Annotated in this window: 38 protein-coding genes and 1 riboswitch; of the genes, 17 read left to right on the top strand and 21 right to left on the bottom strand. The window is 63.4% G+C overall.

What is annotated here, in order from left to right; all coding sequences use genetic code 11:
• Both ACOZKU_RS16015 and ACOZKU_RS16010 read right to left on the bottom strand, forming a co-directional pair.
• The coding region (locus tag ACOZKU_RS16015) for an ATP-binding cassette domain-containing protein (protein WP_421579687.1) at window positions 1-1303 on the bottom strand (1303 nt) is incomplete at its 3' end.
• 153 nt (window positions 1304-1456) lie between these two features.
• Window positions 1457-2521 (bottom strand): phytanoyl-CoA dioxygenase family protein, encoded by a 1065-nt coding sequence (locus tag ACOZKU_RS16010; protein ID WP_421579686.1) that lies wholly within the window; start codon window positions 2519-2521, stop codon window positions 1457-1459.
• 267 nt (window positions 2522-2788) lie between these two features.
• Here ACOZKU_RS16010 and ACOZKU_RS16005 point away from each other — a divergent pair, with 267 nt between their 5' ends.
• Window positions 2789-3889: a DUF2865 domain-containing protein gene (locus tag ACOZKU_RS16005; protein WP_421579685.1), complete on the top strand. Its 1101-nt coding sequence runs from the start codon at window positions 2789-2791 to the stop codon at window positions 3887-3889.
• Window positions 3890-3895: 6 nt separating this feature from the next.
• Here ACOZKU_RS16005 and bluB read toward each other — a convergent pair whose 3' ends face one another.
• The 4 genes from bluB to ACOZKU_RS15985 form a co-directional block, all read right to left on the bottom strand.
• Window positions 3896-4582, bottom strand: a complete 687-nt coding sequence (gene bluB, locus ACOZKU_RS16000) for a 5,6-dimethylbenzimidazole synthase (RefSeq protein ID WP_314094467.1) — start codon at window positions 4580-4582, stop codon at window positions 3896-3898.
• A gap of 45 nt (window positions 4583-4627) precedes the next feature.
• Window positions 4628-4850, bottom strand: a riboswitch (cobalamin riboswitch).
• Between the two features lie 77 nt (window positions 4851-4927).
• Entirely contained in the window at window positions 4928-6439 is a 1512-nt protein-coding gene (locus ACOZKU_RS15995) for a diguanylate cyclase domain-containing protein (RefSeq protein WP_421579684.1), read from the bottom strand.
• A 125-nt stretch (window positions 6440-6564) separates the two neighbouring features.
• The gene (locus tag ACOZKU_RS15990) at window positions 6565-7389 is read right to left on the bottom strand and encodes a TolB family protein (protein ID WP_421579683.1); all 825 of its coding nucleotides are present in this window, start codon (window positions 7387-7389) and stop codon (window positions 6565-6567) included.
• Window positions 7390-7392: 3 nt separating this feature from the next.
• Window positions 7393-9072: an NAD+ synthase gene (locus tag ACOZKU_RS15985; RefSeq protein WP_421579682.1), complete on the bottom strand. Its 1680-nt coding sequence runs from the start codon at window positions 9070-9072 to the stop codon at window positions 7393-7395.
• Window positions 9073-9388: 316 nt separating this feature from the next.
• Between ACOZKU_RS15985 and ACOZKU_RS15980 the strand changes: the two genes are divergently transcribed.
• The 4 genes from ACOZKU_RS15980 to ACOZKU_RS15965 all read left to right on the top strand — a co-directional run bounded on the left by ACOZKU_RS15980 (window position 9389) and on the right by ACOZKU_RS15965 (window position 14164).
• A complete protein-coding gene (locus ACOZKU_RS15980) occupies window positions 9389-11287 on the top strand; it encodes an LTA synthase family protein (RefSeq protein ID WP_421579689.1) in 1899 nt (632 codons plus the stop codon).
• 56 nt (window positions 11288-11343) lie between these two features.
• Window positions 11344-11874, top strand: a complete 531-nt coding sequence (locus tag ACOZKU_RS15975; protein WP_314094461.1) for a DUF1003 domain-containing protein — start codon at window positions 11344-11346, stop codon at window positions 11872-11874.
• A gap of 143 nt (window positions 11875-12017) precedes the next feature.
• Window positions 12018-12440 (top strand): TadE/TadG family type IV pilus assembly protein, encoded by a 423-nt coding sequence (locus ACOZKU_RS15970; protein ID WP_421579681.1) that lies wholly within the window; start codon window positions 12018-12020, stop codon window positions 12438-12440.
• Window positions 12440-14164, top strand: a complete 1725-nt coding sequence (locus tag ACOZKU_RS15965; RefSeq protein WP_421579680.1) for a pilus assembly protein TadG-related protein — start codon at window positions 12440-12442, stop codon at window positions 14162-14164. The genes ACOZKU_RS15970 and ACOZKU_RS15965 overlap by 1 nt, the downstream gene beginning before the upstream one ends.
• A gap of 15 nt (window positions 14165-14179) precedes the next feature.
• On the opposite strand, the gene ACOZKU_RS15960 is transcribed toward ACOZKU_RS15965, so the two are convergent.
• Window positions 14180-14575 carry a GFA family protein gene (locus tag ACOZKU_RS15960; protein WP_314094457.1) on the bottom strand — a complete coding sequence of 132 codons (396 nt, stop codon included), beginning with the start codon at window positions 14573-14575 and terminating at the stop codon, window positions 14180-14182.
• A gap of 208 nt (window positions 14576-14783) precedes the next feature.
• Complete coding sequence (locus ACOZKU_RS15955; protein ID WP_314094456.1) at window positions 14784-16157, bottom strand: class II 3-deoxy-7-phosphoheptulonate synthase; 1374 nt, start codon at window positions 16155-16157, stop codon at window positions 14784-14786.
• A 551-nt stretch (window positions 16158-16708) separates the two neighbouring features.
• Between ACOZKU_RS15955 and ACOZKU_RS15950 the strand changes: the two genes are divergently transcribed.
• The gene (locus ACOZKU_RS15950; protein WP_421579679.1) at window positions 16709-17614 is read left to right on the top strand and encodes a LysR family transcriptional regulator; all 906 of its coding nucleotides are present in this window, start codon (window positions 16709-16711) and stop codon (window positions 17612-17614) included.
• Here the strand turns inward: ACOZKU_RS15950 and gor are convergent.
• Window positions 17592-18980, bottom strand: coding sequence for a glutathione-disulfide reductase (gor, locus tag ACOZKU_RS15945; RefSeq protein ID WP_421579678.1), 1389 nt, complete (start codon window positions 18978-18980; stop codon window positions 17592-17594). The two genes, ACOZKU_RS15950 and gor, sit on opposite strands and share 23 nt — an antisense overlap.
• A 255-nt stretch (window positions 18981-19235) precedes the next feature.
• On the opposite strand from gor, the gene ACOZKU_RS15940 reads away from it, so the two are divergent.
• A complete protein-coding gene (locus ACOZKU_RS15940; RefSeq protein ID WP_314094450.1) occupies window positions 19236-19571 on the top strand; it encodes a hypothetical protein in 336 nt (111 codons plus the stop codon).
• A gap of 99 nt (window positions 19572-19670) precedes the next feature.
• Here ACOZKU_RS15940 and ACOZKU_RS15935 read toward each other — a convergent pair whose 3' ends face one another.
• Together ACOZKU_RS15935 and rpiA are read right to left on the bottom strand one after the other, a co-directional pair.
• Window positions 19671-20216: a DUF2059 domain-containing protein gene (locus ACOZKU_RS15935; protein WP_314094449.1), complete on the bottom strand. Its 546-nt coding sequence runs from the start codon at window positions 20214-20216 to the stop codon at window positions 19671-19673.
• A gap of 18 nt (window positions 20217-20234) precedes the next feature.
• Window positions 20235-20933, bottom strand: a complete 699-nt coding sequence (rpiA, locus tag ACOZKU_RS15930; protein ID WP_314094448.1) for a ribose-5-phosphate isomerase RpiA — start codon at window positions 20931-20933, stop codon at window positions 20235-20237.
• A gap of 221 nt (window positions 20934-21154) precedes the next feature.
• Here rpiA and ACOZKU_RS15925 point away from each other — a divergent pair, with 221 nt between their 5' ends.
• The gene (locus tag ACOZKU_RS15925) at window positions 21155-21829 is read left to right on the top strand and encodes an HAD family hydrolase (RefSeq protein ID WP_421579677.1); all 675 of its coding nucleotides are present in this window, start codon (window positions 21155-21157) and stop codon (window positions 21827-21829) included.
• A 63-nt stretch (window positions 21830-21892) separates the two neighbouring features.
• Here the strand turns inward: ACOZKU_RS15925 and ACOZKU_RS15920 are convergent, their stop codons facing one another.
• Window positions 21893-23770: a L,D-transpeptidase family protein gene (locus ACOZKU_RS15920; protein ID WP_421579676.1), complete on the bottom strand. Its 1878-nt coding sequence runs from the start codon at window positions 23768-23770 to the stop codon at window positions 21893-21895.
• 474 nt (window positions 23771-24244) lie between these two features.
• On the opposite strand from ACOZKU_RS15920, the gene fumC reads away from it, so the two are divergent.
• The 3 genes from fumC (at window position 24245) to ACOZKU_RS15905 (ending at window position 27903) form a co-directional block, all read left to right on the top strand.
• Window positions 24245-25696, top strand: a complete 1452-nt coding sequence (gene fumC / locus ACOZKU_RS15915) for a class II fumarate hydratase (RefSeq protein WP_314094442.1) — start codon at window positions 24245-24247, stop codon at window positions 25694-25696.
• A gap of 160 nt (window positions 25697-25856) precedes the next feature.
• Window positions 25857-26927, top strand: coding sequence for a GGDEF domain-containing protein (locus ACOZKU_RS15910; RefSeq protein ID WP_421579675.1), 1071 nt, complete (start codon window positions 25857-25859; stop codon window positions 26925-26927).
• Window positions 26928-27240: 313 nt separating this feature from the next.
• Window positions 27241-27903, top strand: a complete 663-nt coding sequence (locus ACOZKU_RS15905; RefSeq protein ID WP_421579674.1) for a L,D-transpeptidase — start codon at window positions 27241-27243, stop codon at window positions 27901-27903.
• A gap of 17 nt (window positions 27904-27920) precedes the next feature.
• Here the strand turns inward: ACOZKU_RS15905 and ACOZKU_RS15900 are convergent, their stop codons facing one another.
• The 4 genes from ACOZKU_RS15900 to ACOZKU_RS15885 all read right to left on the bottom strand — a co-directional run bounded on the left by ACOZKU_RS15900 (window position 27921) and on the right by ACOZKU_RS15885 (window position 30759).
• Window positions 27921-28715: a M15 family metallopeptidase gene (locus ACOZKU_RS15900; protein ID WP_421579673.1), complete on the bottom strand. Its 795-nt coding sequence runs from the start codon at window positions 28713-28715 to the stop codon at window positions 27921-27923.
• Window positions 28705-29091 carry a hypothetical protein gene (locus tag ACOZKU_RS15895; protein WP_314094435.1) on the bottom strand — a complete coding sequence of 129 codons (387 nt, stop codon included), beginning with the start codon at window positions 29089-29091 and terminating at the stop codon, window positions 28705-28707. The genes ACOZKU_RS15900 and ACOZKU_RS15895 overlap by 11 nt, the downstream gene beginning before the upstream one ends.
• Window positions 29092-29171: 80 nt before the next feature.
• Complete coding sequence (locus tag ACOZKU_RS15890; RefSeq protein WP_421579672.1) at window positions 29172-29780, bottom strand: pyridoxamine 5'-phosphate oxidase family protein; 609 nt, start codon at window positions 29778-29780, stop codon at window positions 29172-29174.
• Between the two features lie 70 nt (window positions 29781-29850).
• Window positions 29851-30759: an alpha/beta hydrolase gene (locus tag ACOZKU_RS15885; RefSeq protein ID WP_421579671.1), complete on the bottom strand. Its 909-nt coding sequence runs from the start codon at window positions 30757-30759 to the stop codon at window positions 29851-29853.
• A 48-nt stretch (window positions 30760-30807) separates the two neighbouring features.
• Here ACOZKU_RS15885 and ACOZKU_RS15880 point away from each other — a divergent pair, with 48 nt between their 5' ends.
• Window positions 30808-31287, top strand: a complete 480-nt coding sequence (locus ACOZKU_RS15880) for a MarR family transcriptional regulator (RefSeq protein ID WP_314094429.1) — start codon at window positions 30808-30810, stop codon at window positions 31285-31287.
• Here ACOZKU_RS15880 and ACOZKU_RS15875 read toward each other — a convergent pair.
• The 4 genes from ACOZKU_RS15875 to ACOZKU_RS15860 all read right to left on the bottom strand — a co-directional run bounded on the left by ACOZKU_RS15875 (window position 31284) and on the right by ACOZKU_RS15860 (window position 35398).
• On the bottom strand, window positions 31284-32495 hold the full coding sequence (locus ACOZKU_RS15875) for a low temperature requirement protein A (RefSeq protein ID WP_421579670.1): 1212 nt from the start codon (window positions 32493-32495) through the stop codon (window positions 31284-31286). The two genes, ACOZKU_RS15880 and ACOZKU_RS15875, sit on opposite strands and share 4 nt — an antisense overlap.
• Complete coding sequence (locus ACOZKU_RS15870; RefSeq protein WP_421579669.1) at window positions 32492-33076, bottom strand: TMEM175 family protein; 585 nt, start codon at window positions 33074-33076, stop codon at window positions 32492-32494. The genes ACOZKU_RS15875 and ACOZKU_RS15870 overlap by 4 nt, the downstream gene beginning before the upstream one ends.
• A gap of 71 nt (window positions 33077-33147) precedes the next feature.
• Complete coding sequence (locus ACOZKU_RS15865) at window positions 33148-34974, bottom strand: monovalent cation:proton antiporter-2 (CPA2) family protein (RefSeq protein WP_421579668.1); 1827 nt, start codon at window positions 34972-34974, stop codon at window positions 33148-33150.
• A gap of 49 nt (window positions 34975-35023) precedes the next feature.
• Window positions 35024-35398 carry a DUF971 domain-containing protein gene (locus ACOZKU_RS15860; RefSeq protein WP_314094528.1) on the bottom strand — a complete coding sequence of 125 codons (375 nt, stop codon included), beginning with the start codon at window positions 35396-35398 and terminating at the stop codon, window positions 35024-35026.
• A 202-nt stretch (window positions 35399-35600) separates the two neighbouring features.
• Between ACOZKU_RS15860 and moaA the strand changes: the two genes are divergently transcribed.
• Entirely contained in the window at window positions 35601-36587 is a 987-nt protein-coding gene (gene moaA, locus ACOZKU_RS15855) for a GTP 3',8-cyclase MoaA (protein WP_421579688.1), read from the top strand.
• A gap of 63 nt (window positions 36588-36650) precedes the next feature.
• Here the strand turns inward: moaA and ACOZKU_RS15850 are convergent, their stop codons facing one another.
• Entirely contained in the window at window positions 36651-39194 is a 2544-nt protein-coding gene (locus ACOZKU_RS15850; protein ID WP_421579667.1) for a methyl-accepting chemotaxis protein, read from the bottom strand.
• Between the two features lie 384 nt (window positions 39195-39578).
• Between ACOZKU_RS15850 and ACOZKU_RS15845 the strand changes: the two genes are divergently transcribed.
• The 4 genes from ACOZKU_RS15845 to ACOZKU_RS15830 all read left to right on the top strand — a co-directional run.
• Window positions 39579-40484 (top strand): DMT family transporter, encoded by a 906-nt coding sequence (locus ACOZKU_RS15845; protein ID WP_421579666.1) that lies wholly within the window; start codon window positions 39579-39581, stop codon window positions 40482-40484.
• A 70-nt stretch (window positions 40485-40554) separates the two neighbouring features.
• On the top strand, window positions 40555-41190 hold the full coding sequence (gene mobA / locus ACOZKU_RS15840) for a molybdenum cofactor guanylyltransferase MobA (RefSeq protein WP_421579665.1): 636 nt from the start codon (window positions 40555-40557) through the stop codon (window positions 41188-41190).
• The gene (mobB, locus tag ACOZKU_RS15835) at window positions 41187-41717 is read left to right on the top strand and encodes a molybdopterin-guanine dinucleotide biosynthesis protein B (RefSeq protein WP_421579664.1); all 531 of its coding nucleotides are present in this window, start codon (window positions 41187-41189) and stop codon (window positions 41715-41717) included. The genes mobA and mobB overlap by 4 nt, the downstream gene beginning before the upstream one ends.
• Window positions 41718-41967: 250 nt before the next feature.
• The coding region (locus tag ACOZKU_RS15830; RefSeq protein ID WP_421579663.1) for a sulfatase-like hydrolase/transferase at window positions 41968-43152 on the top strand (1185 nt) is incomplete at its 3' end.

The raw sequence follows: 43152 nt of genomic DNA, 5'->3' as shown, positions 1-43152 counted from the left end.
GCGCCGCCCGGCAGGCATTCTCGCTGGCTTCGGGATTGAGCCTGCGGAAATTGTCGCGGATGGTGAGGCTGGCATCGAGCAGGCTGACGCGCTGGTCGAGCATGGCGAAATCGGTGAAGACCTGTGCCCGCCCCTCGAAGGGTTGCAATTGTCCTGCCACGAGGTTGAGCAGCGTCGTCTTGCCGGAGCCGTTCGGCCCGGTCACCGCGATGCGTTCCGGTCCGGTGACCGTGAGAGAAAATCCCCGAAGGACCGGGCATTCCGCGCGGTACCCGGCCGTCACGCCGTCGAGCTTCAGCACCGTCTTGCCGGCGGCGAGATGGGTCGGCGGCACGGAAACGGTGAGCGGTTGCAGAACCTCGATGCGTCCCCGCGCCGTCGCGATGGCTTCAGCCGCCTGTGCCTGCCGGCTTTCGGCAAGGCGCGCCTGCACGCCGCCGGTCACCTCGCTGCGCTCCTTCATGGCACCGAGCACGATGCGCGGAATGTCGCCCTTCGCCTTCTTGCGCTTGCCGGTGCCATCCTTGCGCGCTTTGCGCTCGGCTACGGCCTGCGCCGAGCGTGCGAGGTCGGCCGCATGCCGCTCCGCATCGGACAGTTCCCGCTGCGCCGCGGCCAGTTCCATCGCCTTGCGCTCGCGATAGGCACTCCAGTTGCCGCCATAACGCGTGGCACCGAGCGAGGTGAGCTCGACGATGGCATCCATCGTTTCCAGCAGCTCGCGGTCATGGCTGACGACCACGGCACCGGCCCGCCACCCGGCAAGCATATCGATCACGGCCTGCCGGCCGTCCCGGTCGAGATTGTTGGTCGGCTCGTCCAGCAGCAGGAAATCCGGCGCGTGGAAGAGAAGAGCCGCAAGCGCCGCACGTGTGCGCTGGCCGCCAGAGAGCGCCGCAAGGCGGGTCTCTGCCACGGCATCCAGCCCGACGCCGGCAAGGGCGGCGGCAAGTCGCGTTTCCAGTGTCCAGTCCGCGTCCGCCAAGGCATCGGCTTCCGCTTGGCCGCATTCGGCCCGGCGAAGAAGGCCGAGCGCGCCTTCGATGCCGAACAGGCTGGCGATCGTCTCCTCCGCCCCGACCTGCACGCTCTGGCGCAGCATGCCGATCGAGCCATCGACGGACAGGATGCCGGAAAGCGGTTGCAGATCGCCGGTGATCAGCTTGAGCAGCGTCGTCTTGCCGACGCCGTTGCGCCCGACAAGGCCGGCGCGTTCGCGGCCGAAGCTCAGATCGAGATTGGAGAGAAGCGCGTGGCCGTCAGGCGTGGACCACGAAATTTTTGAGAGGGTAATGGAAGGCATGGATACGAATTTCCCCGAGGACAAAACGAAGTCGATTTGTGGTCGGGTTGAAATCCATGCTGCACCATCCGGTCGGTGTTGACGACGGGACCTATGTAGAGCCCGATCGGCGGCCTTGCAAGAGCAAGCCGCCGATCGGAATATTCGAAGACCTCAGGCCGCGGGCGGCTTGTCGAGACGCTTGGACCATTCATCGGCCCTGCCGAGGCCGGCATCGCGCCAGGGCGAGCCCTTGATGCCGAGCCTGCTGCGCAGGCGCATGCCCGAGATGATCCAGCGGTTCATGCCCGAGGCGATGAACGGCAGCGAGGCGATGTGCAGGCCGGTGAACGGCAGGAACGGATTGCGGCGCAGCGAGCCGTAGATTTCGATGCGCGTCGTCGTCTTGTAGCTCGGGCTGCGGGCATGGAAGCCGTGCGTATCGGCGACAATGAGCGTGTTCGCCTTCACGGTCATTTTTACCGGCTGGCCGTAACCGAGCGCACCAAGCGCGTCCGGCATGATGCGCAGCGAGCCGCGAGCGGAATAGACGTTCTCGATCGCATCGGCGTTTTCGCTGATGCCGCGCTCCCAGGCAAGGCGCTGCGGCGTCATTTCATGCGAACCCGGCACATAGGCGAACGGGCCATCCTCTTCGCCGACATCGCGCAGGAACAGCCATGCCTTCGCCGTCGGCTGGAACGTATCGCTGTGCAGCGCCGTCTGCGGGTCTGTCGAGCCGGCGGTGACGACAGACGGCAGGGCCATGACGATCTGCACCACCAGCAGCGGCTGGCCGTCATGGGACGAAACGTAGCGCAGCAGGTTGGTCAGGCGCGGATCGTTGCGCGCAGCCTTGAAGCCCGGCAGGGTTTCGAGATCGCTGTCGTCGATGATCGCGCGGCGCGTGACGGTGTCGCCCTGCTTCATGTCGTAACGCTCGAAATCCCGCTCGGCCAGTTCGCGCGTGACGGCGGCGAAAACCTCCGGCGACAAGAAATTCTCGATCTTCACGAAGCCGGTCTCGGCATATTGCCGGCGGTGATCCGGCGCGACGAGGTTTTCCAGCTTTCTGCGGCGCCAGGCGGCCATGCGCATGGCCAGCGAAACGCGCTTTTCATGCAGACCCTTCTTGTTGAGCCACTTGCTGCCGATGATGGGGTTATCGGCAAAGGATTTCGCGCCCGATGCGAGCGCGAGCGCGTAGATCGGGCTCAACAAGACTGACGATATCTTCATAGTCACCTGCCTGCGGGATGAATGTGCCGCCGGTCGAGCGGCCGTGCCGTAACCGGCTGTTGTATGTGCCGAGAGTGCTACACCAAGCCCCCCGCGAGATCAATTGCGCCGTTCGCGCAAAGATGACTGTGTTCTTCATATTATCACTCCGGCCGTTAATCACAAATCCGGGAGCGCGTTGCACGGCGCGCGCAGAGGCTTATGATAGGAGCACGATCAAGGCGGGCTCCAGGCCGCCTTCCAGTCTCTCTTGCAGGATATCAGGACGTGAAAGGACGCCTCCGCCTTTTGTTTGCGATCGCAACCGGCCTGCCGCTGCTCGTCTCGGGCGTCGCGTCGGCGTCCGACGTATGCGAACGCATCCAGGCGGAACTGGCAAACCTCCCTCAGGTCGTGGTCGACAACACAAGCGCACGCAAATATGCCGGCGCCATTGCCCGCCAGAACATCCAGCTGCGCAAGGCCAGGAGCGACCAGCGTCGTCTCGGATGCTCGTCCGGCAGCATCACCGTCTTCGGCGGCGAGAACGAAGCGGCCTGCGATACGCTGGAAACGGTGATCGGCAAGATGGAGCGCAATCTCTATATCCTCGACCGCAAGCGCCGCGAATTTGCCGGCGGCACATCCTCGCAAGGGGCGCGCAATCGCCTGCTCGCCGCGCTGGAAACGAACGGCTGCAATGACGACGCCAAGGTGATGCCGATCGCCGCGACCGAGACCCTGCGCACCCTGCAGGACGACACACGCACCCTGCCGCTCGGCACGATGCCCGAAGACAGCGGACGGCTGCAGCTGCGCTCGCTGGGCGGCAGCGCCGGCCACGGCAATCTGCGCACCGTCTGCGTGCGCACCTGCGACGGCGGTTTCTTCCCGATCTCGTCGGGCGCCACGCCGCTCGATTTCCGCCGCGACCAGAAGGTCTGCGCGATGATGTGCCCGGAGACGGAGACGCAGCTTTTCTATCAATCGATGACGCCAGGGCAGGAAACCGAGCAGATGACGTCGACCGTCACCGGCCGACCCTATCGCGATCTCGAACACGCCTTCAGCTACCGCACGCGCGATCTCTCGAAGGCCGGCACCTGCGGCTGCAATCTCTCCGCCTATTATCAGGAAATGATCAAGCGCCAGAAGGCGATGAAGGGTGAGACTGCAGCCACGACGGAGGAAACCCTGCCGGAAACCGGCTCCATCACGACGATCACCACCCGGCAGATCAAGCAGGAGACCGCAAAGACCCCTTCCAAGATCGAGGATCGCGTCTACGATCCCGCGCGCCACAAGGTGCGCACGGTCGGCCCCGCCTTCCTGCCGGAAAACGAGTCCGCCATCGATCTCGGCCGCCCGGCCGATGCCGGCGTCAACTAAACGGCTTTATCCGGCCGCCGGCCAGCGCTCCTTGAAGACCAGCTCTTCCAGCGGTAGGCGCTGCCGCCATCCCTTCACCGCCAGTTCCGGTTCGGCATAGAGCTGATCGACGAAGCCGACGCAGAGCCAGGCAACGATTTCGACATGCGCGGGAATGCCGAGGATTTCGCGAATATCGCTGTCGTGGAAGATGCTGACCCAGCCGACTCCCACCCCTTCCGCCCGCGCCGCGAGCCACAGGTTCTGTACGGCGCAGACCGTGGAATAGACATCCATGCGCGGATTGTGCGTGCGGCCGAGCACCACCGTGCCGCCGCGCGTCGGGTCGCATGTCACGCAGATCGACAGCGGCGCCTTCAGGATGCCCTCGAGCTTCAGGGCGCGGTACTGCGCCTGCCGCTCGCCGGAAAACATGTCGGCCGCCTCGGCATTGGCCTTGAGGAAGGCGCCATGCACCGCGCGGCGCGTTTCCTCGCTGCGCACCAGCAGGAAATTCCATGGCTGCATGAAGCCGACCGACGGCGCGCTGTGTGCGGCATGCAGCAGGCGGCCGACGAGATCGTCGGGCAAGGCATCGGGCAAAAACTGGTCGCGCACGTCGCGGCGGGTTTCGATGGCGCGGTAGACGGCCTGCCTCTCCTCAAAGGGAAAAGCGCCCGCCCGGACGAGCGCGTCCGAGAGTTCTGTTCGCATCGTTTTCTCCCCAACAATGCGTCCAACCTGCCGCCGTCCGCGCGGTTCGGTCTATCTCGCCAGGCCGGTCTTCTGACTTCGGTTCCCGCGGCCCGCACCTGCCTTCCCGGTTCAAGAACCAGTGGCAAAAGCCTGAATCGATTCAAGCTTTTACGGCGAAAGCCATCCCCGTCACAGCGTTGGGCACGTTCCGGACCTGAGCATTCGCGCCCGCACCGGATTCCCGATTCTCCCGCATGACGCGGGCACCTGACGAGGATGATATGCGCATGGCTTTGCGGTGCGATCAAGCCTGCCGGCGCCGCATGCCTGTCTCAAAACGCCTTGAAGGCATAGAGATTGGCGCTAAGCAGCGCGTGCCGCACCGGCTTCGGCCACCGTGTTGGCGTCGATATCGCCGGCATGAACGGCGCGGTTGCGGCCGGCATGTTTGGCCGCATAAAGCGCGGCGTCGGCCATAACCATGACGTCGTGCAGGCTGCCGCCATGATCGGGGAACTGCGCGATGCCCGCGCTGCCGCCGATCAGCAGAAGCTGGCCGTCGTAGGCGATCGGCAACTGCGCATCGAGCACCAGGGCTTCGGCGAGTTGCACGAGGGCTTCCCGGGAAAAATCGCCGTTCAGAAGAATGGAGAATTCGTCGCCGCCGAGGCGCGCCACCGAGCCCTGCGTGCCGACGCGCTCGGAAAAACGCCGGGCGACCGCCTGCAACACGACATCGCCGGCCGCATGGCCATGACGGTCGTTGACCGCCTTGAACTTGTCGAGGTCGAGCGCAAGGATCGCAAAGGGCTTGCCGTTGCCTTTGGCGATGGTGCGGCGGACCTCCTCGTCGAAGCCGCTGCGGTTCTTCAGCCCCGTGAGCGGATCGTGCCGGGCAAGGAAAGCATTTTTCTCCTCGCTGCGCTGGAGCGCCTTGACCAGGGCGGAAAAGCGCAGGGTCACGAACAGCATGACGGAGGCGAAGACCAGCACGAAAATGGCGATCTGCGGCAGCGCCGAGCGCCAGACAAAGGAGCCCGGCATATTGGGGCGCCAGGAGGCGACCATCGGATTGTAGGCGTCGCCACCGACGGGCGTCATCACGAGGCCCGGTTCTTCGGTGACGATCGGCGTGAAACCGAGATCGTGCACGCCAAGCCGCCGCTCGGCATTGGACAGCATCTTTTGCGACACCGGCTTGACGGTGATGAGCAGCGTCGGCTCCAGCCGGCTTGCGGGTATATAGAGCGATTTCGGAACGACCGCCTGCACGACGACGATGCTCATGACACGGTCGATGAGGCGCATGCCCGAAACGTGAATTTGCGGCAAGGCCGGGGTCAGGAGATCCCGATCCTCCTGGGCGCGCGCCACCTGCCAGCCGCCCCGGTCGGGCGATAGCGCCTCGCGATAGGCGCGCTCGGCGCGGCGGGTAAGATCGCTCACCCATTGCAGCTTTTCGCGCGCCTTGCGGTCTGAAACCTTGTCGCCGCGATGCACGCCGAGGATTTTTTCGCCGTCAGGCGAGGTCAGGATCATCCAGGAGAAACCGAAATCGGACCACATCCAGTCGCGCATCTGGTCGCGCACGAAATCGTCGTCCGGCATGCCGTGGGCAAGCGCGTTGAAACTCTTGTCCCAGAAGGACAGCTGGCTCTGGTATTGCACCACCTGGTCGATCTGGTGGCTGAATTCATTGCGCACCAGCGTGCGTTCGGTCTCGGCGACAAAACTGTCGGCGCGTTCGATGGCATAGTCGAGGACGAAGAAGTTTGCCGCGCCAAAAAGCCCGACGATCATCAGAGCCGCGGCACGGATCGCAAAACCCACCTCGCGCCGCTTTCCCTGCCGCCGCTCTTCCGTCCTGCCCGTCATCGTCACCCCTGCCTGCCCCACCCGGTTGCGGGCATTGTTGAGCAGAGGCTAACTGGCAGACCGCAAAATTCGCTTAAACAGGCTGGTGAGCGAAAGCTTAACTTACGCGCACTGGAAGTTGTCAATCAGGTCGGAGCGTAGCGCACGAAGGCGAATTCACTGCCGTCGGGCGACCAGTTCGGCACGTTCATCGTGCCCTGTCCGCCGAAAAGATCGAACAGAATCCGCGCGTTGCCGCCGTCCATGTCCATGAGGCGAAGCCGCACGCCGAGATCGCGCGGATGATCGAAGACATCGCCGTCATAGGAGAGCACGAGCAGGTGTTTCCCATCGGGCGACGGATGCGGGAACCAGTCGCCATAGGGACTGTCGGTGATGCGCGTCGGCTGCGAACCATCCGGGCGGACCCGCCAGATCTGCATACGGCCGGTACGGCTGGAGTTGAAATAGATCCACTCCCCGTCGGCCGAATAATCCGGCCCATCGTTGCGCCCTTCGCCAAAGGTCAGACGCTTCTCCTCACCGCCGGAGACAGAAATGGTGTAGATATCGAAGACATCGTCGCGGATGCCGCAATAGGCCAATGTCTCTCCGTCCGGTGACCAGCCATGCCAATAGGACGGCAGGTTCGGCGTCACCAGCGTGGGAACGCCCCCCTCGACCGGCAGCACATAGATCGCCGATTTGCCGAACTCCACCTTGTCGCTGATCACAAGCAGACGCCCGTCCGGCGAAAGCCCGTGGTCGTTGTTGCAGCTGGTGGCAAAGCCGGTGTCGATCGTTTCCGGCGCGGTACCATCGAGCGCCAGCCGGTAGAGCAGCCCATCGCCATTGATGACGAGAAACCGCCCGTCCCGCGAAAAATTCGGCGCCTCGACCAGCTGTTCGCTCTGCCAGATGACGCGTGTTTCGCCGGTGACGATGTTGTGGATTTCGACCGAGCTGCGCATGGCCTACCCCCGGTCGCGATACCGGTTCGTGATCGGGTAGCGGCGGTCGCGGCCGAAATTCTTCTTGGTGATCTTCACGCCCGGCGCCGACTGGCGGCGCTTGTATTCGGCGATGTAGAGCAGGTGTTCGATGCGGTGCACGGTCTTGGCGTCATGGCCGCGGGCGACGATGTCCTCGGTGCTCATCTCCATCTCGACGAGGCATTCGAGGATGTCGTCGAGCACCGGATAGGGCGGCAGCGAATCCTGGTCGGTCTGGTTCGGGCGCAGCTCGGCAGACGGCGCCTTATCGATGATGTTCTTCGGAATGACTTCACCCGTTGGACCGAGCGCGCCGGGCGGCAGATGGGCGTTGCGCCAGCTGGAGATCGCATAGACCTGCATCTTGTAAAGGTCCTTGATCGGGTTGAAGCCGCCGTTCATGTCGCCGTAGAGCGTGGCGTAGCCCACCGACATCTCGGACTTGTTGCCGGTCGTCACGACCATCGAGCCGAACTTGTTGGAGATCGCCATCAGGATCGTGCCGCGTGTGCGGCTCTGCAGGTTTTCCTCGGTGATGCCTTCTTCGGTGCCCTCGAAGGTCTCCGACAGGGCCGAGAGGAAGCCGGTCACCGGCGCCTCGATCGGCACGATATCGTAGCGGCAGCCCAGCATCTTGGCGCAATCGGCGGCGTCCTTCAGCGAATCCTGCGAAGTATAGCGATAGGGCAGCATGATGCAGCGCACCCGCTCCTCGCCGAGCGCATCGACGGCGATCGCGGCGCAGATCGCCGAGTCGATGCCGCCGGAGAGGCCGAGAACGACATTCTTGAAGCCGTTCTTGTTGACGTAGTCGCGGAAGCCGAGCAGGCAGGCGCGGTAATCGGCCTCCTCTTTTTCAGGAATGCGCGACATCGGCCCGCCGTCACAGACCCAGCTGTCACCTTCCTTCTTGAAGGTGACGAGCGCGACGGTCTCCTCGAACTGGCTCATCTGGAAGGCGAGCGTCTTGTCCGCGTTGAAGGCGAAGCTCGCGCCGTCGAAGACCAGTTCGTCCTGGCCGCCGAGCTGGTTGGCATAGAGCAGCGGCAGGCCCGTCTCGATGACCTGCTTCAGCACGACCTGATGGCGGATATCGACCTTGCCGCGATAATAGGGCGAGCCGTTCGGCGAGAGCAGGATTTCCGCACCGCTTTCGGCCAAGGTCTCGCAGACGCCGAGATCGCCCCAGATATCCTCGCAGATCGGAATGCCGAGCCTGACACCGCGGAAATTCACCGGGCCGGGCATGGCGCCCTGGTCGAAGACGCGCTTCTCGTCGAATTCGCCGTAGTTGGGCAGGTCCACCTTGTCCCTGACGGCGATGACCTTGCCGGCATCGATGACGGCGACGGCGTTGAAGCGGCCGGTTTCGTCCTGCCGGGGAAAGCCGATGATGACGCCAGGGCCGCCATTTGCGGTGTCGGCGGCGAGTTCGTCGACGGCGCGGCGGCAGGCCTTCAGGAAGGCGGGCTTCAGCACGAGATCCTCAGGCGGATAGCCGGAGATGAAGAGTTCCGTGAGCAGCAGCAGATCGGCGCCCTGCCGTGCCGCATCCTCGCGAGCCGCGCGCGCCTTGGCGAGGTTGCCGGTGACGTCGCCGACAACGGGGTTCAATTGCGCAACCGCGATACGGAGCGTCGCCTTTTCAGTCTCGGAAGTCATATCTGCAGACCCGTCCTTGCATGGTGTCCGATCCTGCGCAGCCGCACTCTCGAACGGTCGAGAAGCTGTTTAGAGCATGATGCGCGCTTTGGGAATGAAAGGCCGGACGATTTTGCGCTCGCTTAGGCGCCAAGCCCCTGTTTTCAGCGGGTTCCCGCCGCCATTGCGGCGATGCAACAGGCGGAACCAAAGCATGCGGAGAACGTTGCAGAAACCGTTCATGTCCTGTTCAAGATGACATCCGTATGACAGATACACGAAAGTTTAATGAAGTTTGGAGACGGCGTTGGCCCTGTTCACTCCCGCAACCGTGGCAATGGATGCCACCGAAGGACTTGCCGTCGAGGCAGGCTTCCTCGCGCGCCATGCAAAGGCGCTTGCCGTTCTCCGTTCGCTTGCCGTTTCCGGTCTGCTGGCACTGCTGACCGTCGTCACCGTCGAGCTCATCACGCGCGGCTCGCTCGAGCAGACCTGGATCTATTTCACCAATATCGAACAGCCCGCCTGGACCACGACGGGCGTCTTCTTCCTGACCTATCTCGCGCTTGATGCGATCATCGGCCGCCAGCACAAGGGCGTATTGTTCATCGCCCCGATCGTCGTGCTGATGGGTGTCATCTCGCAGCAGAAGCAGGTGTTCCTGACTGACCCGCTCTACCCGACGGACCTGCTGTTCGGCCGCCAGATCATGGAACTCATGCCGGTTCTCGTGCAGGACCGTCCCTGGACGGCTGCCGGCCTTGCCGTGGCCATCGTCGTGGCCATCGTCGGCCTCGTCAGCCTCTGGGTCTTCGCCTGGCGCCGGTTCCGGCCGCTGACGCGCAAGGAGCGTCTTGCGCGCCTTGCAATCGCGCTGCCGCTGCTCGCCGGTTTCGCCTCCATCATGGACTACAACGAATTCTCCTGGGTGCGCGACCGCCTCAAGGTGTTCCCGATCATGTGGGACCAGGCGGAGAACTATCGCCATAATGGCTTCGTCATGGCCTTCGCCATCAACCTGCCGATGGCCAATGTTCAGGCGCCCTCGGGCTATATGGTCGATGCCATCGACAAGATCCCCTCCAAGCCGCTGCCCTTCGGCACGACGCACCGCTCCAAGCCCGACGTCATCGTCGTGATGAGTGAATCGCTGTGGGATCCAACGCGCATCGACAGCGTCAAGCTCTCGCAGGATCCGATGCCGGTCATCCGCGAAAACGAGGGCGGCAACGTCTTCTCGCCGGAGTTCGGAGGCCTGACTGCCAATATCGAATTCGAGGCGCTGACGGGCTTCTCCAATGCCTTCCTGCCCACCGGCAGCATTCCGTACCAGCAGTATATCCGCAAACCGATCCCGTCGCTTGCCACGTTCTTCCGGGCGGAAGGCTATACGGCGCGCGCCATCCATCCCTTCTCCGGCTGGTTCTGGAACCGTTCGAGCGTCTACAAGGCCTTCGGCTTCGAGACCTTCAAGGATGTCGACAAGATGCCGCCACTCGCCAAGCGTGGCAACTTCACCTCCGACGAGGCGCTGACCAAGGAAATCATCCGCCAGGCCGATCTGCAGGAGGATCCGTTCTTCTTCTTCACCGTAACGCTGCAGGGCCATGGTCCCTATGACGACGGCCGCTACACGAAGACGGACATCACACCCGAGGGTAAGCTCGACGCCCGCGACAACCGCATGCTGGCAAGCTATGCGCAGGGCGTGAAGGAAGCCGACCAGAGCCTGAAGATGCTGATGGATTGGGCCAAGGAGCGCGACCGCGAGACGATCATCGTCATCTTCGGCGATCACCTGCCGCCGCTCAACACGGTCTACCAGAATTCCGGCTACATGAAGGGCATCACCGCCTCGCGCAAGGGCTCGACCGAGCAGATGAAGAAGGAGCACGAGACCCCCCTCGTTATCTGGTCGAACAAGACGGGTGCGGAAAAGGATGTCGGCACCATCAGCCCGGCGTTCCTCTCCTACTATATCCTCAAGGAAGCCGGCTTCGAGCACCCTTACTACACTGGCTTCCTGGGTGCGGTGCATGACAAACTGCGTGTCATCGACCGCTACATGCTGATCGACGCCAAGGGACAGGGTACGCCGGACTGGGCCCGCAAGAAGACCGTCGACCCGCTGGTGCGCGACTTCCGTTTCCTGCAGCACGACATCATGTTCGGCAAGCAGTACGGTCTGGAGCGCTTCTTCAACTCCCATGCGGAACTGATGAGCGCAGGCTACTGATTTTGCCCATGAAACGCGGCTAGACTGGGGCTCCGATTCGCTTGCGGAGCCCCGCCATGAAACCCTTCGACGACGCCGCCCAGATCCTCTTCGGCAAGCCCGCCGACCAACTCGACGAGACAGAACGCGAGGTGCTGCTCCATTCCCGTGAGGGCCGCATCCTGTCGGAAGACAGGAATGTCGCCTATCAGTCGAAGCAGGCAACCGGCGAGCGCGTCGCAGATGGCATCGCCCGCATCGGCGGCTCCTGGGCCTTCATCATCGGCTTCCTCGTCTTCCTCCTCGTTTGGACGATCGTCAACACGATCCTCTTGAGCAAGGATGCCTTCGACCCCTACCCGTTCATCTTCCTCAATCTCGTGCTTTCCATGCTCGCCGCCTTGCAAGCGCCGATCATTATGATGTCGCAGAACCGCCAGGCCGCCCGCGACCGCTTCGAGGCTTCGAAGGACTACGAGGTGAACCTGAAGGCCGAGATCGAGCTGATGGCGCTGCACCACAAGATCGACACACATTTCCTCGGCGAGATCGCCGCGCTGAAGATGGAAGTGCTTCGGCTGCACGAGGTTCTGCGCGAAAAACCGTGACGCGCCGCCACAACTTTAAGGTTGCATAAAATACATTTCACCAATCTATAGGAGAAATTAAGATTCCGGTTGCACCATGGGCGTGCATCCACTTCCGGATGCGGGAATGCCAAGTCGTCAGACAGTCTCAAGGAGGAGATGTCATGCACGTTCTGTCCCGCCTGTCGAAGGATCGCGCCGGCACCTCAGCCCTGGAATTCGCGATCATCGCACCGCTGTTCTTCCTCATCCTCTTCACGCTGATTGCCTACGGCATCTACCTTTCCGTCACCCACTCGGTGCAGCAGATCGCGGCGGATGCCGCCCGCACGGCAGTCGCTGGCCTCAACCCGGCCGAGCGGGTCACGCTGGTCAATCACTACCTTGATGCCTCGCGCTTCAACTACGCCTTCCTCAACCGGCAGAAGATGAATGTGCTGGTGGCCGACGATCCCGGCAATCCGGATCAATTCACGGTGACCATTTCCTACGATTCCGGCGACCTGCCGATCTGGAAACTGCTCACCTTCGCCCTGCCGCAGGAAAAGATCGAGCGCTACGCCACCGTGCGCGTGGGGGGCATGTGATGATCAAGCACCCCTCCGCCCTGCTAGCCGATCGCTACGGCAATATCGGCACGCTCGCCGCCCTCAGCCTGCCGCTGCTGGTCTTCTCCATCGCGCTCGGTGTCGACTACGGCTATCTCACCGTGCAGCAGCGCCAGTTGCAGGCCTCCGCGGACCTCGCCGCCATCGCCGCCGCCGCCAATGTCGGAGAGGCGGAGAAATCGGCGGCCAGCTATTTCGCTCTAAACGGCATGCCCGTCACCGTCACCGACAAGGACGGCGGCAGCGTCATTCAGCCGATCGCCCTGCCGGCCGGCACCAAGAGGACGCTCGCCACGGCGAAGATCGAGCGCGGCCGCTATAACGCCGATCCCGATATCACCCCGGAAGCGCGTTTCAGGCCGGCCGGCACCGATGCCGACGCCGCACGCGTGACGCTCACACGACCCGCCGATCTTTTCATCGCGTCGATCTTCACGCCCGAGCCGCCGGTTCTCTCGGCCGTCGGTTCGGCCGCCCGCAACAAGATCGCCGCCTTTTCGGTGGGCACGCGGCTTGCCAGCCTCAATGACGGCGTACTCAACGCGCTGCTCGGCCAGCTTCTGGGCACCAAGCTTTCGCTGAAGGTGATGGACTACCGTGCACTCGTCGATACCGACATTGCCGTCAACCCATTCCTCAAGGCCGTCGCGACGCAGCTCAACCTCACGGCGGCGACCTATGAGGAGGTGCTGAATGCCGGCATCACCATGCCGCAGCTTCTCGCCTCCATGCGCGCCGTCGAAGGCCTTTCCGCGACGACCAAATCAGCGCTCAGAACAATCGAGCAGGCAACGGCCAGTAGCAAGGTCAAGCTGCCGCTGTCGCGCATCCTCAACATCGATCCGAAGAAGGGCCTCGCCGTCGCCACCGGCGGCGATTGGCAGATGGCGGTCAACGCGCTGCAGATGGTCTCGGCCGCGGCCGCCCTCGCCAACGGCAAGAACCAGGTGGCGCTGGATCTCGGCACCTCGCTGCCCGGCCTTGCCGCCGTCACCGTCCGCCTCGCCATCGGCGAGCCGCCGGTCGAAACGCCCGCCCATCGTCTGGGAGAACCCGGCAGCGCCGTGCGCAGCGCGCAGACGCGGCTTGCGGTAGACGTCAGCTTCGACGGCCTTGCGGCACTCGCCGGCCTGCGCATCAAGCTGCCGCTCTATGTCGAGGTCGCGGCATCGGAAGCCAGGCTCGCCGATATCCGCTGCCTCGGCGGCAAGGTGGAGAATGCCAATGTCTCGGTCGATGCCGTGCCGGGTGTCGCTGAGATCGCGCTCGGCAAGGTCGATCCCTCGGTCCTCTCGGATTTCTCCGACGAGGCGCGTGTGCAGAAGGCACGCATCCTTGATTCCGGTCTGGTGCGCATCGATGCCATCGCCCATGTCGAGGCCAAGAATCTCGGCCGCACCCGCCTCGCCTTCTCGCCGACGGAAATCGCCGCGCGCACGGTCAAGACCGTCTCGACGCGCGATACGCTGACCTCGACAGTCACGACGCTGCTTCAGAACCTCGATCTCGACATCCAGATCCTGTTCCTTACGCTTGGCACGCCGAAAGCGGTGACATCGGCGCTTGCCTCCACGCTGGCGACGGTGACGGCGCCGATCGACGAGCTGCTCTACAACCTGCTGCTGGTCGTCGGCGTCCGGGTCGGGGAAGCGGATATCCGTGTCACCGGCGTGCGCTGCCAGCGCCCGGCTCTGGTGCAATGAAGACGGCGGCGCGCCTTATCGGCCCTGAGCGTATTGGGGCGCGTCGTCGGCAATCTCGTAGTAGTCGCCCTTGTCGGCGCAGAAGATGTGCACGCCGATCTTGAGCCCCGTCGGCTGGTCGAACGCACCAGCCATGATCGACGTATAATCCGAACCGTCGCCCTTCCAGAACAGCGCCGAGCCGCAGGTGCGGCAGAAGCCGCGGCTTGCCGTCTCGCTGGCCCGATACCAGGTGACGCTCTCGGCGCCCTCCACCGCCAGCCCGTCGTCCTGCACATTGGTCGCCGCATAAAAATGCCCCGTCTGCCGGCGGCACTGGCTGCAATGGCAGGCGGTAACGTCGCGCAGCCTGCCTGATGTGCGAAACCGCACCGCGCCGCAAAGGCAATGTCCCGAATGCGTTTCGCTCATGTCTCCCCCTTCGAGAACCGTTCAGAATGCAATGATCCTAGGCGGCGATACGCCACCCGGGCGGCTTTCGCGCGGCACGGCATGACGCGGGCAAGCAAACGAAAACCGGGCCAGCTTTGTCAGCTGGCCCGGTCCTGTCAAATTCACATTCCTGAATGCTTGCATCAGCGCCGCTAATTTACGGAACCGAAGCGTGAACGGATGGGGATCAACCGTTCACAACCATCCGCTTTTCGTCGCGGCCGCCCTTCATGCGCTCGGCAAGAAGGAAGGCCAGCTCGAGCGCCTGGTCGGCATTGAGGCGCGGGTCGCAATGGGTGTGGTAGCGGTCTGCCAGGTCGTCGCCCGACAGCGCGCGTGCGCCGCCCGTGCATTCCGTTACGTCGTTGCCGGTCATCTCGATATGGATGCCGCCCGGATGCGTGCCTTCCGCGCGATGGATCTGGAAGAAGCTTTCGACTTCCGACAGGATCCGCTCGAACGGACGGGTCTTGTAGTTGTTGAGGGTGATCGTGTTGCCATGCATCGGATCGCAGGACCAGACGACCTTCTTGCCCTCGCGCTCGACGGCGCGGATGAGCTTCGGCAGGTTGTCGGCGACCTTGTCGTGGCCGAAGCGGCAGATCAGCGTCAGGCGGCCGGCCTCGTTGTTGGGGTTCAGGAGATCGATCAGCTCCAACAGGCCGTCGCCGGTCAGCGACGGGCCGCACTTGAGGCCGAGCGGGTTCTTGATGCCGCGGCAATATTCGATATGCGCGTGGTCGGCCTGGCGCGTGCGGTCGCCGATCCAGATCATGTGGCCGGAGGTCGCATACCAGTCGCCCGAGGTCGAATCGACGCGGGTCAGCGCCTGCTCGTAGCCGAGCAGCAGCGCCTCATGGCTTGTGAAGAAATCGGTCTCACGCAGGTTCGGATTGGTTTCCGGCGTAATCCCGATCGCCTTCATGAAGTCCATCGTTTCGGAAATCCGGTCGGCGAGCTTGCGGTAACGCTCGGCCTGCGGGCTATCCTTGACGAAGCCGAGCATCCACTGGTGCACGTTGTCGAGATTGGCGTAACCGCCCATCGCGAAGGCGCGAAGCAGGTTCAGCGTCGCGGCAGACTGACGGTAGGCCATGATCTGGCGTTCCGGGTTCGGAATGCGGGCTTCCTCGGTGAACTCGATGCCGTTGATGATATCACCACGGTAGGACGGCAGCGACACCTCACCCTGTTTCTCGATGTTCGAGGAGCGCGGCTTGGCGAACTGGCCGGCAATACGACCGACCTTGACGACCGGCTGTTGGGCGCCAAACGTCAGGACCACGGCCATCTGGAGGAAGGCGCGGAAGAAATCGCGGATCGTATCGGCGCCGTGTTCGGCGAAGCTCTCGGCGCAATCGCCGCCCTGCAGCAGAAAACCCTTGCCTTCTGCGACATTGGCGAGCGACGCCTTGAGGCGACGAGCCTCACCGGCGAAGACGAGCGGCGGAAACTTCGCGAGGCGCTCTTCAGTCGCCGCCAATGCGGCGAGATCCGGATATTCCGGAACCTGCTGGATGGGCTTCTGCCGCCAGCTGGTCGGGGTCCAATTCTGTGCCATGATACTCACCTGTCCTGAACGCTCGCGAAAGCCTGCGGGCGCCCCTCCGTTTTGAAGATGCGGGCTTATAAACCGTTAGATGGTTCTTGCATAGCCGAACTTCCAGCGGTCGCCGAGCCAATTGCGGCGCCGGTGTTTTCCTGTGACAGGCCGCAGGCCGACGATCAGGCCCCGGAGCGACGCGAAGCCGTCCCGAATGCGAATATCCAACTCGAAACAGGCTCTTGCCCTGCCTTTCGCGGTTGCGGCCTGTCGTTTCCCAGCCATCGGCTGAACAGAGTGTTCACCCCTTGCAGGCCGCGCCATTCCTCCCGCTCCAGCGGGTCGGCGAAGGGATCGCGTTGTAGGCGTCGCATTGCAGCCTTCTGTCGATCGAAGGCAATCATCCATTCAGGGGTCATGACGAAACTCCTTGTTTGCGGTGTTCGTCATGGAAGTAGCGACCGTCCTGTCGTCTTCGTAGATGCGGAAATGAAACGCCCGTTTCACCGGTGAGCGATACCGGCGGCGGCTTTTGCGCTATGAAGGAAGGCGCAAACGAGGGACCGGATATGTCGGAAGTCGACTGGAGCGACCTGCAGCTTTTCTTCCATGTCGCCGCCGAGGGCGGGCTTGCCGGTGCGGCAAGCATCACCGGCATCAGCGCGCCGACGATCGGCCGCCGCATGCTGGCGCTGGAGCGGACCATGGGCCGCACGCTTTTCGTCCGCAGCCAGCAGGGCTATCGGCTGGCACCCGACGGCGTGGTGCTGTTCGAGCATGTGCAGACGATCCGCCGCACGACGGCCGATATCACCCGCTGGCATGGCGAAGCCTTCGCGCTGCCCATCGTCTCGATTGCCGGCGATATCTGGCTGACGGGTTTCGTCGCCGACAACACGGGCGCGCTGCGCGGCGCGGAAGACACTTTCCGCCTCTGCTGCAAGCGGCTCCCGCCCGGCGACGACCTCGCCTATCGACACGGCATGATCTTCCTCCTCCACGCCGCACCGAAGACCGGCAATCTCGCCGTGCGCAAATCCGTGGACGTCACCTATGCCGTCTACCGCGCGTCGGGCCACGCTTTCGAAACGGATCTGCCCTGGGTGTCGGTCGGCACGGAAGTCGCGGTCTCGGAGCCGGAAAAATGGGTTTTCCGCCATCACGAGAACCAGATCCACACCTGGACCAACGCGCCCGACATCCTTGCCCGGCTGATTGCCGGCGGCGCGGGACGCGGCGTGCTGCCGACTTTCGTGGGAGACACGATGCCGGGGCTGGTGCGCGAGGGCGAGCCGATCGAGGCCCTCACCCACCCGCTGTGGCTCGCCGTCAACGACGACGACCGCCACCGGCCGGAAATGCGCCTCGCGCTCGACCGCCTCGCCGCCCTCTTCAAGAACCACGAGGATCGCTTCGCCGGTCGCCTTCCGGCGGTGGAAAAGGCGCCGCCGCTTAGAGCCGCTGGCCGTTCTTGATGCGATAGCTCGGCTGGTACATCGTCACCAGCTCTTCGGACGCCGTCGGATGCACCGCCATGGTGCGGTCGAAATCGTCCTTGGTGACGCCGGCCTTCAGCGAGATGCCGAGCAGCTGCGCCATCTCGCCCGCCTCATGGCCGAGAATATGCGCACCCACCACCTTGCGGTCCGCCGCGTTGACGACGAGCTTCATGATCGTCTTTTCCTGCCGGCCCGACAGCGTCGCCTTCATCGGCCGGAATTCGGCGCGGTAGATTTCGAGATCGTCGAACTTCTTCGCCGCATCCTCTTCGCTGAGGCCCACGGTGCCGATTTCCGGCTGCGAGAAGACGGCGGTGGCGATAAGGTCATGATCCGGCGAGACCGGATTGCCGCGGAATTCCGTCTCGATGAAGCACATCGCCTCATGGATGGCGACCGGCGTCAGTTGCACACGATCCGTCACGTCGCCCAGCGCGAAAATACCGGGCACGTTGGTGCGCGAAAAATCATCGACGATGATGGCGCCACGCTCGTTGGTTTTCACACCCGCCGTCTCCAGCCCGAGGCTGCCGGTGTTCGGCACCCGGCCGAGCGCCAGCATGACCTGATCAACGACCAGCGTCTCGCCGCCCTTGGTCGCAACGGATCGCTTGCCATCCGCCGTTTCCGAAACACTGGTGATGAGGTCCTCGCAGAGAACGCGGATGCCCTTGGCGATCATCGCCGCCTGCAGGCCCTGGCGCATGTCGTGGTCGAAGCGCGAAAGGATCTGCTTGCCGCGATAGATCAGCGTCGTCTCGACGCCGAGACCGTGGAAGATGTTGGCGAATTCGACCGCGATATAGCCGCCGCCGGAAATGACGATGGATTTCGGCATGTCCAACAGGTCGAAGGCCTCGTTCGACGAGATGCAGAGCTCATGGCCCGGCAGGTCGGGATGCGGCGTCGGATGTCCGCCGACGGCGATCAGGATGCGCTCGGCCGTCACCAGTTCGTCGGTCGCCGTCAGGCGCAGCGTGTTCGGGCCGACCAGCACCGCGCGGGTCGCCAGAATGGTCGCGGCCGCATTGTCGAGGCCCTTGCGGTAGAGACCTTCGAGGCGGGTGATCTCATTCTCCTTGGCGGCGACGAGCGCCTGCCAGTCGAAGGTGCTCTCGCCGACCGTCCAGCCGAAGCCGGCGGCATCTTCGAAATGCTCGGGAAACTGCGAGGCATAGACATAGAGCTTCTTCGGCACGCAGCCGCGGATGACGCAGGTGCCGCCGAAGCGGAACTCTTCGGCGATCGCGACCTTCTTGCCCATGCTGGCGGCCAGACGCGCGCTGCGCACGCCGCCGGAGCCCCCGCCGATGACGAAGAGGTCGTAGTCGAATGCCGTCATTGTGATCTCCTGCGGGCAAGGCTGGCCGGACGGCCGAAAGGGGTACGGCGACGCGAATCCGCCGCCCGGTTTTCTCCATATAGGAACGCCGCGATCAAAAGGAAAAGAGCCATGCGCAACGATCTGCACATCAAGCCGTGAACGCGCCGCGACGCCCAACAGTTTTTTCTAAAAAAGCAGGCGAATCCCATTTACGGCGGAACAAAGGCACCGTAGGAATCAGCCGCCCGATTGTGGGCTAACCGGATGATAGATATGTCTAAATCTAAAGTTTTCGCAGCATCGGCACTGGCACTCGCCATGCTTGCAGGCCCGGCCCTCGCGGAAGACCTCGTCTTCCAGCTGAAGAACGGCACCAACTCCGTCCTGACCCGTTTCCACACCTCGCCCGTCGGCGTCGATAAGTGGGAAGACGATGTCTTCGGCGAACAGGTCCTCAACCCCGGCGAAACGATCGAAATCACGATCGCCGACGGTCGGGACGTCTGCAATTACGACATGCGTTTCGAATTTGCCGAGGATTCCGATCTCGATACGACCACCGACACGCAGAACCTCTGCGAACTCGGCGAATACACGATCCACGAATAAGACGGCGAAGAATGAAAACGGGCCGTCTCTGAAAGAGGCCGCCCGCTTCATCATGAAAGATATGAAAAAGGCGGCCCGAAGGCCGCCTTTTTTGTTTGTTTACTGCTGCGGCTGCTTCGCTTCGCCGCCTTCGGCCGTGGCCGGGGCGCCGAGGATGTTCTGCAGCTTCTTGCCGCTTTCGACCTGCAGATCGCGGCCGATGCCGGCGGCCCAGATCTCGGCGGCCTTCATGAGGCTGCGCGTGGCGATCGGGCCATCGGTCAGAAGCTTCTTGCCGACCGGCGAGGAGTAGAAGTCGGCGATCGCCTTCAGCTCGTCCTGGGTGAAGGTCTTGGCGTAGATCGTCGCGGCTTCCTTTTCGAGGTCGGCGCGGCGCGGTGCGAGCGCAAGCGCCTGCTCGTCGACGGTCGCGTTGATTTCCGCCTCATGGTTCGGCGAGGCCTGGATGAGGGCCGCCTTGGCACGCATGGCAAGGCTCGGCAGGATGTTGTCGAAGCCTGCCGTCGCCGCGATGGCGTCGATGGCGGTGCGCGCGGTCTTCAACTGCTCTTCCGAAACCTCCTGCGCCTTGGCGGCGCCGACGAGGCTTGCCGAAACGATGAGGGTTACCGCGAGGGTCCGGCCGAAACCAGCAAAGTTGATCATGTCGGTCTGTGCTCCTGTCTATGCTTTTGCCGTCAGCGTGCGCGCACCAGCCGGACCGGCGATGATGGCAAGCGACGCCATATTGATGAAGAGTCCGTGTTCGACGACACCGGGTATGTCATTGAGGCTGCTTGCGAGCGCATCTGCATCAGGAATGCGGCCAAAAGATGCGTCGAGAATATAGTGTCCACCATCCGTCGTGAAGGTGCCGTCGCCGGAGGCGCGGAGCGTCAGCGGACCGGACAGGCCAAGGCGTGCGGCCGCCTTCTCGATGGCGAGGCGCGTGGAGACGAGACCGAACGGATTGACCTCGATCGGCAGCTTGAAGGCGCCGAGCGTCTCGACCACCTTGGTCTCGTCGGCAATCACGATCATACGGGCCGAGGCGGCCGCCACAATCTTCTCGCGCAGCAGCGCGCCGCCGCCGCCCTTGACGAGGCGCAGCCGGCCATCGACCTCGTCGGCGCCGTCGATCGTCAGGTCGAGTTCCGGCAGCTCGTCGAGCGACTTCAGCGGCACGCCGAGTTCGACGCAGAGCCGCGCCGTGCGCTCGGAGGTGGGCACGCCCTCGACCTTAAGCCCGCCGGCTACCTTTTCCGCCAGCAGCCGGACGAACTCTTCCGCCGTCGAGCCGGTGCCGATGCCGAGCCGCATACCGTCTTCCACATGGGCAAGAGCGGCTTCCGCGGCCTTGATCTTCATTTCCCTGGCGTCCATCCGCCACGCACTCCCTGAAACCAACCGTCGGCCCTTCGCGCGAAGCGGCCGGAAATTCCGGTGAGACACTTACACGCCCCGCCCGGCAAACGAAAGCCAAAATCGCGGCGAAGCGGCGGGTTCACAGTGCAGTTGGGAGGTGGCGGCACAAGGCAATTGCAAATGCCGGCGCCATCGCCTACCGGAGAGACCCGCCTCCCATCTCTCCTGCAAGGTTTCCCATGTCCGCTTCTCTCGTTGTCTTCGATCTCGACGGTACGCTCATCGACACCGCCCACGACCTCGTGGCGAGCCTCAACCACACGATCGGCCTCGAAGGCCTCGATCCCGTCGGCTATGGCGACCTCACCTATCTCGTCGGCCATGGCGGGCAGGTCATGATCAAGCGCGCCTTTTCGCTGCGCGGTCGCGATATCACCGACGGTGAGCTGGAGCGCATGCTGGGCGTCTTCGTCGAGCACTATGCCGCGGCAATGCCGGGCGTCTCCGTGCCCTATCCCGGCCTTATCGAGGCCATGGACCGCCTCTCGGGCGCCGGCTACCGCCTTGCCGTCTGCACCAACAAGATGGAGGGCCTCGCCCGGCGCCTGATCGACGGCCTCGGCCTGACCGCCCGCTTTGCCGCGATCACCGGCGGCGACACATTCGCGGTCCGCAAGCCCGATGCCGAACACCTGCTCGGCACGGTCCGCCTGGCGCAGGCCGATCCGAAGCGCACGGTGATGATCGGCGACAGCCTGAACGACATCCTGGTCGCCCGCAATGCCGGCGTGCCCTCCATCGGCGTGCCCTTCGGCTATTCAGACGTGCCGGTCGCGGAACTCGAACCGAGCCATGTCGTCGCGCATTTCGACGAGCTGACGCCGGACCTGATCGAGCGCCTGCTCGCCCGCTGATCGAAAAAAGGCGCCGCGTCCTACCGGACACGGCGCCTTCGATATTCTTGTTTTCGGATGCTCTCAGCCCTGGACCTGCCGCGCCTTCTGCGTGGCGGCAAATGCCTTGCGCATATAGTCGTCGCGGCCATATACGTCGTCGAAATATTCGACCGCGCCGTCCTTGTTCGGCCATGCCGTGAAATAGGCGACGTAGATCGGGATATCGGCCTTGACGTTGATACCCTTGTTCTTGCCGCCGGCAATTTCCTTGGCGACGTCGGCTTCCGTCACGCCGAGCACGGCAGCAGCCATCTTGCGGGGTTCGGCAAGGCGCACGCAGCCGTGGCTCAGCGCCCGCATGTCCTTCTTGAAGAAGCTCTTCGACGGCGTGTCATGCATGTAGATGGCATGGCTGTTGGGGAAGAGGATCTTCAGTTCGCCCAGCGCATTGTCATCGCTCGGCGGCTGTCTAACGGAAATGCCCGAAGTCGATCCGTACCAGTTGACGGAGGACGAGGACACAGCCTGCCCGCCCACGGCCACCTGATAGCCCATGCGGTCGAGATAGGACGGGTCGTTGCGCAGCTTCGGCAACATCTCGTTGATGATGATCGACTGCGGCACGCCCCAATAGGGGTTCACTTCGACGGTCTGGATGCGGTCCTCGAAGAAATAGGTCTGGTTCGACTTCGAACCGACGACCGTGCGCATCGAGAACTTTTCCTGGCCGTCCTCATAGTAATAGACTTGGAAGGCCGGCTGGTTGATGAAGACGTGGCGCGCGCCGAGATCGACTGGCAGCCAGCGCGCCTGTTCGAGCGCCACTTCCAGCTTGGCGATCTTGTCGGCGGAACTGTCGCCGCCGACCATCTTGCGGATCGAGGCTTTGCCGACGACGCCGTCCGGCTTCAGGCCGTTTTCCTTCTGGAACGCCTCGACGAGCGACACCAGTTCCGGCGTGTAGTCCGGCGTGTCCTTGTAGCCGGCAATCGTGAGCGAATGCTCGGTCTTCAGCGCATCCGAGCCATGCTTGACGATGCCCTTGACGATGTTCGCCAATTCGGGATTGCTCTGGCCGGGCTTCAGCAGCGTGCCGTCGGCGATGATGACACGATCGTCCGCGCCGCTCTCGGCCTTCAGCTTGGCAAGCTCGGCCTTCAACGCCTGAAAATCGGCGCTCGCGGGCGATCGGCTTTCCAGATAGCCTTTGACGTTGCCGCTCATCGCCACGTTCTTCAGAGCCGCGAGGATATTGACGTCCTTGCGCTTGAAATCGTGGTAGCCGGAGATGCGGTTGGGATCGATGCGGCCGCGCACGGCGTCCTGCACATAGGTGGCGACAGCGGACGACAGCGCGATCTCGAAGGTCGCAAGCTCATCGTAGCGCGTATTCATGTCGGCGCTGTCGAAGCTATCCGACGGAATCTTGACGGCATAGTCCCAGGGATCGAGACCCACGGAGCCCGCATCGGCGAGAACCGCAATCGCGCTCTTGGCCTTTTCGTTGATGCCGGTGCCGTCGATCCAGACGAACTTCTTCTGCGTGGCGTAGAACGCCTCGACCGCCTTGGCGGCATCGGGCGTCGTGCGCACATTGACATTGGCGAAGGCGGCGCGCACGCCGGCGTTCCCGGCCGCCGGAATATCGACGGTGATCGAGCTCGTGACGACCGGGTCCGCGAGCTTCTCGACGGCGACGCGCTTCAGGGCGTCGGCCTTGTAGGTATAGTAGCGAGGGCCGGTGACGCGCGGCAGCGGCTTGGCCGCCTGCTTCGTCTCGGCGCGCGGAAGGGCGGAACCCGAGTTCACGCCCGGCAACTCTTCGCGCACCGGCTCCTTCTTCTTGCCGCGGAAGATATCGAACAGCGTCAGGGCGTTGGCGGGCGCGGCGTGGAGCGTGATGGTGGCGCAGGAAAGAGCCAGCGCGGCGGCCAGCACGGCAGTCTTTGTCAGCTTCATAAATAATTCCATTCCCCGTATGAACCGCAACGCGCGGTCTCTGGCGGCGCCCGAACCAGCAGGCCGGTAAGTTATAGGAAAGGATGGTGAATGAAAAGGAAACGCCCCTTCCCGCCAGCCCTGCAAAACCTCACATATCCGTGACGCCGACACCTGGAAAACCAGACGGACGAGCCTGCGTAAAAATTTGAATTGGCGGCGAAATTTCGCGCGGGAAGCGAAAAAATCCGAGGATTGGCGCACATACGCGCAAAAAACAACGTGGCGATTGTGATAGAAAAAGCACAGCGTTGCCAGCCGCCCGGCGCATGGTCCCGGCCCGGCCGCCGCCTAATCGATTTTAACCGAAAGTCTCGTCTTCTCCCGCCATTCCGCCCTTGCAAGCGGGTCGCAGATAGGCCAGAGATTTGCGCGATTTTTCGCGCCAGCGCGGCCGTCCCAAACGGCGCGCGCTCGCCCGGCCTGCCGCGTCCCATGCGGCGGCAAGGCCGGCGGCAGACCGTAACGCATGGGCTCGGAGAAGCGGGAAGCATTATGACATCGACGCGCACGGAAACGGATACATTCGGCCCCATCGAAGTGGACAACAGCCGCTATTGGGGCGCGCAGGCCCAGCGTTCCCTCGGCAACTTCAAGATCGGCTGGGAAAAGCAGCCGCTGTCCGTCGTGCGTGCGCTCGGCATCGTCAAGCAGGCCGCCGCCCGCGCCAATGCCGAACTCGGCCGCCTCGATCCGGCGCTTGCCAAAGCCATCACCGAAGCCGCGCAGGAAGTCATCGACGGCAAGCTCAACGATCATTTCCCGCTCGTCGTCTGGCAGACCGGCTCGGGCACCCAGTCCAACATGAACGCCAATGAAGTGATCTCCAACCGGGCAATCGAAATGCTCGGCGGTGTCATGGGCTCCAAGAAGCCTGTCCATCCGAACGACCACGTCAACATGAGCCAGTCGTCGAACGACACCTATCCAACGGCCATGCACATTGCCTGCGCCGAGCGTATCGTCCACGACCTGCTTCCGGCGCTGAAGCACCTGCACGCCGCGCTCGAAGCCAAGGTCAAGGCCTTCGATCACATCATCAAGATCGGCCGCACGCACACGCAGGACGCAACGCCGCTGACGCTCGGCCAGGAATTTTCCGGCTACGCCGCACAGGTCGCCTCTTCGATCAAGCGCATCGAGATGACGCTGCCGGGGCTTTGCGAACTCGCCCAGGGCGGCACGGCCGTCGGCACGGGCCTCAATGCTCCGGTCGGCTTCGCAGAAAAGGTCGCCGAGCACATCGCATCGATCACCGGAATCGCCTTCAAGACCGCGCCGAACAAGTTCGAGGCGCTCGCCGCCCACGATTCCATGGTCTTCTCGCACGGCGCGATCAATTCGGCCGCCGCTGCGCTCTTCAAGATCGCCAACGACATCCGCTTCCTCGGCTCCGGTCCGCGCTCGGGCCTCGGCGAACTGGCCCTGCCGGAAAACGAGCCGGGCTCGTCGATCATGCCCGGCAAGGTCAACCCCACCCAGTGCGAAGCCCTCACCCAGGTCTGCGCCCAGGTGTTCGGCAACCACGCCTCGCTGACATTCGCCGGCAGCCAGGGCCATTTCGAGCTGAACGTCTTTAACCCGCTGATGGCCTATAACTTCCTGCAGTCCGTCCAGCTCCTTTCGGATGCCGCAATCTCGTTCACCGACAATTGCGTCGTCGGCATCGAGGCGCGCGAGGACAACATCAAGGCGGCGCTCGACCGGTCGCTGATGCTCGTCACCGCGCTCGCGCCTAAGATTGGCTACGACAACGCCGCCAAGATCGCCAAGACGGCGCACAAGAACGGCACGACGCTGCGTGAGGAAGCCGTCGGCGGCGGTTACGTTACCAACGAAGAGTTTGACGAAGTTGTACGTCCGGAAAAAATGATTATGCCGGGTTGAGGAAGAAATCCCTCATATTCTACTGATGAAGGCCGTAAATCCCCGGATTTACGGCCTTTTTCTTGCACCACTACCGCAGCGGAAGACACAATCGTTAATCCTTCGCAAAGCATTTTCGCAGTATTTTGCGGGAACTAACGAAGAGCCAGGAGCAGCCGACATGAATACGGCCGTTGCGCAAAAGGTCCAAGTGCCGGATATCGCGGCGCAGGTGACCTATGCCATGCGCATAATGGGTGTATCCCCCATTCCTCGAAACTACGAGCTGTTCTACGAGGCCTATATCGGCTCGAACCCCAAGCTGACGCGCGAACTCGCCGCCCTCGGCAGCAAGGCCTCGCAGGAAGAACTCGACGAAATTGGCATGCAGTATTTCGGCCATCATCACGGCGTGCCCGCCATCGATGGTGCGCACACGAAGATCGCCGGCGAGCTCGAAGGCCTGCTGCGCCTCCTGAAGCAGGAACAGACCTCGCTCGAAAGCTACAACAAGCTGCTCGACGAAACCTTTGTGCGCATCAACAACAAGAACGCGGCCAGCGTCGATATCATCAGGAGTGTCATCGGCGTCCTGACGGAAGCGACCGGTGACACCATCAACCAGGGCAAGGTGATGGTGGAGAATGTCGCACAGAAGTCCGTCGAAATGGACAATGTGCGCAAGGAGCTCGACGAGTACAAGCGCATCGCCAACACGGATTCGCTGACGCAGCTTTCCAACCGCCGCGCCTTCGACGACAAGCTCTCGGCCATCTACAATTCGACGATGACGCGCCACGTCACAACGCTGATCATCGCCGATATCGATCATTTCAAGAAGATCAACGACACCTACGGCCATCCCGTCGGCGACAAGATCCTTGCGTCCATCGGCAGCCTCATCCGCGCCAATGTGCGCAAGGACATCCTGGTCGCCCGCACCGGCGGCGAGGAATTCGCGATGATCGTCGAGGGCAACACCGAGGAAGAGGCGATGGCGATCGCCGAGCGCATCCGCACCGCGCTGGAGCACACGCCCTTCAAGAACTCCAAGACGGGCGTCAACTACGGCCCGATCACCATCTCGCTCGGCTTCTGCATGGCCTCCTGGGCGGAAGGCCCGGGCGAACTCTATTCGAAGGCCGACATCGCCCTTTATTGCGCCAAGAATGGCGGCCGCAACCGCACCATGGCCTATGAGGACGGCATGAAGAAGGATTTTGCCAAGAGCTGGCTCATCTATCGCAAATAGGCCTTCAGACATCCCTTTCGGAACGGCGCCTTCGGGCGCTGTTTTGCGTTTTAGGCGTTTTTTGAAATCCGGCGGAACCGCGGCGACACCAGCGCGTTTTTGCGGCACACAGGAGAACTACGCCATGCAAACCGGATTTCTCGAAATCACCATGATCGCCGCCCTGATGCTGAGCAGCCTGGTCTGGATTCAGCCCTTCTGAGGGCCTGTTCCCGCCGGAACATCGCAAGATCAGTCAACGTCCTACAACGTTCCCATCAGAACACGACGCCGGGCAAGAACCCCACCGGCGCTCCAGATAGGGACCAGGACCATGAACAAGCTCGCACTCGCTCTTATCGCAGGCCTTCTTTCCACCTGCATTCTTTCCATCGCTGGCGCCGCTTCGGCCGCCGACAATGCCATCGACCCGATCGAGGTTGCCTCGCTCTCTTCATCCACCCAGAAGGTTGGCTGGCTGCAGGTCCTCTCGGGCGGCAAGCCGATGAAATCGGAAAAGAAGATCGCCGCCGTTTCCCGCGCCCCGATCGCCCGCGAACTCGTCGCCTTCACCGAAGACGTTGCCCCCGGCACGATCATCATCGACAATTCCGAGCGCCGCCTCTACCACGTGCTGGGCTCCGGCCTCGCCATGAAATACGCCGTCAGCGTCGGCCGCGAAGGCTTCGTCTGGACCGGCACGGAAAAGGTGACGCGCAAGACCGAATGGCCGACCTGGACGCCGCCGGAAGACATGCGCGCCCGCGAAGCCAAGAAGGGCAAGATCCTGCCGGTTTCCATGAAGGGCGGCCTAGACAACCCGCTCGGTTCGCGCGCCATCTATCTCGGCTCGACCGTCTACCGCATCCACGGCACCAACCAGCCGTCCTCGCTCGGCAAGGCGCAGTCGTCCGGCTGCATCCGCATGGCGAACGAAGACGTCGAGCACCTCTATGCCCAGGTCACAGCCGGCACGACCGTCATCGTCCGCAACTAAGCAGCCAGACGGAAAAATCAGCGGCAGGCGGAAGCGTCTGCCGCTTTTGCGATGGCAATGAGTTCTGGACGGTATTCGAAATGCATGGTGTCGTAGTGATACCAGCGCCCGCCCCAGATGAAGCCGTAACGCTCGAAAATCTCGACGATCTCGAGCGGATATTTGTTGGCGTATTTCGGCACCTTGCCCGGCTTTCCGCCCGACCAGATCCAGTAATCCGCAAACTTCGTGTTGAGATCGACCGCCGCGCCGAAACTGTGCACCGACATGTTCTTCGCGCCGGAAACCTTGCGCCAGTTGAACACGCCGGCCGAGGGCGAGAGATAGCGTTTCAGCTCGGGTTTCGCCGCGAGCGCGTCCCGCACCTTCTCCAGCGCGGCGGCAGCGCCCTGCCGCTTCGTCACGCGCAACGTCTCGCCGAACCATTTGACGGGCACGAGATCACCCCCGACTTCCTTCGCCGAGGCGCCATAGAGCCGCATCATCAGCGCATCGCTGCGAATGCGGCCGGGATCGACATCGACCTCCGGCTTCTTCTCGCAGGCGCCGAGCGGATAGATCTGCCGCAGACTGTCCTCGACATCGCCGGAGGCGAGCGCCGCCTGGTGATCCTTCGCCTTGCCGTCGTCGATATCGAGCGCCGGGCCGCCGTACTTGAACAGCAGCCTGTTGCCCTCTACGCCGGACAAGCTCTCCGGGTAGGCTTCCACGAGCAGCTTGAGGCGGGCCGCGAGATCGGGCTCCGCCGCGCGGGCCGCAGGCATCGCGAGGAAGACTGCGGCAACGCCCGCGAGAAGGGACTTAATCGACATTGATGTTGATATAGTCGCCATTCGCGCCGCGCCAGATTTCGACCTCGATGCGCACATCACCCTGCAGCAGGCGGCGGGCGGCGCTGCGCTCGATGCGGCCATGGCTGATCATGCGCTCGGCGAGTTCGCGATTACGGGCCGAAGCGAAGAAGCTGTCGGTATCGTCGCCCGGCTGGCTGACGCCGAAACGATGCACATTGGCGCGATCCTGGCGGATGACCTGCCAGGGCTGCGTCAGGCGCTCATTGTTGGAATTGTAGAGATCGTCCTGGCCGATATAGGCGCCGTAGCTCTCGATCAGCTCGTCCGCCTTGGCAGCGCCCATCGAGGCCGCAAGCATGCCGGCGAAAACCGCCGCAAAAAGTCCTGTCCGCATCTCAAACTCCAAATTCGGCAAAAGCCATTCATAACAAGGAACAAGACGGTTCGGGAAGGCGGGATATTCGCGCCGCCTGCCTACCACATGGTCTTCGCCGCGCGGCCCGGCCATTCCTTATCATAGGCCACGCCGTCGAACCCCTTCTTGGCGGAGGCCAGCATCTGGCCGACGGTCGGCAGGCAGGCGGCGTCGCGGAATTTCTCCGGGTTCCAGAGATCGGCGCGCAGCACGGCGCGGGCGCATTGCGAATAGACTTCCTCGATCGTGATGACGACCACCGAACGCGGATGTTTTCCATCCATGACGAAACGCTGCGTGATCGCGTCATCAATGCGCACCACGGCGCGGCCGTTGAGGCGCATGGTCGTGTTGGAACCGGGAATGAGGAACATCAGCGCAACGCGCGGATCGCGCACGATGTTGGAGAGCGAATCGATCCGGTTGTTGCCGCGCCAATCCGGCAGCATCAGCGTGCGCTCGTCCTCGATATGGATGACCGCGCCGGTATCGCCGCGCGGCGAGCAGTCGAGCCCTTCCGGCCCCACCGTGGCAAGCGCCACGAACGGGGAGGCCTCGATCATCGTGCGGTATTCCGGCAGCAGAAAATCCGTCACCTTGACGAGCGAAGCTTCGCCCGGCGTGCCGTAAAGTGCGTTCAACTGCTCGACCGACGTAACCACTGTCATGCTGCTCTCCTGTGCCTGCGCGTTTGCGGCGCATCGCACCCTTGCATGACAGGCGCGTGACGGAAAGCGATCAGGCGGCGATACGCCGCCCATCCTCCGCAAAGAAGCCGACGATGCGGTCGATCACGGGCTCGGCTGAGACGATGCGGCGATGGCCGAAGCCGTTGGCCCATTCCAGTGTCACATTGGGGCCGGAAGCGGCGTAGCGCCGTGCGTGATGGGCCGGTACCTCCTTGTCGTCCTCGGCATGGAGGACGAGCATCGGCGTGCTGAGCCGCCCTGCCCCGCTCGCCGCATCGAAGGCCGAAAGCGGCGCGCCGGCAATGCGCTCGACATGGGCTTCCAGCGCCACCTGCGCTCTGGGACCGAGCTTCAAGTAGCGTCCGAGATCCTTGAACAGCCAAGCCATCTCGCTCGGCGAGCCGATGGTGACGAGCCGGCGTGGCCGGTGCGCAGGCACCGAGGGTACGAGGCCGCTTGCCGCGCAGGCAAGCGATGCACCGCCGAAGGAATGGCCGCAGAAATAGTCGAAGCCGCCAAAACGCTGCCAGGCCGCATCGATGGCGCGCACGGCCATCGGCAGCGTCAACGTGCGCCCGCGTGAGGCGCCATGGCCCGGCAGGTCGAGCGCCACGACCTCGTGGCCGGCGGCAACCAGCCCTTCGGTCAAGGCGGAAAGATAGGCGGCGCGCGAACCCCAGCCGTGCACGACCAGCACGCGGCCGGCGAAGTGTTCACAGGGACGCGCCGCGAAACGATGCGCCACCGCCGTGCCGCCGGCAAAGTCCAGCGTCACGCGCTGCGCCTGGCGCATCCAGCCTTCGGAGCGCTCAAGTAGCTCCTTCTCCTTCGCCGTACACGGGCGGCGGCCCGGCGTGGTCGCAAAGAGGCGGAACGCGGCCCGGCCGGCCGCATCGGGAGAAATCGCGGCGACGCCCGAGAGCGCGAGGCGGATGACCTTCAAGCCAAAGGATGCCATAGTGGGAATCCATCAAAAATGTTCAATGCTGAACAATAAAGTACAACGATGAACAAAAATCAAGCCTTTCCCTGGGACCATCCGCGCTTTCGCAGCTGGATCGGGGTGGCGCGCGCCTGCCAGCTGATGCAGCAGGCGGTGACGCGGGCGATTGCGGAGCTCGGCATCAAGCCGCCGCATCTCGACATTCTCGTCAATCTCTACCGTTTCCAGGGCATTTCGCAGCAGGAGCTGGCGCGCAAGCTGCTGGTCGGCCGCTCGAATATGAGCATGCTCCTGCCGCAGCTCGAAAAGCGCGGCCTGATCGAACGCAATCCCGACGCCAAGGACAAGCGCGTGCTGCGCCTGTCGCTGACCGCAGCCGGCCGCGCACTGACGGAACAGGCCATGACCATCCAGACCGGCCTTATCGAGCGCATCCTATCGCAGACGCCCGAAGACCGCTGCCTTCAGGTGGCGGAGGCGATGGAGGACATCATCCGCATCCTCCAGACGATGGAGACGTCGGAGGACGGTGAAGATGCCTAGGCTTTCGCCACGGCATCTGCACGCGTCGATTTCAGCGACAGGAACTCCCAGAGCGCCACGCCGAACAGCACGGCGGCGGCGGCCATGAAGAGCTGGTAGGGCTCGACGAAGGGCACCACCGCCGAGAGCGCCAGAAGGACAGCGATCCCTACGATATGCGACAGCGGCGAGCGTCCGCGGATCGCCGCCTTGAACCAGATATTGCCGATGAGGAAGACGATCGGCCCGCCGAGAATGGCGCTCGCCGTCTTGGCATCGACAGGACCATGCGGATGGGCAAGCGCGAACTCCTCCGCCACCGCCGACAGGATGATGCCGGCAACGATCGGAATATGCGCATAGGTGAAGGCCATGCGGGCGATGCGGCCGGGTGTGGGCGAGTGTTCGATGAGATGCGCCGCCTCGCCATGGCCAAAGCGGAAATAGATCCACCACATGGTCGCGGTCGACAGGAACGCCGTCATCAGCATGAAGATCGTGAAGCCGTCGAGCAGCTCCATGCCGGCGACCGTGCGGCCGGTGACGAGGATCGTCTCACCCAGGCAGATGATGACGAAGAGCGCGCAGCGCTCCGCCATATGCTCGCCCGAGACCTCCCAATCGCTGACCGTCGAGCGCCCAAGCCCCGGCACGGCGAAGCCCAGCGCCGGTGAGGCATATTCCAGGCAGAGCGCAATCGCCCAGAGCGCCAGCCGCGCCTCGTGTTCCACGAAGGCACCGGCGATCCAGAACGCTGCCGAAAAGATCGTCCAGGCGGTGATGCGGGTGAAGTTGCGGCTGTTTTCCGGCCAGTCGCGGCGCATGACATAGGCCGTGAACGCCGAGCGTCCCGTCTGCATGGCGACATAGGTAAGTGCGAAGAGCATGCCGCCCGCCCCGAAGGCCGTGGGGATGGCGATGGACAGCATCAGCCCCAGAAACATCAGCACGAAGAGCAGGATGCGCACCGGCGACTTTTCCGGGTCGAGCCAGTTCGTCGCCCAGGTCGTGTAAATCCACACCCACCAGATCGCGAGCATCAGAAGCGCGGCCTCGATAAGGCCGAGCGGCGAATAATGCGCGGCCAGCGAATGGGAGAGCTGGATGATCGTCAGCACGAAGATGAGATCGAAGAAAAGCTCGGCAAAGGCCACCTTGCCTTCGCTGGCGGTGCCGCGGGCACGCAGATAGGCGGAATGGGCGAAGCGTTCGTCGTTCGTCGCCATCATGGCACATCCTTTTCATGAAGCCGTTCGAGCCGCCGGTCGGGCACAATCCAGAGCAGCGCGACCGCCGCATAAATCCCATGGGAAATCACGGGGGAGACAAAGGCAAGCCCGATCGCGGCAAGATAGAAGACCGGCGAGAACCGCCCTTTGAAATCCCGCCCGAGCGCGCTGCGCACGCGCGCGGCGTCCGGGTGCACCGCGACGATGCGTATCTGCAGGATTTCATAGGCGACGGCCGTCAGAAGCAGGATCACGCCGTAGAGCGCCGTCGGGAGCGCATCCGAGGGATTGCTGCCCATCCAGGCCGTGGCGAAGGGAATGAGCGACATCCAAAACAGCAGATGCATGTTCGCCCAGAGCACACCACCGCTGGCATTGCCGCAGATGGTCAGCAAATGGTGATGGTTGTTCCAGTAGATCGCCACATAGACGAAGCTCAGGAGATAGCCGAGGAAGATCGGCAGCATGGGAACCAACGCCGCAAAGCTCGGCTCCTTCGGTACTGCCAGCTGCAGCACCATGATCGTGATGATGATGGCGATCACGCCATCACTGAAAGCTTCAAGGCGTCCCTTGTTCATACGCACCTCATGTCCGTTTTCATTAGACATGACGCATGTTGCGCTGAGTCGCTACAGCAGATTGCGTAACGTCAATTTGCCTGTTCTTCCTCGTGGCGATGGCGCTCCTCTTCCGCCGCCGCGCGCTGCCGGCCGGTGCGGGCGGCGACGAGGTCGGCAGGCGAGGCATTGCCGCGAATGAGCTGACGGCCGGCATAGATGCCGCCGACGGTCTCCAGTTCCAGCCGCTGGCGGTCGACATCGCGAAACTCCTCGACCACCTCGGCCGCCAGATCCTCGTCCTCGCCGAGCGCCTTCAGCGTCTCCTGGCTGAAGATCATGGCGGATTCGAACGTCTCGCGGATCTGGAAGTCGACGCCGGCATGGATGAGGTCGAGCGCATGGCCGCGGTCATAGGCACGTGCCAGGATCGGCACGAGCGGGAACTCCTCACGGACGATCTCAGCGATCTTCACCGCGGCCTCCTTGTCGTCGAGGCAGATCAGGATCGCCTTCGCCGTGGACGCGCCGGCGGCATGCAGGATGTCGATGCGCGAGCCGTCGCCGTAATAGACCTTGAAGCCGAAATCCGAGGCGTCGCGCACGAATTCCGCGTCCTTGTCGATGAGGGAGAGCGTATAGCCGCGCGCCAGAAGCGGCTGGCTGACGATCTGGCCGAAGCGGCCGAAGCCGATCATCAGCACCGTGCCCTCGACATTTTCCGGCAGCGTCAGGCCCTCGGTGGAAGGCTGCTGCTTCGGCACGATGCGGTCGTGCAGGATGACCATCAGCGGCGTCAGCACCATCGAAATGATGATCGTCGCCGTCAGGATGGCGTTTTCCTTGCCGTCGAGAATGCCGGCGGCAACGGCGGCGGCATAGAGCACGAAGGCGAACTCTCCGCCCTGCGCCATCAGCACGGCGCGCTCGAGGCTTTCGCTGTGGCAGGTGCCGAGCAGGCGCGCGACGACATAGATCAAGAGCGTCTTCGCCACCATGTAGCCGATGACACTCGCCACCACGAGCTGCCAGTTGGCGGCGATGACCGAGAGGTCGATCGCCATGCCGACGCCGAGGAAGAACAGGCCGAGCAGAATGCCGCGGAACGGCTCGATATCGGCCTCCAGCTGATGGCGGAAAGCCGATTCGGAGAGCAGCACGCCAGCAAGGAAGGCACCCATCGCCATGGAGAGACCGGAGACCTGCATGGCGAGCGCCGAACCGAGCACCACCAGCAGCGCCGCGGCCGTCATCACCTCGCGCGCGCCCGAAGCGGCGAGCACGCGGAACAGCGGATTGAGCAGATAACGCCCCGCCAGCACCAGCGCGACGATGGCGCCGATGGCGATGCCGACGGAGAGCCAGCGGTCGGAGGCATCCGTTGCCGCAGCGCCGGTGCCGAGAAGTGCCACGATGGCAAGCAGCGGCACGATGGCGAGGTCTTCGAAGAGCAGGATCGCGATAATGCGCTGCCCCTTCAGCGTCGACAGGGTGCCGCGCTCCTGCAGCATCTGCATGACGATAGCGGTCGAGGTCAAAACGAAGCCGGTGCCGGCGACGAAGGAGGGAATGAGCGGGAAACCGAAGGAAAGCCCGATACAGGTGAGTGCCGCCATGGCGCCGATAACCTGCACCGCGCCGAGCCCGAAAATGTCCTTGCGCATGCCCCAGAGGCGCGAAGGCTGCATTTCCAGGCCGATGATGAAGAGGAACATCACCACACCGAGTTCGGCGACATGGATGATCGCCTGCGGATCGGCAAAGAAACCGAGGCCGAAGGGGCCGATGGCAAGGCCTGCCGCGAGGTAGCCAAGTACCGAGCCGAGGCCGATTTTTTTGAAGACCGGCACGGCGGCGACGCCCGCCGCCAGCAGCACGACAACCTGGGTGAGATCGTTTGCGTTTGCTTCTGCTGCCAAGGGTCTCTCCGTTCGCTTGCGGTGGACGCGCCCTTTGGCAGTCCCGAAATTATCGCGGCTTCTCCGACATATCGCGGCTCATGCCCTTCTCCGCAAGGTCGCGCTCGTAATCGGCAAACAGCGTTTCGCCCTTTTCCCCGAGTTCCCGCAGATAGGACCACGTAAAGATGCCGGTATCGTGAAAGTCGTCGAAGCCGATGCGCACGGCATAATTGCCTGTCGGCGTCATGGAGATGATCGCGACGTTGCGCTTGCCCGGCACGGTCACCTTCTGGCCAGGCCCATGGCCCTGCACTTCCGCCGAAGGAGACAGAACGCGCAGCATCTCGGCAGAAAGGTCGAAACTCGCGCCGTCGTTGAAGGTCACGATGAGGCGCTGGCGGTCCTTGGAAACGCGCAGTTCGGTCGGCCAGAGATCGCTCATGTCCATGCCCTTTCCTATTCGATTTCGCGAAGGACTATGCCGCAAGCCGGGGATGTGCAAGGCTGAAAATGCTGTCATAATCGCCGCATCGGCTTGACGTTGCGCCGCGCGCGCACGACATGTCGGTCATGGAGGACGTGTTTTGAATTCCTATGCAGGCCCCTGGAACGGCGCAGACCCGGTCGCGCAATCCGCAGCCCCGATGATCGACCCCTTCGGGCGGGCGGTCACCTATCTGCGCGTTTCCGTGACGGACCGCTGCGATTTCCGCTGCACCTATTGCATGGCGGAAAACATGACCTTCCTGCCGAAGAAGGATCTGCTCACCCTCGAAGAGCTGAACCGGCTCTGTTCCGCCTTCATCGCCAAGGGGGTGCGCAAGCTGCGCCTGACCGGCGGTGAGCCGCTGGTGCGCAAGAACATCATGCATCTGGTGCGCGAACTCGGACGCCACGTCCACGCCGGCACGCTCGACGAACTGACGCTCACCACCAACGGCTCGCAGCTCGCCAAGCATGCCGCCGAGCTTGCCGATTGCGGCGTGCGCCGCATCAATGTCTCGCTCGACACGCTCGACGCGGACAAATTCAAGACCATCACGCGCTGGGGCGACCTGTCCAAGGTCATCGAAGGCATCGACGCGGCACAGGCCGCCGGCCTGAAAATCAAGATCAACGCCGTCGCCCTGAAGGACTTCAACGACCAGGAAATCCCGGACCTGATGCGCTGGGCGCATGGCCGCGGCATGGACCTCACCCTCATCGAGACCATGCCGATGGGCGAGATCGAAGAAGACCGCACCGATCGCTACCTGCCGCTCTCGGAGATGCGCGCCCGCCTTGCCGAACAGTTCACGCTGAGCGAAAACGCCTTCCGCACCGGCGGCCCGGCACGTTACGTGACGGTCGAGGAGACCGGCGGCCGCCTCGGCCTGATCACGCCGATGACGCATAATTTCTGCGAGAGCTGCAATCGCGTGCGCCTCACCTGCACCGGCACGCTCTATATGTGCCTTGGCCAGAACGACGCCGCGGACCTCCGCCTGCCACTACGTGCCTCCGACGACGACGCCTTGCTCTCGCAAGCGATCGACGAGGCGATCGGCCGCAAGCCGAAGGGCCACGATTTCATCATCGACCGCCGCAACCGCCCCGCCGTCGCCCGGCATATGAGCGTTACGGGGGGGTGACTGGCCTTCAAACAAAACGGCCTGGCTCTCGCCCGGCCGTTTTGTTTGATCCCTCAAGATCGCTTACGCCGCGTAGTGCCGGCCGTAGCCGTCGTCCACACGCGCATCGAGATCGCGCGTCTTGAAGTGGTCGATCTTCTCGTTGAGCGTCTGCACCCGGCGACGCAGGCCGTGGATTTCGGCAGTGTTTTCTTCCACCATCGCGGCGTTCTGCTGGGTGATAAGCTCGACCTGGTGCACCGCCTGGTTCACTTCGTTGATCCCCTGATACTGGGCCGCCGCAGCCGCCTCGATCTTGCCGACCAGCGTGTGGATCGAGGAGATGTGGTCGTTGATCACCGAGAGTGCCTCGCCCGTCTCCGTGACGAGGGAAACGCCGTTGCGGACCTGGGCGGAGCTTTCTGAGATGAGGCCCTTGATCTCGCGGGCGGCACCGGCGCAGCGCTGGGCGAGTTCGCGGACTTCCTGCGCGACGACGGCGAAACCACGACCGGCCTCGCCGGCACGCGCCGCCTCGACACCGGCGTTGAGCGCCAGAAGGTTCGTCTGGAAGGCGATCTCGTCGATGACGCCGATGATCGTGCTGATCTTCTCCGAGGAGCGGTTGATCTCGCCCATGGCAGTGACGGCCTTGGCCACGACCTCGCCGGAGCGCTGGGCATAGCTGTGCGTCTCATCGACCGAAACGGCGGTCTTCTGGGCGCTTTCGGCCGTCGAGCGGACGATGTCGGTGAGCTGGCGCAGCGCCCGCGAGCTTTCCTCGAGGGCTGCCGCCTGCTGCTCGGTGCGGCGGGCCAGATCGTCGGCGGAGGCGGCGAGGTTGCCGGTGCCGCCGTTGATTTCCACCGTCGTCGCGCGGACATCCGACAGCGTGTGGCGCAGCGCCTCGACGGCATTGTTGTAGGTGCGGGCCATGGCGACATATTCGGCGGCCAGCGCCTCCGTCATGCTTTCTTCGAGATTGCCCGCGGCAAGCTGGCCGAGCACGTTGGAGAGCGCGGTCAGCGCCTCGGTCTGCTCGGCTTCGATGCGGGCGCGCTCGCTGGCGCGGCGGGCCTGTTCTTCGGCCGTCAGCTGGCGCTGGGCTTCCGCCTCCTGCTCCAGCCTTACGTTTTCGCGGGCGGCATCGCGGAAGACGGCGACCGAGCGCACCATGTCGCCAATCTCGTCGCCGCGGTTGCGGCCGTCGATGCTGATGTCGAGATCGCCGCTCGCCAAACGCGCCATGGATTCGGTGACGCGCTTCAGCGGGCCGCGCAGGGTTTCGACCAGCATCAGGCCGCCGATGATGGCCAGCAGCGTGCCGGCCACCATGGCGATGATCGAGACATTGGCCGAACGCTGGCTGTCCTGCTTGCCGGCTTCCTGCGCGCTGGAAACGAACTGCTCCAGCGTCTGGCTGGCATCGGCCACCGCGGCATAGGCGGCGACACGCGCCGCCTGCCACGTCTCGCCGACGGCGATCAGGTCCTGCGTGCCCTTCTCGATGCTGGCCAGCGAAGGGGCGAGCTTCTGCGAGAGATCGCGCAAGGCCGCATTCTTCGCGCCGAGCTTGGCAAGCTCTGCGGCACTCGCGGCAACCGCCTTCACGTCGGCGAGAACCGCGTCGCGGCTCGGCTGGTCGAGCCTGCGATGCAGCTCGCTGATATGCAGGCGGGTCTGGTCGATGCCCTTGAACGTGTCGCCCATCAGCGTGATCAGCGTCTTGAGCAGCGCGATCTCCGCATCCATGCCGACGAAGCGCTTGGCGGCCGTGTCGGAATTCTTGCCGGCCTCCTTCAGGAAATCGGCGTCGAATTTGGAAAGCTTGGTGAGAACGGGGATGAATTTCGCCTTCTTGCCTTCGGCATCGTCGGTGCCAGCGAGGATTGCCTGCACGGCGGCGATTTCGGCTTCCAGAGGCTTGATCTGTTCCAGCGCCTTCGGCGAGGCGATCGCCTTGGATTCGGCAAGCTGCTTGAGGAGTTGCGGCAGATAGGTCTCGGCCGCCTTCACCTTGTCCTCCGGCTTCATGGCGAGCGCGACCGGCTTGCGGAACTTGCCGATCCGTTCGGCCAGCCCCTGATAGGCGGCGGCATCGAACAGCAGCGCTTTGGCGAAGGCTTCCTTCTCACCCGATTCGGTGCGGATGACCGAGATTTGCTTTTCGGCAAAGTCGCCGTCCCTGGCCATTGCGGCCAGCGCGCTTTCGAGGCCGGCGGTGACGGCATTGCGCTCCTGATCGATCGACCACAGCGTCTCGGTCTGGCCGCGCATCGTGCCGGCAAGGGCGACGACGGAGGCGATCTTGGCCTTTTCCGCCGCGTTCGGCAGCAGCGCATCGAGATCGCGAATGCCGGCCTCCTGCTCGTCGATGCGGGAGAAGAGCGCATCACGCGTGTCCTGCCCCGGCTTGTCGGCGAAATCCTGCAGGCCCGTGCGCAGGTTCTGGAAATGCGACAGACTGTTGATCGTCTCGCGGGTGACCGTCATGTGGCCGTTCAGCGTGCTGGCCGTGAAGTAACCGACAAGGCCGATGCCGGCGATGAGCGCGACGAGCGGAATGACGAACAGCAACACCTTGGTGACGATGCGGCGCTGCTGGAGCAGGCGGTCGATGAAGGACATGGGTTCCCCGACGTTTTTTTTTGACGACCATGTCCCGTCGGATGCTCAAACCCGAAACGGCCGCTCTGGAAACCAGGGGGAGCGCGGCCGGAAACTGCTCAAGAGGCTGCTCCGGTCTTGCATCAGACGGCCAGCCCTCACCCGTCGCATCATGCGAACCGCATTTGGGATAACGCAACGATAGGTGGGGAAGCTTAATGAATGCCTTCGAGAAACCGGCAGAAACTCAAGGCTTTGCGCCGAAATGATCGAGGTTTTTGCCCAAAATCGGTTCAATCGCCGTTTCTTTCGCCAATCACCCTATTTGTTCCGCCCTTGAGGATGATGGCAGGCCGCGCCCGTTCGGCTTATGAGGGAGAGACCAACCTCGCGGAATCACACCCGATGAACCTTACCGGAAATGCCAGGGGCGCCCTGTTCATGGCCATCGCCATGGCGGCCTTCACCTGCAACGACGCACTCGTGAAATCCGTCACGCATGCGATGAACACCGGGCAGATCCTGTTCGTGCGCGGGCTGATGACGAGTGCGCTGGTGCTCGTCATCGCCTGGCGGATGGGCGCGCTCGGCTCCTGGCGCATCCTGCTGCAGCCGCCGGTCGCCCTGCGGCTCGCAGCGGAAATTTTTGCCTCGCTCACCTTCATTTCCGCCCTCGGCGTCATGCCGCTCGCCAACATCTCCGCCATCCTCCAGTCGCTGCCGCTCGCCGTGACGCTGGGAGCGGCCCTCTTCCTGGGGGAGCAGGTTGGCTGGCGGCGCTGGCTTGCCATCGTCGTCGGCTTCATCGGCGTACTCATCGTCATCCGGCCGGGTCCGGAGGGCTTTTCGCTCGCCGCCATCTACGCCATCGCCTCTATGATCGGCGCGGCGACACGCGACCTTGCCACACGGCGCATCCGCAGCGACGTTTCCACCCTGTTCATCAGCGTCATCACCGCGGTCGTCATCACGCTTGTCGGCGGTGCGCTGATCGTGCCGATGGGCGGCTGGCAGCCCATGTCGCCGGCGGTGATCGGGCGTCTGGCTGCGGCGAGCATTCTGCTCCTCATCGGCTACCAGACGATCGTCAATGCCATGCGCGTCGGCGAAATCTCATTCGTCGCGCCCTTCCGCTACATGAGCCTGCTCTGGGCGATCGCGATCGGCTTCCTGTTCTTCGGCGACCTGCCCGATCTCTGGATGACCGCCGGCGCCGTCATCGTCATCGCCTCGGGCCTCTACACCTTCTACCGGGAGAACCGCCGCCGGGCGGCGCCCATCGCCCAGCAGTCCACGCCCGAATCGCCGTGACATCGCAGAGGCTTGCGGGCAAGCCTTGCAGCGACTAGACGGGATGGAGAGCCAACACGATGGAAACAGGATGGCACTCTCGCAAGCGATACCGGGCGTGATCCTGGCCGGTGGCCTGTCCTCGCGGATGGGGCAGGACAAGACACGCATCCGTCTCGGCGGTGCCGCCCTGATCGACCGCGCCGCACGACGGCTGCGGCCGCAGGTCTCGTCGGTCGCCGTGAATGCCAACGGCCCCGTGCTCTTCGAGCGCGGCGAGGAGTTTCCCGTCTTTGCCGATCTCGATGCCGCCCGCGCCGGCCCGCTCGGCGGCGTGCTCGCCGCCCTCGACCATGTCAGGCGCCACCATCTCGAGGCGAGCCATGTCGCGACCGTGCCGACCGACAGCCCCTTCTTCCCGACCGATCTCGTCAGCCGGCTCGGCAAGGTCATCGATGCGCCGGACAGGATCGCCGTCGCGCGCTCGGCCAGCGGCCTCCATCCGGTTTTCGCGCTCTGGCCGGTGGCGCTGGCCGACGATCTCGGCGCGTGGCTTTCCGGCGGCGGGGCGCTACGCGTGCGCAGCTATCTCGAGCGCCACCAGGCGCGCGAAATAACCTTCCCCCTGATCGAGACGTCGCGCGGTGAATTCGATCCGTTCTTCAACATCAACACGCCCGACGATCTCGATCAGGCGGAAAACTGGCTCTGGGTGCTGGAGAGATGACGCGTCCGAAAATCTTCGGCATCGCCGGATGGAAGAATTCCGGCAAGACCGGCCTTGCGGTGCGCCTCGTCGCGGAACTCGTCGCCCGTGGCTACCGCGTCTCGACCATCAAGCATGCGCACCATGATTTCGATATCGACAAGGTCGGCGCCGACAGCTATCGCCACCGCCAGGCCGGCGCGCATGAAGTGACCATCGTCTCGGGCACGCGCTATGCCATCATGCACGAGCTGCGCGGCGCACCCGAGCCGAGCTTCGAGGACATCCTCGCCCGCCTCGCGCCCTGCGACCTCGTGATCATCGAGGGCTACAAGCGCGAGCCGATCCCGAAGATCGAGGCGCGGCGGCTGGAATCCGCCAACCGCATTCCCCTCGCCCCGGAAGACCCGCATATCGCCGCCATCGCCGCCGACCACCCGGTCACCGACACCATGCTGCCGGTCTTCGATCTCGACGACACCACGGCCATCGCCGATTTCGTGGTCGCCATCACCGGCCTTCCCGAGCCCCAGCGTCTGCCTGGTTAGCGCAGCCTGCACGACGTGTCCCGCACGATTTCGGCGCAGGAGCCCGCATCTGCCGTGCGCCTCGCCCAGATCGAACGGCGTTAATTTTAGTTCACTAGCGTGTAAAATTGAGAAGACGATGCGCCATATTGCGCCACGTCGCCGAAGAACATGGTTAAATTAACCTTAAAAATTAAGCTATGTGACGGTTTTGTTGCAACTTAATACCCTTGTCGGTAGGTCTGATCGGGCAGCAACGTAGAATTTTAGCATGACCTACACACCACACCGATCCCATCGCCGTTTTGACCTGCTCACGAATCCCTACGCAATTGTTCTGGGTTCCATCCTTTACTTCGTGTTCGTCTTGTATTTCGACACGCGATGGCGGTATCTTCCCTATAATTTTGCCGCGACGCTGAGCCTCGCGGCCATCATCTTCCTGTTCTCCAGGCGCCCGTTCTTCTCGCTTTACGGCGCAACGCTCGTCGCGATCCTCTTCACTTTCATTTCAACGATGAAGTTCCATTCGAAGGGGCTGGCGCTGCACGTCTATGACGTCGTCTTCATCGGCTCCGATATCTCCACGCTCTCCTTCCTGGTGCGCTACTATCTGCCTGCCGTCGGCGTGGCAGCCGTCGGACTGGCGGCCATAGCCACATTCCTGACGATCCTGTTCCGGCGGGAGCCCGCTGTCTCATGGGGTGTCGGCATCCGCAGCGGTATCGTCGCGGCAAGCCTCGTCGCCGCGGTTGTCGCCCATCGTCCCACGACGCGCGACGCCGATTTTCTGCCGTTCATCGGCGGTTACAACGCGTCCGCCTTCTTCCTGTCGCTGTGGCACATTCCCAGCCTGATGAAACCGATGCAGTTCGCCCAGCCGCTTGACGCCGGCGAGGCGGGGCAACCCTTCGTCAACGGCTCGCTCTGCAAGAGCCCGGAAAAACAGCCCGACCTCTTCTTGGTCCTGTCGGAGAGCCAGAGTTCTCCGCTCGTCTTCCCGCAGCTTTCCATCCCGCAAGCCGTCACGAAAACCTACCAGTCGGGCGACGGCGCGATCCGCCCGCTGTTCGTGGAGACGTTCGGCGGCGGGACATGGATGACGAATTTCTCCGTACTGACCGGCCTCTCGACTGCCGATTTCGGTTGGCTCGGGCCATATGTGAACCATCTGCTGGTGGACAAGGTAAAAGGCTCGCTGCCGGACATCCTCGACCATTGCGGCTACCGCACCGTCGTGTTCATGCCCATGCAGTATAATTCGATCAACGAAGGGCCCTTTCTGAAGTCGCTCGGCTTCCAGGAGATCTACGACGCCGACCACATGAGCCTGCCCGTCATGGGGATCCGCGATACGCGCTATTTCGAAAAAGCCGAACAGATGATCGCGGAGCACCGCAAGACCGACAAGCGGCCGCTTTTCGTGCTGGTCCAGACGATGTTCACGCACTCACCC

The organism is Shinella sp. M31 (assembly GCF_049199205.1).
In the GTDB taxonomy this organism is placed as follows: domain Bacteria; phylum Pseudomonadota; class Alphaproteobacteria; order Rhizobiales; family Rhizobiaceae; genus Shinella.
This window is presented reverse-complemented; position numbering and strand designations above follow the sequence as displayed.

Coding starts and splice junctions, on each gene's coding strand:
- ACOZKU_RS16010 (WP_421579686.1), bottom strand. CDS start 2,521: ATGAAGATATCGTCAGTCTTGTTGAGCCCGATCTACGCGCTCGCGCTC.
- bluB (WP_314094467.1), bottom strand. CDS start 4,582: ATGCGAACAGAACTCTCGGACGCGCTCGTCCGGGCGGGCGCTTTTCCC.
- ACOZKU_RS15995 (WP_421579684.1), bottom strand. CDS start 6,439: ATGACGGGCAGGACGGAAGAGCGGCGGCAGGGAAAGCGGCGCGAGGTG.
- ACOZKU_RS15990 (WP_421579683.1), bottom strand. CDS start 7,389: ATGCGCAGCTCGGTCGAAATCCACAACATCGTCACCGGCGAAACACGC.
- ACOZKU_RS15985 (WP_421579682.1), bottom strand. CDS start 9,072: ATGACTTCCGAGACTGAAAAGGCGACGCTCCGTATCGCGGTTGCGCAA.
- ACOZKU_RS15980 (WP_421579689.1), top strand. CDS start 9,389: ATGGATGCCACCGAAGGACTTGCCGTCGAGGCAGGCTTCCTCGCGCGC.
- ACOZKU_RS15975 (WP_314094461.1), top strand. CDS start 11,344: ATGAAACCCTTCGACGACGCCGCCCAGATCCTCTTCGGCAAGCCCGCC.
- ACOZKU_RS15970 (WP_421579681.1), top strand. CDS start 12,018: ATGCACGTTCTGTCCCGCCTGTCGAAGGATCGCGCCGGCACCTCAGCC.
- ACOZKU_RS15965 (WP_421579680.1), top strand. CDS start 12,440: ATGATCAAGCACCCCTCCGCCCTGCTAGCCGATCGCTACGGCAATATC.
- ACOZKU_RS15960 (WP_314094457.1), bottom strand. CDS start 14,575: ATGAGCGAAACGCATTCGGGACATTGCCTTTGCGGCGCGGTGCGGTTT.
- ACOZKU_RS15955 (WP_314094456.1), bottom strand. CDS start 16,157: ATGGCACAGAATTGGACCCCGACCAGCTGGCGGCAGAAGCCCATCCAG.
- ACOZKU_RS15950 (WP_421579679.1), top strand. CDS start 16,709: ATGTCGGAAGTCGACTGGAGCGACCTGCAGCTTTTCTTCCATGTCGCC.
- gor (WP_421579678.1), bottom strand. CDS start 18,980: ATGACGGCATTCGACTACGACCTCTTCGTCATCGGCGGGGGCTCCGGC.
- ACOZKU_RS15940 (WP_314094450.1), top strand. CDS start 19,236: ATGTCTAAATCTAAAGTTTTCGCAGCATCGGCACTGGCACTCGCCATG.
- ACOZKU_RS15935 (WP_314094449.1), bottom strand. CDS start 20,216: ATGATCAACTTTGCTGGTTTCGGCCGGACCCTCGCGGTAACCCTCATC.
- rpiA (WP_314094448.1), bottom strand. CDS start 20,933: ATGGACGCCAGGGAAATGAAGATCAAGGCCGCGGAAGCCGCTCTTGCC.
- ACOZKU_RS15925 (WP_421579677.1), top strand. CDS start 21,155: ATGTCCGCTTCTCTCGTTGTCTTCGATCTCGACGGTACGCTCATCGAC.
- ACOZKU_RS15920 (WP_421579676.1), bottom strand. CDS start 23,770: ATGAAGCTGACAAAGACTGCCGTGCTGGCCGCCGCGCTGGCTCTTTCC.
- fumC (WP_314094442.1), top strand. CDS start 24,245: ATGCGGCGGCAAGGCCGGCGGCAGACCGTAACGCATGGGCTCGGAGAA.
- ACOZKU_RS15910 (WP_421579675.1), top strand. CDS start 25,857: ATGAATACGGCCGTTGCGCAAAAGGTCCAAGTGCCGGATATCGCGGCG.
- ACOZKU_RS15905 (WP_421579674.1), top strand. CDS start 27,241: ATGAACAAGCTCGCACTCGCTCTTATCGCAGGCCTTCTTTCCACCTGC.
- ACOZKU_RS15900 (WP_421579673.1), bottom strand. CDS start 28,715: ATGTCGATTAAGTCCCTTCTCGCGGGCGTTGCCGCAGTCTTCCTCGCG.
- ACOZKU_RS15895 (WP_314094435.1), bottom strand. CDS start 29,091: ATGCGGACAGGACTTTTTGCGGCGGTTTTCGCCGGCATGCTTGCGGCC.
- ACOZKU_RS15890 (WP_421579672.1), bottom strand. CDS start 29,780: ATGACAGTGGTTACGTCGGTCGAGCAGTTGAACGCACTTTACGGCACG.
- ACOZKU_RS15885 (WP_421579671.1), bottom strand. CDS start 30,759: ATGGCATCCTTTGGCTTGAAGGTCATCCGCCTCGCGCTCTCGGGCGTC.
- ACOZKU_RS15880 (WP_314094429.1), top strand. CDS start 30,808: ATGAACAAAAATCAAGCCTTTCCCTGGGACCATCCGCGCTTTCGCAGC.
- ACOZKU_RS15875 (WP_421579670.1), bottom strand. CDS start 32,495: ATGATGGCGACGAACGACGAACGCTTCGCCCATTCCGCCTATCTGCGT.
- ACOZKU_RS15870 (WP_421579669.1), bottom strand. CDS start 33,076: ATGAACAAGGGACGCCTTGAAGCTTTCAGTGATGGCGTGATCGCCATC.
- ACOZKU_RS15860 (WP_314094528.1), bottom strand. CDS start 35,398: ATGAGCGATCTCTGGCCGACCGAACTGCGCGTTTCCAAGGACCGCCAG.
- moaA (WP_421579688.1), top strand. CDS start 35,601: ATGATCGACCCCTTCGGGCGGGCGGTCACCTATCTGCGCGTTTCCGTG.
- ACOZKU_RS15850 (WP_421579667.1), bottom strand. CDS start 39,194: ATGTCCTTCATCGACCGCCTGCTCCAGCAGCGCCGCATCGTCACCAAG.
- ACOZKU_RS15845 (WP_421579666.1), top strand. CDS start 39,579: ATGAACCTTACCGGAAATGCCAGGGGCGCCCTGTTCATGGCCATCGCC.
- mobA (WP_421579665.1), top strand. CDS start 40,555: ATGGCACTCTCGCAAGCGATACCGGGCGTGATCCTGGCCGGTGGCCTG.
- mobB (WP_421579664.1), top strand. CDS start 41,187: ATGACGCGTCCGAAAATCTTCGGCATCGCCGGATGGAAGAATTCCGGC.